This is a genomic window from Steroidobacter sp., assembly GCF_036406195.1.
GTDB lineage: Bacteria > Pseudomonadota > Gammaproteobacteria > Steroidobacterales > Steroidobacteraceae > Steroidobacter.
This window is the reverse complement of sequence record NZ_DASWVW010000025.1, coordinates 113,873-171,543: the sequence shown is the minus strand read 5'-3', so window position 1 is coordinate 171,543 and position 57,671 is coordinate 113,873. Positions and strand designations below refer to the sequence as shown.

50 protein-coding genes (2 of these 50 running past the window's edge) are annotated in these 57,671 nt (G+C 63.5%); 26 read left to right on the top strand and 24 right to left on the bottom strand.

Annotated elements, in window-relative coordinates:
* The 3 genes in view from VGE08_RS11490 to VGE08_RS11480 are tightly spaced (each overlapping or abutting the next) and all read left to right on the top strand, a layout consistent with a single transcriptional unit that may run on beyond the window.
* A protein-coding gene (locus VGE08_RS11490; protein WP_331068024.1) for a DUF4390 domain-containing protein crosses the window boundary here: on the top strand, window positions 1-405 show its 3' portion. It extends 153 nt beyond the left edge of the window; 405 of the gene's 558 nt are visible here — the last part of the coding sequence; its start codon lies beyond the left edge, outside the window; it ends in the stop codon at window positions 403-405.
* Window positions 387-2,618, top strand: coding sequence for a sensor histidine kinase (locus VGE08_RS11485; RefSeq protein WP_331068023.1), 2,232 nt, complete (start codon window positions 387-389; stop codon window positions 2,616-2,618). Before VGE08_RS11490 ends, VGE08_RS11485 begins: the two co-directional genes overlap by 19 nt.
* Entirely contained in the window at window positions 2,615-3,976 is a 1,362-nt protein-coding gene (locus tag VGE08_RS11480) for a sigma-54 dependent transcriptional regulator (RefSeq protein WP_331068022.1), read from the top strand. Before VGE08_RS11485 ends, VGE08_RS11480 begins: the two co-directional genes overlap by 4 nt.
* Window positions 3,977-4,337: 361 nt before the next feature.
* Here the strand turns inward: VGE08_RS11480 and VGE08_RS11475 are convergent, their stop codons facing one another.
* The 3 genes from VGE08_RS11475 to VGE08_RS11465 all read right to left on the bottom strand — a co-directional run bounded on the left by VGE08_RS11475 (window position 4,338) and on the right by VGE08_RS11465 (window position 8,980).
* Window positions 4,338-4,919 carry an SPOR domain-containing protein gene (locus VGE08_RS11475; protein ID WP_331068021.1) on the bottom strand — a complete coding sequence of 194 codons (582 nt, stop codon included), beginning with the start codon at window positions 4,917-4,919 and terminating at the stop codon, window positions 4,338-4,340.
* A gap of 78 nt (window positions 4,920-4,997) precedes the next feature.
* A complete protein-coding gene (gene argS, locus VGE08_RS11470; RefSeq protein WP_331068020.1) occupies window positions 4,998-6,710 on the bottom strand; it encodes an arginine--tRNA ligase in 1,713 nt (570 codons plus the stop codon).
* A 47-nt stretch (window positions 6,711-6,757) separates the two neighbouring features.
* Complete coding sequence (locus VGE08_RS11465) at window positions 6,758-8,980, bottom strand: primosomal protein N' (RefSeq protein WP_331068019.1); 2,223 nt, start codon at window positions 8,978-8,980, stop codon at window positions 6,758-6,760.
* 489 nt (window positions 8,981-9,469) lie between these two features.
* On the opposite strand from VGE08_RS11465, the gene VGE08_RS11460 reads away from it, so the two are divergent.
* The 3 genes from VGE08_RS11460 to VGE08_RS11450 all read left to right on the top strand — a co-directional run bounded on the left by VGE08_RS11460 (window position 9,470) and on the right by VGE08_RS11450 (window position 12,439).
* Window positions 9,470-10,270: a glycosyltransferase family 2 protein gene (locus VGE08_RS11460; protein WP_349258677.1), complete on the top strand. Its 801-nt coding sequence runs from the start codon at window positions 9,470-9,472 to the stop codon at window positions 10,268-10,270.
* Between the two features lie 111 nt (window positions 10,271-10,381).
* Window positions 10,382-11,110: a 3-oxoacyl-ACP reductase FabG gene (gene fabG / locus VGE08_RS11455; protein ID WP_331068017.1), complete on the top strand. Its 729-nt coding sequence runs from the start codon at window positions 10,382-10,384 to the stop codon at window positions 11,108-11,110.
* Window positions 11,111-12,439 (top strand): AMP-binding protein, encoded by a 1,329-nt coding sequence (locus VGE08_RS11450; protein WP_331068016.1) that lies wholly within the window; start codon window positions 11,111-11,113, stop codon window positions 12,437-12,439. It abuts the gene before it with no gap.
* Window positions 12,440-12,478: 39 nt separating this feature from the next.
* Here the strand turns inward: VGE08_RS11450 and VGE08_RS11445 are convergent, their stop codons facing one another.
* Window positions 12,479-13,510 (bottom strand): hypothetical protein, encoded by a 1,032-nt coding sequence (locus VGE08_RS11445; protein ID WP_331068015.1) that lies wholly within the window; start codon window positions 13,508-13,510, stop codon window positions 12,479-12,481.
* Window positions 13,511-13,655: 145 nt separating this feature from the next.
* Between VGE08_RS11445 and VGE08_RS11440 the strand changes: the two genes are divergently transcribed.
* The 3 genes from VGE08_RS11440 to VGE08_RS11430 are packed head-to-tail and all read left to right on the top strand — an operon-like array spanning window position 13,656 to window position 15,952.
* Window positions 13,656-13,964 carry a phosphopantetheine-binding protein gene (locus VGE08_RS11440; RefSeq protein WP_331068014.1) on the top strand — a complete coding sequence of 103 codons (309 nt, stop codon included), beginning with the start codon at window positions 13,656-13,658 and terminating at the stop codon, window positions 13,962-13,964.
* A 12-nt stretch (window positions 13,965-13,976) separates the two neighbouring features.
* On the top strand, window positions 13,977-15,161 hold the full coding sequence (locus tag VGE08_RS11435) for a beta-ketoacyl-[acyl-carrier-protein] synthase family protein (protein ID WP_331068013.1): 1,185 nt from the start codon (window positions 13,977-13,979) through the stop codon (window positions 15,159-15,161).
* Complete coding sequence (locus VGE08_RS11430; RefSeq protein ID WP_331068012.1) at window positions 15,158-15,952, top strand: beta-ketoacyl synthase chain length factor; 795 nt, start codon at window positions 15,158-15,160, stop codon at window positions 15,950-15,952. The genes VGE08_RS11435 and VGE08_RS11430 overlap by 4 nt, the downstream gene beginning before the upstream one ends.
* A gap of 22 nt (window positions 15,953-15,974) precedes the next feature.
* Here VGE08_RS11430 and VGE08_RS11425 read toward each other — a convergent pair whose 3' ends face one another.
* The 6 genes from VGE08_RS11425 to VGE08_RS11400 are packed head-to-tail and all read right to left on the bottom strand — an operon-like array spanning window position 15,975 to window position 21,345.
* A complete protein-coding gene (locus VGE08_RS11425; RefSeq protein ID WP_331068011.1) occupies window positions 15,975-16,400 on the bottom strand; it encodes a hypothetical protein in 426 nt (141 codons plus the stop codon).
* Window positions 16,390-18,735 carry an MMPL family transporter gene (locus VGE08_RS11420; RefSeq protein WP_331068010.1) on the bottom strand — a complete coding sequence of 782 codons (2,346 nt, stop codon included), beginning with the start codon at window positions 18,733-18,735 and terminating at the stop codon, window positions 16,390-16,392. Before VGE08_RS11420 ends, VGE08_RS11425 begins: the two co-directional genes overlap by 11 nt.
* Entirely contained in the window at window positions 18,732-19,403 is a 672-nt protein-coding gene (locus VGE08_RS11415; RefSeq protein WP_331068009.1) for a LolA-related protein, read from the bottom strand. Before VGE08_RS11415 ends, VGE08_RS11420 begins: the two co-directional genes overlap by 4 nt.
* Window positions 19,312-20,280, bottom strand: coding sequence for a hypothetical protein (locus tag VGE08_RS11410; RefSeq protein ID WP_331068008.1), 969 nt, complete (start codon window positions 20,278-20,280; stop codon window positions 19,312-19,314). The genes VGE08_RS11415 and VGE08_RS11410 overlap by 92 nt, the downstream gene beginning before the upstream one ends.
* Window positions 20,277-20,615: a hypothetical protein gene (locus VGE08_RS11405; protein ID WP_331068007.1), complete on the bottom strand. Its 339-nt coding sequence runs from the start codon at window positions 20,613-20,615 to the stop codon at window positions 20,277-20,279. The genes VGE08_RS11410 and VGE08_RS11405 overlap by 4 nt, the downstream gene beginning before the upstream one ends.
* Before the next feature lie 22 nt (window positions 20,616-20,637).
* A complete protein-coding gene (locus tag VGE08_RS11400) occupies window positions 20,638-21,345 on the bottom strand; it encodes a hypothetical protein (protein ID WP_331068006.1) in 708 nt (235 codons plus the stop codon).
* A gap of 152 nt (window positions 21,346-21,497) precedes the next feature.
* Here VGE08_RS11400 and VGE08_RS11395 point away from each other — a divergent pair, with 152 nt between their 5' ends.
* The 15 genes from VGE08_RS11395 to VGE08_RS11325 all read left to right on the top strand — a co-directional run bounded on the left by VGE08_RS11395 (window position 21,498) and on the right by VGE08_RS11325 (window position 38,111).
* Window positions 21,498-22,619: an NAD(P) transhydrogenase subunit alpha gene (locus VGE08_RS11395; protein ID WP_331068005.1), complete on the top strand. Its 1,122-nt coding sequence runs from the start codon at window positions 21,498-21,500 to the stop codon at window positions 22,617-22,619.
* Between the two features lie 4 nt (window positions 22,620-22,623).
* Entirely contained in the window at window positions 22,624-22,953 is a 330-nt protein-coding gene (locus VGE08_RS11390) for an NAD(P) transhydrogenase subunit alpha (protein WP_331068004.1), read from the top strand.
* A gap of 6 nt (window positions 22,954-22,959) precedes the next feature.
* On the top strand, window positions 22,960-24,393 hold the full coding sequence (locus tag VGE08_RS11385) for an NAD(P)(+) transhydrogenase (Re/Si-specific) subunit beta (RefSeq protein ID WP_331068003.1): 1,434 nt from the start codon (window positions 22,960-22,962) through the stop codon (window positions 24,391-24,393).
* A gap of 189 nt (window positions 24,394-24,582) precedes the next feature.
* Complete coding sequence (locus VGE08_RS11380; RefSeq protein WP_331068002.1) at window positions 24,583-25,260, top strand: response regulator transcription factor; 678 nt, start codon at window positions 24,583-24,585, stop codon at window positions 25,258-25,260.
* Entirely contained in the window at window positions 25,247-26,644 is a 1,398-nt protein-coding gene (locus tag VGE08_RS11375) for a HAMP domain-containing sensor histidine kinase (protein WP_331068001.1), read from the top strand. The genes VGE08_RS11380 and VGE08_RS11375 overlap by 14 nt, the downstream gene beginning before the upstream one ends.
* Window positions 26,645-26,730: 86 nt before the next feature.
* On the top strand, window positions 26,731-29,922 hold the full coding sequence (locus tag VGE08_RS11370; RefSeq protein ID WP_331068000.1) for an efflux RND transporter permease subunit: 3,192 nt from the start codon (window positions 26,731-26,733) through the stop codon (window positions 29,920-29,922).
* Window positions 29,909-31,141: an efflux RND transporter periplasmic adaptor subunit gene (locus tag VGE08_RS11365; protein ID WP_331067999.1), complete on the top strand. Its 1,233-nt coding sequence runs from the start codon at window positions 29,909-29,911 to the stop codon at window positions 31,139-31,141. The genes VGE08_RS11370 and VGE08_RS11365 overlap by 14 nt, the downstream gene beginning before the upstream one ends.
* Entirely contained in the window at window positions 31,128-32,543 is a 1,416-nt protein-coding gene (locus VGE08_RS11360) for an efflux transporter outer membrane subunit (protein WP_331067998.1), read from the top strand. The genes VGE08_RS11365 and VGE08_RS11360 overlap by 14 nt, the downstream gene beginning before the upstream one ends.
* A 236-nt stretch (window positions 32,544-32,779) precedes the next feature.
* Entirely contained in the window at window positions 32,780-33,334 is a 555-nt protein-coding gene (locus VGE08_RS11355; RefSeq protein ID WP_349258676.1) for an HNH endonuclease, read from the top strand.
* Entirely contained in the window at window positions 33,331-34,242 is a 912-nt protein-coding gene (locus VGE08_RS11350) for a 5'-3' exonuclease (protein WP_331067996.1), read from the top strand. The genes VGE08_RS11355 and VGE08_RS11350 overlap by 4 nt, the downstream gene beginning before the upstream one ends.
* Window positions 34,243-34,351: 109 nt before the next feature.
* The gene (locus VGE08_RS11345) at window positions 34,352-34,801 is read left to right on the top strand and encodes a hypothetical protein (protein ID WP_331067995.1); all 450 of its coding nucleotides are present in this window, start codon (window positions 34,352-34,354) and stop codon (window positions 34,799-34,801) included.
* 196 nt (window positions 34,802-34,997) lie between these two features.
* Window positions 34,998-35,516, top strand: a complete 519-nt coding sequence (locus tag VGE08_RS11340; RefSeq protein WP_331067994.1) for a tetratricopeptide repeat protein — start codon at window positions 34,998-35,000, stop codon at window positions 35,514-35,516.
* A 100-nt stretch (window positions 35,517-35,616) separates the two neighbouring features.
* Window positions 35,617-36,342 carry a 2OG-Fe dioxygenase family protein gene (locus VGE08_RS11335; RefSeq protein ID WP_331067993.1) on the top strand — a complete coding sequence of 242 codons (726 nt, stop codon included), beginning with the start codon at window positions 35,617-35,619 and terminating at the stop codon, window positions 36,340-36,342.
* A gap of 53 nt (window positions 36,343-36,395) precedes the next feature.
* Window positions 36,396-37,229, top strand: a complete 834-nt coding sequence (gene pyrF / locus VGE08_RS11330; protein WP_331067992.1) for an orotidine-5'-phosphate decarboxylase — start codon at window positions 36,396-36,398, stop codon at window positions 37,227-37,229.
* 9 nt (window positions 37,230-37,238) lie between these two features.
* Window positions 37,239-38,111, top strand: a complete 873-nt coding sequence (locus VGE08_RS11325; RefSeq protein ID WP_331067991.1) for a fructosamine kinase family protein — start codon at window positions 37,239-37,241, stop codon at window positions 38,109-38,111.
* 1 nt (window position 38,112) lies between these two features.
* On the opposite strand, the gene VGE08_RS11320 is transcribed toward VGE08_RS11325, so the two are convergent.
* The 4 genes from VGE08_RS11320 to VGE08_RS11305 all read right to left on the bottom strand — a co-directional run bounded on the left by VGE08_RS11320 (window position 38,113) and on the right by VGE08_RS11305 (window position 42,493).
* The gene (locus tag VGE08_RS11320; RefSeq protein WP_331067990.1) at window positions 38,113-38,946 is read right to left on the bottom strand and encodes a DUF4097 family beta strand repeat-containing protein; all 834 of its coding nucleotides are present in this window, start codon (window positions 38,944-38,946) and stop codon (window positions 38,113-38,115) included.
* Between the two features lie 132 nt (window positions 38,947-39,078).
* A complete protein-coding gene (locus tag VGE08_RS11315) occupies window positions 39,079-41,259 on the bottom strand; it encodes an acetyl-CoA hydrolase/transferase C-terminal domain-containing protein (RefSeq protein ID WP_331067989.1) in 2,181 nt (726 codons plus the stop codon).
* A gap of 59 nt (window positions 41,260-41,318) precedes the next feature.
* Window positions 41,319-41,924 carry a YceI family protein gene (locus VGE08_RS11310; RefSeq protein WP_331067988.1) on the bottom strand — a complete coding sequence of 202 codons (606 nt, stop codon included), beginning with the start codon at window positions 41,922-41,924 and terminating at the stop codon, window positions 41,319-41,321.
* Window positions 41,921-42,493, bottom strand: coding sequence for a cytochrome b (locus tag VGE08_RS11305; protein ID WP_331067987.1), 573 nt, complete (start codon window positions 42,491-42,493; stop codon window positions 41,921-41,923). Before VGE08_RS11305 ends, VGE08_RS11310 begins: the two co-directional genes overlap by 4 nt.
* 116 nt (window positions 42,494-42,609) lie before the next feature.
* On the opposite strand from VGE08_RS11305, the gene VGE08_RS11300 reads away from it, so the two are divergent.
* Window positions 42,610-43,347, top strand: coding sequence for a YceI family protein (locus tag VGE08_RS11300; RefSeq protein ID WP_331067986.1), 738 nt, complete (start codon window positions 42,610-42,612; stop codon window positions 43,345-43,347).
* Between the two features lie 73 nt (window positions 43,348-43,420).
* Here VGE08_RS11300 and VGE08_RS11295 read toward each other — a convergent pair whose 3' ends face one another.
* The 4 genes from VGE08_RS11295 to VGE08_RS11280 form a co-directional block, all read right to left on the bottom strand.
* Complete coding sequence (locus tag VGE08_RS11295) at window positions 43,421-45,496, bottom strand: S46 family peptidase (RefSeq protein WP_331067985.1); 2,076 nt, start codon at window positions 45,494-45,496, stop codon at window positions 43,421-43,423.
* 18 nt (window positions 45,497-45,514) lie between these two features.
* Window positions 45,515-46,234, bottom strand: coding sequence for a hypothetical protein (locus tag VGE08_RS11290; RefSeq protein WP_331067984.1), 720 nt, complete (start codon window positions 46,232-46,234; stop codon window positions 45,515-45,517).
* Window positions 46,234-47,310, bottom strand: a complete 1,077-nt coding sequence (gene hemH, locus VGE08_RS11285) for a ferrochelatase (protein ID WP_331067983.1) — start codon at window positions 47,308-47,310, stop codon at window positions 46,234-46,236. Before hemH ends, VGE08_RS11290 begins: the two co-directional genes overlap by 1 nt.
* A gap of 525 nt (window positions 47,311-47,835) precedes the next feature.
* Window positions 47,836-49,113 (bottom strand): acetyl-CoA C-acetyltransferase, encoded by a 1,278-nt coding sequence (locus tag VGE08_RS11280; protein WP_331067982.1) that lies wholly within the window; start codon window positions 49,111-49,113, stop codon window positions 47,836-47,838.
* A gap of 190 nt (window positions 49,114-49,303) precedes the next feature.
* On the opposite strand from VGE08_RS11280, the gene VGE08_RS11275 reads away from it, so the two are divergent.
* Window positions 49,304-50,674, top strand: coding sequence for an MATE family efflux transporter (locus VGE08_RS11275; RefSeq protein ID WP_331067981.1), 1,371 nt, complete (start codon window positions 49,304-49,306; stop codon window positions 50,672-50,674).
* On the opposite strand, the gene VGE08_RS11270 is transcribed toward VGE08_RS11275, so the two are convergent.
* From VGE08_RS11270 to VGE08_RS11245, 6 genes are all read right to left on the bottom strand, one after another.
* Window positions 50,659-51,033: a DUF2845 domain-containing protein gene (locus VGE08_RS11270; RefSeq protein WP_331067980.1), complete on the bottom strand. Its 375-nt coding sequence runs from the start codon at window positions 51,031-51,033 to the stop codon at window positions 50,659-50,661. The genes VGE08_RS11275 and VGE08_RS11270 overlap by 16 nt on opposite strands.
* Window positions 51,034-51,143: 110 nt before the next feature.
* Entirely contained in the window at window positions 51,144-52,307 is a 1,164-nt protein-coding gene (locus VGE08_RS11265; protein ID WP_331067979.1) for an iron-containing alcohol dehydrogenase, read from the bottom strand.
* 65 nt (window positions 52,308-52,372) lie between these two features.
* Entirely contained in the window at window positions 52,373-53,755 is a 1,383-nt protein-coding gene (locus tag VGE08_RS11260) for an aldehyde dehydrogenase family protein (RefSeq protein ID WP_331067978.1), read from the bottom strand.
* Window positions 53,756-53,829: 74 nt separating this feature from the next.
* Complete coding sequence (locus tag VGE08_RS11255) at window positions 53,830-55,200, bottom strand: glutamine synthetase (protein WP_331067977.1); 1,371 nt, start codon at window positions 55,198-55,200, stop codon at window positions 53,830-53,832.
* Window positions 55,201-55,213: 13 nt separating this feature from the next.
* Window positions 55,214-56,776, bottom strand: a complete 1,563-nt coding sequence (locus VGE08_RS11250; RefSeq protein ID WP_331067976.1) for an amino acid permease — start codon at window positions 56,774-56,776, stop codon at window positions 55,214-55,216.
* Between the two features lie 231 nt (window positions 56,777-57,007).
* A protein-coding gene (locus tag VGE08_RS11245) for a diguanylate cyclase (RefSeq protein ID WP_331067975.1) crosses the window boundary here: on the bottom strand, window positions 57,008-57,671 show its 3' portion. 233 nt of this gene lie beyond the right edge of the window; 664 of the gene's 897 nt are visible here — the last part of the coding sequence; the start codon falls outside the window, past its right edge — the gene reads right to left on this strand; the stop codon is at window positions 57,008-57,010.

The window sequence follows — 57,671 nt, the reverse complement described above, 5'->3', positions numbered from 1 at the left end:
GACGGGGCCCGGGCCGCCATCCGCGAAGGCGTGCCGCTCACCCTGCACCTGGAGATCGTGGTCAAGCGCCAGCGCAACTACTGGCTGGACGAGACGGTCGCCACCCTGGACCAGCACTACGAGCTGGCGTACCGGGCTCTGAGCGAGCGCTACCTGGTGCGTAATTTGAATAGCGGCGAGCAAGCGTCTTATGCGACGCTGGACGCCGCGCTCGACGCGCTGCGTGTGATCAAGGGCCTGCCCATGCTGGACCAGGCGCTGGTGTCGCCCAAGCGGCGGCACGAGATCAGCATCCGCGGCAACATCGACGTGCGCACGATGCCCGATGCCTTGCGCTTCGTGCTGTTCTGGTCGGACGACTGGCGGCAGCGCAGCGAGTGGTACACATGGTCGCCGCAACTCTGAAACGCACGCTGGTCTCGATCCTGGTGCTCATAGGATCGGGGCTGTGGGTGGCTGCGTTGCTCATCATGGCGCAGACCGTGCAGCAGTCGGCGCACTTCAGCGATCTGCATCCCTTCATCGTCGGCGTGAATGTCGCGGGCCTGCTGGTTCTGCTGATCCTCATCGGTGGCCGGCTGGTGCAACTGGTGCGCGACTGGCGCAAGCGCGTGGTCGGTTCGCGGCTCGAAGCTCGCATGGTGTGGATGTCAGCGACGCTCGCGGTGGCGCCGCTGTTGCTGGTGTTCTATTTCTCGGTCGTGTTCTTGAACCGCGGCATCGACAGCTGGTTCCACGTCGAGATTCGCCAGGGCTTGGAAGATGCGTTGACCTTGTCTCGCGCCGCGCTCGATCTGCGCATGCGGGAGTATCTGGAGCGCACTCGCTCGGTGGCGGAGCGCATCGCGCCCGTGCGCGTCGGAGCATTCCAGACCCTCGATGAGTTGCGGCAGGAAAGCCAGGCGCTGGAATTGACGCTGCTCGCTTCGAACAGCCGCATCCTCGCCACCAGCTCGGATCGCCTGGGCGATATCGTGCCCGCTCCGTTGAGCGAAGAAATGACCATGCAGGTGCGCCAGGGGCGCGATTATGTCGCGCTCGATCCCGTGGCGGGCGGCGGATATCTGGTGCGCACGGCGGTGCGCGTTCCGCAGGTTCTGCCGGGCGGCGAGATGCGCGTGCTGCAGGCCATCTATCCCATCGAGCGCAGGCTGGGCGAGCTCGCCGATACGGTCGAGTCTTCGTATCAGCGGTACGGCGAGAAAGCGCGGTTGCGCGAGCCGCTCAAGACCAGCTTCACGCTGACGCTGACATTGGTGTTGCTGCTGTCCTTGTTCGGTGCCCTCTATGGCGCATTCTGGGCGGCGCGGCGCCTGGTCCGGCCCATCCAGGATCTGGTCGCGGGTACGCGCGCGGTGGCCAAGGGTGATTTCGATTTGCGTTTGCCGCTGACCTCGCACGACGAGATGGGCATTCTCGTGCACTCGTTCAACGACATGACCAAGCGCCTCGCGCGCTCTCGGGAAGAGACCGCGCGGGTCCAGCAGGCGGTCGAAGCGGAGCGGGCCAACCTGGCGGTCATCCTGGCGAGGCTGTCCACGGGCGTGATCTCGCTCGAGCCGGATCGGACCATCCGGACCGTGAACCAGGCGGCCTGCTCCATCCTCGGCGTGGAGGTGGACACCCTGATCGGCAAGCCGCTTGCCCAGACCGGCAGCAATAGCGCGCTATTCGAGCAGTTCCAGTCCACCTGCAGCGCGCACCTCGAGGCGGGCATGAGCGAGTGGCGCGAACAGCTGGTGCTGCAGGGGGATTCCACCCGCCGGATTCTGATGTGCGCCTGTACGACCCTGTCCGGCGAGGACCAGACTCCCAGCGGCCATGTCATCGTGTTCGACGACATCACCGCCCTGCTGCAGGCCCAGCGCGATGCGGCGTGGGGCGAGGTGGCGCGCCGGCTGGCTCACGAGATCAAAAATCCTCTGACCCCTATCCAACTTTCCGCGGAGCGGCTGCGTCGTAAGCTGTTAGGGCATATCGACGAGGCCCAGGGCCAGATGCTGGATCGCGCCACCCATACCATCGTGCAGCAGGTCGAGGCCATGAAGGAGATGGTCAACGCCTTCAGCGAATACGCGCGCGCGCCGGAGATGGATGTGTCACGCTTCGACCTGAACCAGCTCATCGGCGAGGTGGCTGAGCTGTATCGCGCGCCGGGCCGGCCGGGCATTACCCTGCAACTGCAGCCGGGGCTGCCGGAAATCGAGGCCGACCGTGGCCGTATGCGCCAGATCATCCATAATCTGTTCGCCAATGCGTGGGAAGCGCTGGAGGGGGTGCCGAATCCGGCGGTGCGTGTGACCACCCGCCTGCTGGAGAGGGGCGGTGGGGCGATGGCCGGCCGGGCGGCCGAGATCGTCGTCGAGGACAATGGACCGGGCTTCCGGCCGGACGTGATCGGCCAGGTGTTCGATCCTTATGTAACGACAAAACCGAAAGGCACGGGCCTGGGGCTCGCGATCGTGAAGAAAATAGTCGAAGAACACGGCGGCGCCATAGATGCGGATAATGTGCGCACAGGAGGCGCGCGGGTCTGTATCGAGTTGCCGTTGACCGCGGTTCGCGGTGGCGGTCCGATTCGGGAACGGCGCACCGGACCGAGGAGGGAGCGGGCATGAGTGCAGCGCGCATATTAGTCGTCGATGACGAAAGCGAGATCCGCGGGCTCCTGAAAGAGATCCTGGCGGACGAAGGTTATGAGGTGGACGTCGCCGCGGACGCCGCGGAGGCGCGCGCCGCTCGTGCTCAGCACGACCCCGATCTGGTGTTGCTCGATATCTGGATGCCCGACACCGACGGCATCACGCTATTGCGTGAGTGGGTACAGCCGAATGGCAGCTCGTGCCCGGTCGTCATGATGTCCGGCCACGGGACTGTCGAGACGGCGGTTGAAGCGACGCGCCTGGGCGCGTTTGATTTCGTCGAGAAGCCGCTGTCTTTGGCGAAGCTGTTGCGCACCGTGGAGCGCGCGCTGGATTCCGGGCGCAACAAGCGGCTGAGCGGCCGGTCGTTGGTGCCGCCGCTGATCGCTCCCGTCGGCAAGAGCCGCGCGATGGCCGCTCTGCGAGAGCAGGTTCAGCAGGTCGCGCCGCACGAGACGCCCGTGCTCATCATTGGTGAGCCTGGCAGTGGGCGCGAAGCATTCGCACGCTACATTCACTCGCTCAGCCCGCGCGCTGCTGGGCCGTTCGTACAACTGGTTGCCACTGGTGTCAGCGACGAGGGCGCGGCCGCGGCGCTGCACGGCACCGAGGATGCCAATGGCGTTCACGCGGGCGTCTTCGAGCAGGCGGCCGGCGGTGTGTTGTTCATCAATGGCGTTGAAGATTTGCCGCCCAAGGCGCAGGGCTTGTTGGTCGCCGCGCTGGAGACGCGCACATTCACGCGCGTTGGTGGCGCAACGCCGGTGAATACGAACGTGCGGATCATCGGCTCGGCCACGTCGCGCTTCCTCAATGCCGAGGGCACCGGCGTGCGGCAGGAGCTGTTGTCGCGGTTGAATGTCATTACTTTGAACGTACCGCCTCTGCGTGATTACGCGCAGGACGTTCCGGATCTCTTGCGGCACTATGTCGATCGGTTGGTCGATGAACAGCACCTGCCTTTCCGCCGTTTCGGCGTCGCTGCTCAGAACCGCCTGCGCAACTATCCCTGGCCGGGCAACGTCCGCGAGTTGCGGAATCTCGTGCAGCGGTTGTTGATCCTCGGGGGCGAGGAAGAGATTCGACTCGATGAGATCGAGCGCGAGCTTGCCGCGCATGCGCCTACCAATGAGCCGCTGGTGAAACAGGATTTGTTGGCCCTGCCATTGCGCGAGGCGCGCGAGCATTTCGAGCGGGCTTATTTGCAGCAGCAGTTGATTCTGTGTAACGGCAAGGTGGGGCAGCTCGCCAAGCGCGTCGGCATGGAGCGCACGCACTTGTATCGCAAGCTTCGCTCGCTCGGCGTCGATTTCCGCCAGCTCGCCGAAGATTAGGCTTCGCCGCTGCGCTACCGCTCGCGGCCGGCCACCTCGGTCAAGCGGAAATTTCATCCCGCGCGGAGTTGGTGGGCGGTCCAGACCTCAACCTCAGGTGTTTCCCCCTCACCCCGGCCCTCTCCCCAAGGGGAGAGGGAGAAAGGAGACGAGTCTTAGCCCCTCTCCCTTTGGGAGCGGGGTTGGGGTGAGGGCGAATCTTAGCCCCTCTCCCCTTGGGAGCGGGGTTGGGGTGAGGGCATGAGTCTTAGCCCCTCTCCCTTTGGGTGTGGGGTTGGGGTGAGGGCAAGAGTTCTTAGCCCCTCTCCCCTTGGGAGAGGGGTTGGGGTGAGGGCATTGGCACAGTTGCTTCTGCCGACCCTTACTCACCAACCCGAATAACCAAAGCGTCGATCTGCGCCTGGCGCAACTTGCTGCGCGTATCTTCCAGCTTCTGCAAATTGGTGATCGGCCCGACACGTACCCGGTGCCACGTATCCTTATCGATCGTCACCTTCTGAATCTTCGACTCCACTCCCTGCATCGCAAGCAACGCGCGGACGCGGTCCGCGTCCTTGTGATTGCGGAACGACCCCGCCTGCAGCACGTAAGCGCCAGGCTTTTGAACGGGACCGGCAACGACCGCGGGCGCCGAACCGCTGCGAGAGTCTTGTTCGGGGATGACGACCTCGTACTTGGGCAGCATCTCGTAGAAGTCGAATTCAGGCGTCTCGCTTTCCGCTTGCGAGGCAGGCGCGGGCTTGGGCTTCGCTTCGGCCTCGTCGCGGATCATGGGCGCGGCAGTCTGTTGGGCAGCAAGCCGTGCCTCGGTGCGCCGGTCGAACAGATAGACGCCGAGCGCCACGGCCAGTCCGAGCGCCAGCCCACACACGAACCCCGCCATGCCCGACAGCCCGGAGGACTCGCCGGAGCGACGTTTGGAATGCTTGTAGTCCTTTGCCATGAGGAAGCGGTTAGCGGTTGGCGGTCAGTGGCTGGTGAAGAGGCATGCAGAGCAACTTAGCTGTTTCCGAACAAACCGCTAACCGCCATCCGCCAACCGCTTCGATTCCATCTTTTCGGGCGCGGACACGCCCAGCAGCTTCAGGCCGTTTTCCAGCACCTGGCGCGTGGCCGCGACCAGGTTCAGTCGCGCGTTGCGCAGCTTCACCTCATCGATGATGAACTTGTGCGCGTTGTAGTACGTGTGGAAATCGCCCGCCAGCTCGCGCAGGTAGTGCGCGATCTGATGCGGTTCGAGATCGTGCGCGGCGGTCTCCAGCAACTCGGGATAGTAGGTGAGCTTGCGGATCAGGGCCTTCTCGTGCGGCTCGACCAGCAATCCGACGTTGGCTTCGCCGATGTCGCGGTCATGCTCCAGGCCCTTCTCCTGCAGTTGACGAAACACGCTGCACACTCGCGCGTGCGCGTACTGCACGTAGTACACCGGGTTCTCTTCGCTCTGTGCCAGCGCCAGATCGATATCGAAAACAAATTCCGAGTCCGCCTTGCGTGACACGAGGAAGAAGCGGAACGCGTCGCGGCCCACCCACTCGACCAGATCGCGCACCGTGACATACGAGCCGGCCCGCTTGGAAATCTTCACTTCCTCGCCGCCGCGCATGACGCGGACCATTTTGTGCAGAACGTAGTCCGGGTAACCCTTCGGGATGCCCATGTTCAGCGCCTGCAGGCCGGCGCGCACGCGCGCGATGGTGCCGTGGTGATCCGTACCTTGCACGTTGATCGCGCGAAAGAACCCGCGCTGCCACTTGGTAACGTGATACGCGACGTCAGGCACGAAGTAGGTGTAAGTGCCATCCGATTTGCGCATCACGCGGTCCTTGTCGTCGCCGAACGCCGTGGTCTTCAGCCACAGCGCGCCATCCTTCTCGTAGGTGTAACCGCTAGCGATGAGCGCCTGCACGGTCGCGTCGACCTTGCCGTCGCTGTACAGGCTCGACTCGAGGTAATACGTGTCGAAGCGCACACCGAACTTCTGCAGATCCGTGTCCTGCTCGTGGCGCAGACACGTGACCGCGAAGCGGCGGATCGCATCGAGATCCTCGACCTTGCCATTGGCGCGGATGGGCTCGCCATCGAAGGCATGCACCGTCTTGCGCGCGAGGAAATCATCCGCGATTTCCTGGATGTACTCGCCGTTGTACGCCGCTTCCGGCCAACCGGCATCGCCCGGCTTCAAGCCGCGCGCACGAGCCTGAACCGACAGCGCGAGGTTCTGGATCTGCACGCCGGCGTCGTTGTAGTAGAACTCACGGCTGACCGGGTGGCCCTGAGTCTGTAACAACGAGGCGAGCGCATCGCCGAGCGCGGCTTGCCGGCCGTGGCCCACATGCAGGGGCCCTGTGGGATTTGCGGAAACGAATTCCACAACCACGTTCTGCCCGGTGCCGCGCATGTTGTAGCCGTACGCCGCGCCCAGATCGAAGATGCGCGACATTTCCTGCTGATAGGCCGACGGCGACAGATGGAAGTTGATGAAGCCGGGCCCCGCGATCTCGACCTTGTCGACCAGCTCGCTCGCCGGGATGCAGTCGACGATGGCCTGCGCGAGCTGCCGCGGATTCTTCCGCGCCGGTTTTGCCAGCTGCAACGCAATGTTAGTCGCGAAATCGCCGTGCGCGGCGTCACGTGTGCGCTCGACGTCCACGCTGAATTGCACATCCGCGGGGACGATGTCGGCCGGCAAACAGGTCAGCGCGGCCTGCACGAGGCGTTCGATCTGGTACTTCACAAAGAGCGCAGCAAGGGGTGAAAGGGGTGATGTTCTCTACAGTGTACTCAACTCAACTCGGCCGCATCCACATCGATCGACCATCGCACGCGCCGGGCTTCGGGCAACATGGCGAGCACGGGCAGCCAGCCGCTTAGAAACTTTTGCAGCGGCGAGTGGCTGGGGGCGCGCAATAGCAGCTGAGCGCGGAAACGGCCGGCGCGCCGCTCCATGGGCGCGGGCGCGGGGCCGAGCAACTCCACGCCACGGATCGGGAAATCCACGGCGAGGTCGTGTGCATCCTGCAGGAATTTCAGCGGCAGATCCGACGTGGTGGCTTCCGCGCGCAGCAGCGCGATCCGCGCGAATGGCGGCCAGCCGCTTTGTTCACGTTCTGTCAACGCGCCGTCGGCGAAGGCCGCGTACCCGCCCGTAAGCAACAACTTGAGCAAGGGATGCTCGGGATATTCCGTCTGAATCAGCACCTCGCCCTGGCGTTCCGCGCGCCCGGCGCGGCCGGCGACTTGGACGATGGTCTGCGCGAGACGTTCCGGCGCACGAAAGTCCGTGCTGAACAAGCCTTGGTCGGCGTTCAGCACCACCACCAGCGTGACATTGGGAAAGTCGTGGCCCTTGGTGAGCATCTGTGTGCCGACGAGAATACGGATCTCGCCGCGGTCCACGCGCGCCAGTGTCGCTTCGAGCTCGCCCTTGCGTCGCATGCTGTCGCGATCGATGCGCGCGAGCGGAAAGCCCGTAAACAGCTGGTGCAGCGCTTCTTCTATTCGCTCCGTGCCTTGGCCCACGGGTTTGACATCCGCGAAGCAATTGGAGCACCCCGGAGGCATCGGCTCCTGCGCGCCGCAATGATGGCAAATGAGATCGCGACCGCGCGCGTGCACGGTCAAATGCGCGTCGCATCGGCGGCAATGCGCCGACCAGCCGCAGTTCGGACAGAACAGCACCGGCGCATAGCCGCGCCGGTTGATGAACAGCATCACTTGTCCACCCGCATCCAGATGTCGGCGGATCGTCATCACCGTGGGTGTCGCGATTCCCTGCGTGGCACCGTGCTTGCGCAGGTCGACCAGAAGAAGCTTGGGCGGTCGCGCGCTGCCCGCGCGTTCGGGCAGGCGAGACAGCGTTTCCGGTTGTTTTCGGGCGCGTGCCAATGTTTCCAGCGAAGGCGTGGCTGAACCGAGCACCACTGGAATTCCAAGCCGCTGCGCGCGAACCAGCGCGAGATCACGCGCAGAGTAGCGAAAGCCATCCTGCTGCTTGAAGGACGGGTCGTGCTCTTCGTCGATGATGATCAGGCCGGGTTGCAGCAGCGGGCTGAAAATGGCGGAGCGCGTGCCGATCACGATGCGAGCCGTGCCCTCGCGTGCATCCCGCCACGCCGCCAGGCGCTCGGTGTCGTTCAATCCCGAGTGCAGTACGGCCAGGGGCGCGTCGAAGCGCCCACGAAAGCGCGAGATCAATTGCGGTGTCAGCGCGATCTCGGGCACGAGCACGAGCACTTGCTGGCCTCGTGCGAGAACAGTCGCGATGGCGTGCAGATACACCTCGGTTTTGCCGCTTCCCGTGACGCCGTAAAGCAAATGCGAGACGAATGTGCCGAGCGTGCTTTGAATTCGCTCGACGGCTGCTGCTTGCGCTTCATTGAGCGGAGGGCCTTCCCTGACCGTGGTCACTGGCGGAACTGCCGCGGACTGCTCACGGGCGAACGACTCAACGAACCCGCGCTGTTCCAGATTGCGCAACGCCGATGCAGGGCTTTCAGTCGAACTCAGGATATCCGAGGCGGACGCTTGCGCGTGATCCGCGAGGTATTGGGCGATGGCGCGCAGGCGAACGGATCGCGCCGGCAACTTCGCGAGCGCTTCCTCGCGTCCGAGCGCCGTGAGGCGCCACAGGATGGTCTCTTGCCGGACCGGTGCGCCGTTCCTCAACGGCACGGGCAGCGCAGAGGTCAGCACCTCGCCAATGGGATGGCGGTAGTACTCCGCGGCCCAGGTCAGCAACGCCAGCGAGTCCGGGCTGAAGGTGGGCTCGCTATCGATGGCTTCGAACGCGGCGCGCAGCTTTTCAGCGGGCACTTCACTGTGCTCACGACTTTCGACGACGACACCCACCACGCGCCGGCGGCCGAATGGTACCCACACGCGATACCCCGGGCCGACAGGCGAGTCACCCTCCGGCGCGCGGTAATCGAAAACCTGGCGCAGCGGCGTATCGATCGCGACCGCCAGGTACGGAGCTCGCTCTTGCGCGTCCCACAGCCGGCTCATATGCACAAAACCTGTGGACAACTCTGTGCATTGATTGGGGTGAAGCGACTCAAGTGCTCAATCTGCGGACGAGTTTGGGGATTGCTCAATTTTTGGACGCACTTAACAGCGTCGCCGGGCAATTGCCGGTCATCCAGCGTCGATGCGCCACGGGGTCGATGATGCGGCTGGCCGCGTCGCTTCCACGCCACTATACGGTCCGGGTGCCCCGAATTAAACTGCACGCCGGGTTCGTGGACCGATGTAGCGCGCGCAGACGTGCTTTCTTCCTGGCCAAAAGCGCCAGGCGGTCGCGACGCTCACTGCTCCGCGCGGGCCCCCCGTTCCACTCCCCCAACAGAGCCATTCCATGCAGTCGCAAGATGAATCCTCAAGCATATCCGCCACGCGCCGCCCGAGCTGGAATCGGTGCGCATGTCGTGATCTCGCGACAGGCGTGCAGTGGTTGATGCGCGCCGCCTGAACGGCGTGGCGCCCAAGGTCGCTTCAATGTCCGCTGCCCGGCCCGCCGGCAGATTTGCCGTTTGCGTCGTCATACCGGTCTACAACCACGAGCACGCGATCGGGACGGTGGTGACTGCCCTGCGCGCGCAGGCGTTGCCGGTGATCCTGGTGGATGACGGCTGTGGCCCGGCATGTGCCCGAGAACTGCAACGGTTGAGCGCGCTGCCCGAAGTTACATTGCTGCGTCATGAAACCAATCGTGGCAAGGGTGCCGCGGTGATCACTGGTTTTCGCGAGGCCGAGAAACTCGGGTTTACACATGCGATTCAAGTGGACGCCGATGGCCAGCACACGCTGAACGACGCACGCCGTTTTGTGGAGGCGGCGCGCGAAGAGCCCGATGCGCTGATCTGCGGCCGCCCGATCTTCGACTCCAGCATTCCGAAAGCGCGCTACTACGGTCGATATCTCTCACACGGCATGGTGTGGCTGCAGACGCTGTCGCTCGACATCATCGATTCGATGTGCGGTTTCCGGCTGTATCCGTTGACCAGCACGCTCTATGTGATGAATCACCAGCACATTGGCGCGCGCATGGATTTCGATACGGAAATTCTGGTGCGCATGCATTGGCGCCAGGTGCCGATACGCTGGCTGGATACGCGCGTGTCGTACCCCATCGACGGCGTGTCCCACTACCGTTTGTTCCTGGACAATGTGCGCATGACCGCGCTGCATGTCCGGCTGACCGTCGGCATGTTGATCCGATTGCCGGTTCTGTTGTGGCGAAAGATCGCGCGCCCCAAGCTTGCGCGCCAGATGGACGAGCGCGACTTCAAGGCTTGAGTGGGTGAATGCGTTGGCGAGTGGTACGAATCGACGAGGAACCGTGGAACAGCGTGACGTCATCATCGAACCCGAGCGCCGCCTGGACATGGTTGCTAAGCTCTGCGCCGCATGAGCGACACCATTCTCGTCACCGGTTCCAGCCGGGGCATCGGCCGGGCCATTGCGTTGCGGGCCGCGAAGGACGGCTTCGATATCGTCGTGCATTGCCGCTCGCGTCGTGATGAAGCGGAAGCGGTGGTCAGTGAAATCGAGGCGCTGGGTCGCCAGTCGCGCCTGCTGCAGTTCGATGTTTGCGATCGTGCCGCTTGCGCGCGGGCACTTGCTGCCGATGTGAGTGCGAACGGTGCCTACTACGGCGTGGTTTGCAATGCCGGCATTCATGCCGATGCCGCATTTCCCGCCATGACGGAAGAGCAGTGGGACGGCGTGATGCGTACCAATCTCGACGCCTTCTACAACGTGCTGCAGCCTTTGATCATGCCGATGGTGCGCCGTCGCGCCCCTGGTCGCATCGTCACGCTCGCGTCAGTGTCGGGTTTGATCGGCAATCGTGGCCAGGTGAATTACAGCGCGGCGAAGGCCGGCATCATCGGCGCGACCAAGGCGTTGGCGGTGGAGCTGGCTAAACGTCAGATCACGGTGAATTGTGTCGCGCCCGGATTGATTGACACCGAGATGCTCGATGAGCACGTGCCGATGGCAGAAATCCTCAAAGCGATTCCAGCGCAACGTGCCGGAACCGCGGAGGAAGTAGCCGCCGCCGTATCGTTCCTGCTGTCGCGCGACGCTTCTTACATCACCCGCCAGGTCCTCGCGGTCAACGGAGGCTTGTGCTGAGTGAGCGCCCGCAAAGCGTCGACCATTGCGCTGTTCGATTCGGCCGACCCGCAAAGACCCATTGCATGGCGGCACGGCGCGCCGGTGCCGCTGGCCCGGTTTCAAAGTCATGTCGCTTCGGTAGTCGCATTGCTGCCGAGGCAGGCTGCCGCCGGTGCCATGATCAATCTTTGCGAGAATCGCTACCGATTCCTGGTGGCGTTTGCCGCGGCACTGAGCGTCGGACACCGCGTGCTGTTGCCTGTGTCGCGCGCCGATCGAGTCGTGGCCGAGGTGGAGATCGCCAATCCCGGGAGCTATCGCATCGATGACGCCGCGATCGATGCGGCGCTGAAGGAGCCATCGACAGCGATCGTCGATGCGCAAATCCCCGCGGACATGACCGTGATGGTCGGCTATACCTCCGGGACTACCGGCCGACCCAAAACGTTTCCCAAGTCCTGGCGCGCAGTGAATGGTTGCAGCGCTCGCAGTGCTGCGAGCATTCGCATGGCGATCGTCGATAAAGCAGCGCCGGTATCGGTGCTCGCCACCGTTCCTCCGCAACACGTGTACGGCATGGAAATGAGCGTACTGCTCCCGCTGATCGGCAACATGGCCGTGCATGAAGGACGTCCTTTGTTTCCCGCGGACATCGCTGCCGCGTTGGCGGAGCTGCCGCGGCCACGCGTGCTCGTCAGCACACCGGTGCATTTGCGTGCCATCGTGGAATCGGATCAGGCGTTTCCCCCGGTCGATGTCATCGTCAGCGCGACGGCGCCGCTGGATCGGCAACTGGCCACCGCGGCCTGTGCCAAGCTCGCGGCCGAGTTGGTCGAAGTCTTCGGTTCGACGGAAACCTGTGCGTTCGCCAGCCGCCTGACGGCGCGAGAAGAACAATGGCGATTGTATGAAGGCGTGCGGCTCGAGCCCCGTGAAACCGGCACGCTGGTGCATGCGCCCTGGTTCGACCAGCCCGTGTTGCTGGAGGACATCGTCGAGTTGCTGCCTGACGATCGATTCGTGGTCCGAGGCCGCAGCTCGGACATGATCGATGTGGCGGGCAAGCGCGCCTCGGTGTCCGACATCACTCGACGGCTGCTGGCCATCGACGGGGTGCGGGAAGCGGTGGTCTTTCAGCCTGAGGCGGAAGGAGCCGGAACGATTCGCCGGGTGGCCGCGCTGGTCGTGGCTCCGACCCTCACTGCCCGTGACGTGCTGGAACAGCTCGCGCCCGCTGTGGACAGCGCTTTCCTGCCGCGCCCGCTGCTGATCGTGAATGAACTGCCGCGCAACGAGCTCGGCAAACTGCCGCGGGAAAATCTGTTACGCGCGCTACGACGCGAGTAAATTCACTGAACTGCCCGAACTCACGAATCCTGAAACTCTTCAACTGGCCAGCACGGCCTCGATTTCCACCAGCAACTCGCGCCTGCAGATATCCGCGGCGAGCAACAGGATATCGCTACCTGGATAAAGCTGATGCAGCCGATCGGCTACGCGCGGCGCAAGCTGCGGATCGCGTACATAGACCTTGAGCAGGTCCTTGCTCGAAGCGCTGCGGTTTCGGCTGACATGCGGAGCAAACGATCCCAGGTTGCGCACCGTTTCCTCCAACTGCGCCATTGCATCGTCGTGATGTTGAGACACGTGACCGACGATGCTGGCGGTCCCTGAAATCAGCAGCGTCCGGTCCGGTGCGATCAGGGCGCGTGCAAAGGTCGGACTCACCGGCCCGTGAATACGCGGGTAGTGATAAGCGCTAACCTGTCGGGGATTCTCCAGCGACTGGCCAGGCACATTGCCCGCCAGCCAGAAGACTTGCAGAACGTGGTCCGGTTGCTGGCGGCCGATCGCGGTCGCCGATGGATGAGTCCGCGGCACTTCGACCAGTCCGCGCCCGCGTCCTACACAGAACTGACGATAACGCTCGAGGTCGCCGGCTCCTTCGTTGATTGCATCCATGTAATTCCACATGCGCAGCAGATAGGGAAAGGCCGACTGCTGCTGAAAGCGGCGCACGGCGGCATATGCGTGCTCGGCTGTCAGCAGAATTCCACCATGTTCGCGTTCATCCAGCTCGATGCAGGCGAACAGATGATTGCCGTCGTGCGCATAACGAACCACGCACGGCTGAACCGCGGCGGCATCCGACCATTGACCGGTCTGGACCGGTCCGGTCGCAAACCACAATTCCGCCCGGTTGGCGCCCTGGTGCGTCGTATGCAGTGGCGCCAGGCCGACGTCGATGGTCAAACCCGTGGCCGGCGCGATACTGGTATTTTTGCCAGGCTGGGTTCCGAAGCGCAGGGTGGCCAGTACACCGGCCGGATGGAAATTTGTGCCCTCGGTGGCGTGGTAGCCAACGCGCAGTGTGGCGGGGAGTGGCTGAATTGGCTGCTCGCCGGGACTGCTACGCATTACGTCGTCGGAGTACTGCATTTGAGTTGGGTGGAAACGTGCGAGGCATTGGCTGGCCCGCGCGAGCCGGATGATACACTTCGTGCCCTGTAGTTCGCCGCTCCAGCGTCCTAAGTCCAGCCTTCGGCACAGGTCCGATTCGTTCATGTCAGCACCCCAATCCACCGAACAGTCCCTCGATCAGTCCGCCAGCCAGTCACCCGCTGAGCGCGAGCTTGCCGAGCTCATCGTCACCGCGCTGAACCTGGAGGCGGTGGCGCCCGGCGACATCGATCCGCGGGCGCCGCTGTTCAGGACCGGCCTGGCGCTGGATTCCATCGACGCCCTGGAGCTGGCGCTGGAGATCTCCAAGCGCTATGGCTTTCAGCTGCGCTCGGACGACGAGAACAATGTGCGCATCTTCAGCTCGCTGCGTTCGCTGGCGGCGCATATCGAGAAGCACCGCGTGCGTTGATCAAGCGAAGTAATGCAGTTCGGGCCACTGAGAATCACCGCGTACTCACTGTGCTCTGCGGCCGGGGACGGGCAAGCGGCGACGCTCGCGGCTCTCCGCGAACGCCGCAGCGGCCTCACCAGGAACGATTTCGGGCCGGCGCCCATCGCCACGTGGATCGGGCGGGTCCCGGGTCTGGAAGAGCGGGCGCTGCCGGCGGAGCTGGCTAATTGGGACTGTCGTAACAACCGTCTCGCCTGGCGCGGCCTGGTCGCGGACGAATTCATCGAAGCAGTGCGGGCCGCGCGCGAGCGGTACGGTGCCGGGCGCGTTGCGGTCATCGTCGGTACGTCGACATCCAGCATCGGCGCCAGCGAAGAGGCGTACACGCGATTGGACGCCGATGGCCAGTGTCCCGCGGATCTGCGCCGGCCCATCATTCACACGCCCCATTCACTCGGCGATTTCGTACAAAACGCGCTCGGCCTCACTGGCATCAGCATGACAGTCGGGACCGCGTGCTCGTCCAGCGCCAAGGTGTTCGCGCAGGCGGAACGTTTGATTCGCACCGGGTTGGCGGATGCGGCCGTCGTAGGCGGCGTGGATACGCTGTGCGGTAGCGTGTTGTTCGGGTTCAACTCGCTCGAGCTCGTGTCGCCGGAACCGTGCCGTCCGTTCGATGTCGGACGTCGCGGCATCAATCTCGGCGAAGCGGCCGGTTTCGCGCTGCTGGAGAAACAATCACAGCAGGGTGCATGGTTGCTCGGATACGGCGAATCCAGCGACGCGCATCACATGTCGACGCCGCATCCCGAAGGGCTCGGAGCGCGGCTCGCGTTGAGCGACGCGTTGCAACGCGCCGAGCTGAAGCCCGAGGATATCGACTACATCAATTTGCACGGCACCGCGAGCCAGAAGAACGACGATGTGGAAGCAAAGCTCGTCGCCGAGCTGTTTCCGGCGACCACTTGCGCCAGCTCGACCAAGGGCTGGACCGGACACACGCTCGGCGCCGCCGGCATCATCGAGGCCGCTATTTGTTTGCTCGCGCTCGAGCATCAGCTGCTGCCCGGCACGTTGAATCTGCAGGTGCCCGATGCCGCCTGTGGTCCGCAGATCCAGCGCGACAACGTGCAGCGCAAGGCCAGCCACGCGCTGAGCTTTTCGTTTGGTTTCGGCGGCAGCAATTGTGTGCTGGTGTTCGGGAGAGATCGATGACGCTGCGGGTCGCGATCGAAGGCGTGGCCTTCTGGGCATCGCGCTTGCCCGGTTGGGAGCTGGCACGAGCGGTCATGCGAGGTGAGCGGACTGCACCGGATGCGCCGAGCGCTCGCCCGGCGCCAGCGTTGCTCGCGCCCAATGAGCGCCGGCGCGCGCCGGATACTGTTACCCTTGCGCTGGAGGCGGCTGCTCGCGCCTGCGAGGCGGCCGGACGAAATCCTTCCGATCTGCCGTCGGTGTTCGCCTCGACCCATGGCGATGTCGCGATCAGCGATTACGTGTGCTCGACGCTGGCCACGACACCGACGTTGATTTCGCCGACCAAGTTTCACAATTCGGTTCACAACGCGGCGGCGGGTTACTGGAGCATCGGTACTGGCAGCCTCGCGCCATACACCTCGATCAGCGCGCACAAATACACCTTCGGCGCGGGCTTGATCGAGGCGGCCGCTCAAGCGGTTTGCGCGCAGCGTCCGGTGCTCTATGTCGCTTTCGACAGCGAGTCCAGGGGCGTGCTTGCGACCATGGCGCCGAGTCGCGGTCTGCTCGGTGCCGCGGTCGTGTTGGCGCCAGCAGGTCAGGCGCAGCAGCATCGCAGCCTGATTCTCACCACCGAGCCTGTCGCGGAGTGTCACCCCACGCCGGCGCGCTCGGCTGCGGCCCCGCTGGTCGCAGAGAATGCGCTCGCGCCGTGCCTGCCGTTTTTCGAGGTGCTGGCGATGTCCCAACCTCGCACGCTCTGCCTTGCCTTGAGCCGGCAGACCGCCTTGAATGTAGAAGTGAACTGACAAGACAGCCGCAGCGCCGCTCTTACTCGGGCAGCTCGAGCAGCGCCGCGGCGCGCCCCTCCGTGATCGTTTCGCCCGCATGCGTGATCTTGAAGCTGTATTGCTGGCTGGAGTCTCCGGCCTGCAGGCATACGGCTTCGACGCGCAGTGCGTCGGTGAGATCGTCGATATAGTCGCGGGTAAACGTTACCGAGCGCAGTGACACCAGCATGCCGGGCGGCGCACGTTCCGGTGCTGCCTTCAACGCTCCATGGACTGCCATCGCTTGAGCGCCGTACTCACATAAATGCACGGCGCGCAGCTTGCCGTTCGCGCGCAACGGATTGTCGAGCGAGCGATGGCTGTGCGTTTCCAGGACGATTCGCGCGTCATCCCATTCGACGATGTGTTCCCACAAACACATGTCGCCCTGGTGCGGGATCAGCGCGGCAATCGTTTCACGTGACATTTTTTGGCGGCCGAGTCAGGAGCAAGGCGAGCACGAAATTGAAAATGACGCCGAGCGATACCGTCAATCCGATGGCTCGCAGCACCGGCAAGCTGGATGTCGCCAGCAGTGCAAAGACCATCAGCGTCGATGCCGAGCACACCAGCACGGCGTGCAGGGTGCGCCGCTGATCCATCGGATCGCTGGCCGCGTGTTCGAAGAACAGCGCGTAGTCCAGGCCCAGCCCGGCAGCCAGGATCAGCGCAACCAGATGAAACAAGGTCATCGATATCCCGGCGACCTGAAGGATGGCGACGATGAGCAGCGTCGTGAGCGCCATCGGTGCCAGCACGCGACGCACGCGCGATGCGCGACGTAGAGAAAATGTCACGACCGCCGCGAGCAACACGGCGGCCGCGGCGAGGCTCCAAAGAATCTTGATTCGCTGTTGGGTCACCAGGCTTTCGGAGGCACCCTTGGTGTCCAGCAGCGTCACGTCTTGGCCGGCAGTGCTGGCGAATCGTTCGAGAGCCGCGACGTCGCTGACGCCGCTGAACGTTACCAGGGCCGTCGTGCGTCCTGCGCCGCGTTGATCGTCGCCATGCTGGGTCAGTAACATTTCCACGCTGACGCCCAACGGTGAATCGCGCAATTTCTCGACCGTCAGCAGCCGCAAGCGCCGCGCCTTCTCCACGTCTTCGAAGAACGGTTCGAACACGTCGGCACGGAACGGCGTGTCCTGCACTGCCGCTGCCAGGTCGGCGCGGAGCGTTGCTGGCTCAGGTAGGCGAGCCTGTCGCTGGCGTTGTTTCTCCGCGCTTGGCACATACCGGGCGGCATGGTCATAACCGGTGATGGCTCCCTCGGAGACCAGCGCTTGCAACGGCTCATCCAACGCTTCGAGACGCGTCAGCGCATATTCCGCGTCCGCCGCCGTGACGACTAGCAGATAGCGAACGTCGGGCGCTCCCAGTTCCGAGCGTAGTGACTGATCTTGAACGAGCAACTCGTTGGGCACGGGCGTGAGCTTGCTCAAATCGCTTTCCCACATCGGCTGCGGTGCCAGCCAGATGGCGATGAATGCAAGGATGACGGCGACAGCGCCCGTCCAGAGCGGCCGCGGCAGGCGTTCGATCCTGCGCCACGCCTTGTCGAGCCATACCGACCCACCGAAATCGCGGCCTTCGGGACTCATCAGCGCGGGCAACGCATAGCGTGTCGTCAGGCCCGCAACCGCCAGGCCGGCGACGGTGAAGCACGCGAGTTGAGCCAGTCCGTTGACGCCTGAGAACAAGAATGTGAGATAGGCGATGCAGGTGCTGGCCACGCCCGTTGCGAGCGTGGGCCACAGATCGCGTGCGACGTCGACAGGCGCGCGAGCCGCTTGTCGATGGCTGAGCAAGTGAAGGGGATAGTCCTGCGCCACGCCGATCAGCGTGAAGCCAAATGCGAGCGTGATGCCATGAACCTCGCCGAAGAACGCGCTCACAGCCGCAAGTCCTGCCAAACCAGCGCTTGCCAGTGGCAAGGCGCTCAGCACCACACTGCCGATGCGCCGATAGGCAATGAGTAACAGCACGATCATCCCGACGGTCGCAGCGGTACCCAACTGCTGCGCTTCGCCGCGCGTGCGCTGCTCCATCAGCACCGAGAATTTTCCGGCGCCGCTGAACGTCATCTTGATGTCGTTCTCGCGGGCCAGTCGCTCGGCTGCGGCGTTCAGTTCGTTGACGGCGAGACGTTGTTGATCCGGATCGAACGCAGCGGCACGAGTTTGAGCCAGCAGCAGCGCACGCTCACCCGCACGGTCGAACCAAACGTCGAACAGCCGATTCGGTTCCTGCATCGGCTGCCAGCGCTGCAGCACTTCGAGCAGTTCGAGCGTCGGGTCGCGAGGCAGCCAAGGTTCGAGGAATGCGCCCGCCGGTGAAGCCAGATCTCGCGCGCGCTCCTGCAACTCGGCATGCAGATATTTCGCGTCGAGCGGCCGCTCGTCCAAGGTGGGCGACAGCAGATATCGGTAGGCCAGCAGCTCGTCGGGGACGCTGTCCAGCGACACCTCGCCGTTGGTCACGAGGCGAAACGTCGGGCTCGACTGCAGGCTCTCGACCAATACGCGAGATGCGTCAGCGAGCTCTTCCGGTGACGCGCCTTCGAGCGCAATCACCATGACGCGCGAAGCAGGCCCCTCGCCGATCTCTTCCATCAATAGCCGTTGCTCGGCGGTCCTCGGGCTGGGAAGAAACAAACGCAGGTCCGTGCCGATCTGCAATTGCCGTTGCACGAACCAGGTCAGGCCGGCCAGCAGCACGACCCAGACGAACAGGATCAGCAGCGCCCGGCGCGTCAGCTTCATGATCCGCTACAGCGCCGCTGCAAGGCGACCAGAGTGACGTCCGCTGCCACGGGCTCGCGTGCCGTATCGCCCAGCAACAGCACGCTCGTGGCGCCATCGGTCGTGGTCATGGAGAAACAGCGAGGCTCGCCCTGACGCCCGCTGACTTCGATCCGCTGCAAGCGGCGACGAGCTTTGGTATCCGTGGGCGTGAGCTCGAGCAACCATGATTCATCGTCACCGCTCAGTTGCACGTCAAACGTCTTTCGCAGCGATGCGACGTCCCCCGAGAGCATGGCGGAGAATCCCGACAGGAGTCCGCGCAACTCGGGAGCATGTTTCAAAGCGAAGCTGCGCGGCTTTTCGCCTTCTCTCTCGACCTTCACCGATTCGCCGCGAATTGCGGTGTGCTCGCGATAGGGCGTGGTGACGCGCCGGTCGAGGCTTTCCGGCCCGGCATAGCCGAGGTCGCCGGAAACGATCAGCGGAGCACGCAGCAGTTTGGAAAAGCGGACTTCGGTGAAGGAGATCGTGGCCGGCGCTGGCCTGGCCAGCCGCGCGATCAATGCCTCCGTGTCCCGGTCGTTCGCACCGGCATCATTCGGACTGGCGCTCCACACCGGCGCGCCGAGCATCAGTGCGAGCAGTGCCGTCAGCAGCAGGCGGCGAATTGACGTGCCAGAAGTCATAGAAATTGAACCAATTGTACGGGGCGCCGCGAGTGTAGTGAGCCAGCCGGTCGGCATAACGTTGAATGATGGCATTGAGACCCGCCTCGCGGTTGGCGCGTTCCACCTGCAGCGTTTCTGCAAACACTTCGAAGTGCAGCTCGTAACGATTGCCGCCCCGGTACAGGCCGAAACACAGCACCACCGGCACCTTGAGGGCTGCGGCGATCTGCCACGGTCCGGTCGGAAAGGGTGCGGGCTTGCCCAGGAAATCGACGGTGGTGAGCTGATTGCCCGGCCGCGCGCGATCGACCAGCAATGTGACCAGCGCGCCTTCATCGAGCGCTTCCTTGATGGCAAGCGTGGTGATCGTGCCGTCCTGGCGCGCATTGATGATGGAGCGCGCCAGGTCCGGATTGAGCGTGTTCAGGACGCGCGTCAGCTCGGGATTCTGTTCGGTGTCCAGCACCACTCGCACTTTCACGTCCTGCCTGATCTCGCCCAGGACACGCAACGCATCGAAACTGCCCAGGTGCGAGCCGAAGACGAGCACTCCTTGCTGCCTGGCCCATTGCGTGCGCAGCCCATCCAGGCCGAACACTTTGATCCGGAACCGTTTAAAGCTTTCGGACAACAGGAACACGCGATCCAGGATGACGGCGGCGAACGTGTAGAACTGCCTGGCGACATCGAGCAGCGTGACTCTGCGGTTCAGGACCAGCGTCAGGTAAGCGCGTGCCGCGCGTCGCTCCGGACCTCGGCGCATCAGAAAAAACGCGGTGATGGGGAACAGCACCAGGCGCGCGGCCGTGCGCCCGCACAGCAGGGCGAACGAGCTCATCAATCGATACCCGAATGCCGAGCCGCCTTCGGGGCGTTCGAGCCATTGTTGTGTCACGCCGTCACGACTCCATCGCGACCGGTATCCTGGCCTGCGAGTCGGAACTGGCCTTGCGCGATGGCTGCGCCGTCGCGGCTCAAATGGAAGCGCAAGTCCTGCGCTTCGAGTTTCAGTTGCAGGTCCGCCGCCTGATCGGGCAGCAACGGCGCGGTGAATTTGGCGTTGGCGAGCCCGGTGACGTTCAGCGGGCGTTGTAGCCAGCGCTCGGCTTCCTGGAGGACACAGTCGAGCAGCACCACGCCGGGCACGATGGGCTGGCCCGGAAAGTGGCCCGGCAACGCGGGATGATTCGCGGTGACGCGCAGAACGGCGGCGTGGACGGCGGGACTCATGTCATTCAGCGGCGGGAGTCATTCAGCGGCGAGAACCGGCCGCGCTGCCGACCAGGCGCGGCATGGCCGCGAGCACTCGTAGAAAAAAATCCAGCATGTTTCGATAGGGCTGGCGCGGGAAGCGCTGGCGGCGGTAAGCGTACTCAATCAGAAAGAAGGCCGCGACCAGCAAATAGCCGATCATGTTGGCGAACAGCGACCACCATTCCTGAGGTACGGTCAGCGGCGGCGTCATGCCGTTGCTCAGCAAGAGCCCGCCCGGTTCGGCGAGCAGGCCGAGCGCCAGGTTGACAGTGGCCAGCGAGACGAAGAACACCGTCCAGGCAACGGTCAACTTGCGCGCATAGTCCCGCACCGCGGGCTCCGGCTCCGGATCGGTTGCACCTTCCGGCGCCGCTTCCAACATGATGCGGATGAGGCGCTCGATCAGCGGCATCTGCCCTGCGGTCAGCGTGCTGCCGAACACGCCGGCCATGAACCCGGGGACCAGCACCGGAGCGATATACAGAGGCAAGGTGGCGTGCGTAGAGCGTGACAGCCACCACAGCCCGGCGCCGACCGGCGGCAGTACCAGCCATGCCGCGCGGCTGCCTCGGCCCAGCGCCGGCAGCATCGGCACGACGATCAGCAAGCCCAGCGCGACCGCGATCAGGGTCACGCTGTTGTGAATGACGGCGAAGTGAGCGGCCAACGGGTAAGCGAGCGCCAAGGCGGCCTTGTAGCGGGTCATGGCGGACATCGGCTGTAAAGCATGCGCGTGTTGCCGAGCGCGAACAAGGCATCCACAATGGCGCGAATTTTTGTTCGCGGGGTATGACGCTGCCGCGGATCTTCGTGACGATGTCTTGCGGGCGATGATGGATTGGGGGAGGTTCAGGCGGCATGCCGGTGAAAATAGCGGTTCTGAAAGAGACGCGGCCCAACGAGAAGCGCGTGGCCATGGTCCCGGCGGTGTCCGACAAGCTGATCAAGCTGGGTGCCGAGATTCACATCCAGACCGGCGCCGGGCTGGCGGTGAAATTGCCCGATACGGCGTTCAAGAACGTCGCATTCACTGCCGATCCGCTGGAGCTGGTGCGCGATGCCGACGTGGTCGTGAGCGTGCAGCCGCCGGATGCGGCCGTCGTGAACGCGATGAAGCCCGGCAGCATCCTGATCTGCTTCGTTTATGCCCACAAGGAGATCGAGCTCACCAGGCTGCTGCGTGACCGTCGCATTACAACGTTTGCGATGGAGCTGGTGCCTCGAATCAGTCGCGCCCAGGCCATGGACGCGCTGTCGAGCCAGGCTACGCTCGCTGGTTATTACGCCGTTTTGCTGGGCGCGACGAATCTGGCGCGCATCCTGCCAATGATGACGACTGCGGTCGGTTCGATCCGCCCGGCGCGCACGTTGGTGATGGGATTGGGCGTCGCGGGGTTGCAGGCGCTGGCGACCGCCCGCCGTCTCGGCGCCATGACGGAAGGTTATGACGTGCGCCCGGAAACGAAGGAACAAGCCGAGTCGCTGGGTGCTAAATTCGTCGACACGGGCGTGGATGCGCGCGGCGCTGGCGGTTACGCGCGCGAGCTCACCCAGGAAGAAAAAGACAAGATCGCCAGCGTGGTGACCAAGCACATTCAACAAGCCGACATCATCATCACCACCGCGGCCATTCCCGGCCGGCCTTCGCCCAAGCTCATCAGCAAGGCGCAGGTCGATGGCATGAAAGCCGGCAGCGTGATCGTCGACCTGGCTGCCGAAGGCGGCGGCAACTGCGAGTACACGCAGCCGGGCGAGACGGTGCAGGTCGGCCAGGTGACCATCGTCGGGCCGCTCAACGTGCCCAGCATGCTCGGCGAGCACGCCAGCGAGCTGTATGCCAAGAACCAGTTCAATCTGATCGAGCTGTTCCTGAAGGACAAACAGATACAGCTGGATTGGAGCGACGAAATCATCGCCAAAACCGCGCTCACGCACGACGGCAAGATCGTCAACGAAGCTGCACAAAAAGTTGTCGGGTGAACCTATGGACCTCGCTACCACGCTGACGGGCTTCGTGGCCCTGTACATCTTCATGCTCGCCGCCTTCACCGGCTACGAGATCATCGGCCGGGTGCCGGCCATTCTGCACACGCCGCTGATGTCGGGCTCGAACTTCGTGCACGGCATCGTGGTGGTCGGTGCGATGTATGCGTTGCTCAACGCGACTTCGACCGTGGAGCAAGTCATCGGCTTCGCCGGTGTGTTGCTCGGCGCGGGCAACGCGGCCGGCGGTTACGTCGTGACCGAACGCATGCTGGAAATGTTCAAGCCCAGCGACAAGAAGCAGCCTGCCGGCGAGCAGAAGAAGGCATAACCGCCCATGAACCTCACTCCGCAATTCATCATCGACGCCAGCTATTTCGCCGCGGCGTTTCTGTTCATCTATGGTTTGAAGCGCATGTCGTCGCCGGTGACGGCGCGCTCCGGCATCGTGGTCGCCGGTGCGGGCATGCTGGTCGCGGTGCTCGCGAGCTTCCTGTACTACTTCGGCGTCAACGAGGCTGCGCTGCCACACCTGGGCACGAACCTTGCGCTCGCGTTCACCGCGCTGGTGCTAGGCACGGCATGGGCATGGTGGAGCGGCAAGCGAGTCGCGATGACGGCGATGCCGCAGATGGTGGCGTTGTACAACGGCATGGGCGGTGGCGCGGCGGCTGCCATTGCGGCGGTTGAACTGCTGAGAACCAATGCCGTACACCAGACGATTCCGCTGGTGCTGGCGATCGCTGGCGCGTTGATTGGTTCGGTCTCGCTGTCAGGTTCGTTGATTGCGTGGGCCAAGCTCGATGGCCGCATCAATGGTGTGTGGCGCATGTCGGGTCAGCAGATCTTCAACGGCATCGTGTTTCTTGCCACGCTCGGCATTGGCATCTACATCGTGTTCGTGGCGCACGGGCACGCGGCGCCGGCGGTGGTGGCGGCATTTTTCATCGGCGCGCTGATTTTCGGTGTGCTGATGACGATGCCCATCGGCGGCGCGGACATGCCGGTGGTGATCTCGCTGTACAACGCGTTCACGGGTCTCGCGGTGGGCTTCGAAGGTTACGTGCTGCAGAACCCGGCGCTGATGATCGCGGGCATGGTAGTGGGCTCGGCGGGCACGCTGCTCACGTTGCTGATGGCCAAGGCCATGAATCGCAGCGTATCGAATGTGATCTTCAGCAACTTCGGCGCTGCGGGCGGGGAGCAGCAGGGCGAGATCAAGGGTTCGCAGAAGCCGGCTGAAGCGGGCGATGCGGCCATCAACATGCGATACGCGTCGAAAGTCATCATCGCGCCGGGGTATGGCCTGGCGGTGGCGCAGGCTCAGCACAAGTTGTATGAATTCGTGAAGCTGCTGACGGATGCGGGCGTGGAAGTGAAGTTCGCCATTCATCCGGTGGCGGGTCGCATGCCGGGCCACATGAACGTGCTGCTCGCCGAGGCGGGCGTGCCTTACGACATGATCTACGACCTGGAAGACATCAATGCCGAGTTCAAGGAAGCGGATGTGGCCGTCGTCATCGGTGCCAACGACACGGTGAACCCGGCGGCACGCACCAACAAGTCGAGCCCGATCTACGGCATGCCCATCCTCAACGTCGATCAGGCCAAGCAGGTCTACGTCATCAAGCGAGGCCAGGGCAAAGGGTACTCGGGCGTGGAGAACGAGCTGTTCTTCGCCGACAACTGCAACCTGGTCTACGGCGACGCACAGAAGGTGATGGTGGCGATGATCCAGGCGGTGAAGTCGCTCGAGGGCGGGGGGCACTAAGAGGCGGTTTTGTTGGCACGTTGGCCGGTCGTGCCAGGTCGCTGAGAGTGGCTTCGATCGGCGCGAAGGATGTACCGGGTAGGTCCTCCCGGCACCGCGCACCCGCCGCAGCATTCTTAAACAACGTTAATTGCCGCCCGGGGGATGGGGGCGGTAGGCTGGCGGTCTCGTGCGGAATGGCTGGGGCCCGTGGCTAAAGTACTCATCATCGAAGACGACCGCGTGACCGCCGATGAAATTTGTGCCGAGTTGCAGCGGTACGGGCTGGATACCGAATGGGTGGGGGACGGCAACACCGGGTTGGAGCGTGCTCGCGGGGGATTTTATGACGCCATCACCCTCGATCGCATGCTGCCGGGCCTGGATGGATTGACGCTCGTCACTCGCCTGCGTGAGTCCGGTGTGCAGACGCCGGTGCTCATGATCAGCGCGCTGTCGGATGCGGACGAACGGGTGCGCGGGTTGCGTGCGGGCGGGGATGACTATCTCACCAAGCCGTTCAATCCGGATGAAATGGCGGCGCGCGTCGAAGTGTTGCTGCGCCGGAATGCCAATGCGTCGCGTCCCATGGTCTTGCGAGTGGGAGACCTGGAGATCGATCTGATCGACCGCACCGCGCGCCGCGGCGGCACCTTGCTCGATCTGCTGCCCACCGAATTTCGGCTGCTCGAATTTCTCATGCGTCACAGCGGCCGCGTGCTGACGCGAACCATGATCTTCGAAGCGGTGTGGGGTTATCACTTCGACCCGGGCACCAATGTCATCGAAGTGCACATTGGCCGGCTGCGCCGCAAGCTCGATCCGCCGGAGCGGGAACCGCTCATCCATACAGTGCGCGGAGTAGGGTACGTGCTTGAAGCTCGCTGAGCTGTCACGCGTCAGCACCGTCCGGCTGCTGCCTGTGTATGGTGCTTTGTTCGTCGTCTGGAGCGTGCTGCTGATCGGCTGGGTGCAGTACGACACGATGCGCTATCTCTCCAGTGTCGTCGACGGGCTGCTGCACCAGCGCATGCACTATCTGACGCACATCGAGCGCGAACGTCTGCCCGAAGCCATGCGGCAGAGCGAGGCGCTCGATCTCACCGGCATGATGATGTACGGACTGTTCGATCAGCGCGGCGAGCAGATCACCGGCAATATCGACCGCATTCCGGACGGTGTTTCGCTCGACGGCGTAGTGCATCTCGTACCGGGCGGCATTCATAGGGAAGGCGTGAACGAGCCGATTCGTGCGCGTGGCCTGGCGAACAAGCTGCCGACGGGTGAAGTGTTGATTCTCGCACGCCGGACCAGCGTGATGGATCAAGTCAACACCATCATCTATCGATCGCTCATTCTGGGGCTGACGCTCACCATCATTCCCGGCCTCATCGGCGGCCTGTGGCTCGCGCGGGGTCCACTGCGACGTATCAGCGCGCTGGAGTCAGCTGCGCAACCCATCATGCGTGGCGACTTGCATCAACGCTTGCCCGTGTCCACGCGTCGCGACGAGCTCGACATGCTGGCTGGCATCGTCAATTCGATGCTGGACGAGATCGAGCGGCTGATGAGCGAGGTCAAAGGGGTCTGCGACAGCATCGCGCATGACTTGCGCACGCCGCTGACTCGCCTGCGCTCGCAACTGCATCGCATGCATCGTGAAGCCGGCAATGACAACGCGCATGGTGCGATGATCGGCCAGGCGATCGTCGATGTGGACTTGCTGTTGGACCGCTTCCGTGCGTTGCTGCGAATCTCCGACCTGGAAGACATGCATCGCCGCGCCGGCTTCACGGCCGTAAACCTGGTGAACACGATCGATCACGTTCGCGAGATCTACACGCCGCTGGCCGAAGACAAGCACATCAGCTTCTCGTTCGACATCGCGCCGCATATTCCGATGGTGCGTGGCGACCCGCATCTGCTGCTGGAGGCCATCTCCAACATCGTCGACAACGCCATCAAGTTCACGCCGGCCGGCGGCAGCATCGAGTTACGTTTGGGTCACGACGCTGCCGAGGGCGTGCGTGTCGATGTGATCGACAGCGGTCCCGGCATCCGCAGCTCGGAGCGGGAGGCGGTCTTGCAGCGGTTCTATCGCGGTACCTGCAGCAGCAAGGACGTGTCGGGCTCGGGACTGGGCCTGTCCATTGTGGCCGCCATCGTCAAGCTGCACGGATTCAAGCTGCAGATCGTCGACAATCCGGCCGGCGGCGCGTGGTTTTCCCTGCTGACCGGTCCGGTGGACGGGCCGCTGCATCCGCCGGCTTGAATTACTAAAAAAGCTTTCATCTGATTCGGTGCTGTTGCGGCCGCGCGGGCGACCGATAATGGTCGTTCCAGGACCCGCTCGCCCGCATGCTCGGTATCGTCAAAATCGCCCTGCGCCGCCCGTATACCTTCGTGGTGCTGGCGTTGCTCATCCTGATCTTCGGCGTGCTCGCCATCCTGCGCACGCCTACCGATATCTTTCCCAACATCCGCATTCCGGTGATCAGCGTGGTCTGGCAGTACGCCGGCCTGCCGCCGGAGGGCATGTCCGGCCGCATCACCACCGCCTTCCAGCGCGTGCTGACTACGACGGTCAACGACATCGAGCACATCGAAGCGCACTCGTATACCGGCTTCGGCGTCATCAAGGTGTTCTTCCAGCCCGGCGCCGATATCAACACCGCCAATGCGCAGGTGACGGCGGTCGCGCAAACGATGCTGCGGCAGATGCCGCCGGGCGTGAATCCGCCCATGATCCTCAACTACAACGCCTCGACGGTGGGCATCCTGCAGCTGGCGCTGTCCGGCGCAGGCATGACCGAGCAGGAGCTGAGCGACCTCGGCCTCAATTTCATTCGCACCCAGCTGGTGACGGTGCCCGGTGCCGCCGTGCCGTATCCGTTCGGCGGCAAGAATCGTCAGATCCAGATCGATCTGGACCCCACGGCGCTGCAGGCGCGAGGCTTGTCGGGCACGGATGTGGCCAACGCGCTGGCGGCGCAGAACCTGATCACGCCGGTGGGCACGCAGAAGATCGGAGGCTTCGAATACGTCATCAATCTGAATACCAGCCCGTCGGCCATCGAAGATCTGGGCCGCTTGCCGATCCGCGTGGTCGATGGCGCGATGGTTTATTTGCGCGATGTCGCGCATGTGCGCGACGGTAATGCGCCGCAGACCAATATCGTGCATGTCGCTGGCAATCGCTCGGTGCTGCTCACCGTGCTGAAGAATGGCGCCGCCTCGACGCTGAGCGTCATCGACGGCGTGAAAAAGAAGGCCGAGCAGATCAAGGATCAGCTGCCGGAGACGCTGCAGATCAAGGCCATCGGCGATCAATCCATTTTTGTACGCAGCGCCATCACCGGCGTGGTGGCCGAGGGCGTGATCGCCGCGGTGCTGACCAGCCTGATGATCCTGCTGTTCCTGGGCAGCTGGCGCTCGACCGTCATCATTGCGACCTCGATTCCGCTGGCGGTGCTCGGCTCGGTGTTCCTGCTGTCCCTGACCGGCCAGACGCTGAACATCATGACCCTGGGCGGACTGGCGCTGGCGGTGGGCATCCTGGTCGACGACGCCACCGTGACCATCGAGAACATCAACTGGCACCTGGAGCACGGCAAGGATGTGCACACCTCCATCCTCGACGGCGCGGCACAGATCGTCACGCCGGCGTTCGTGTCCTTGCTGTGTATCTGTATCGTGTTCGTGCCGATGTTCTTCCTCGAAGGCGTGGCGCGGTTCCTGTTCGTGCCCATGGCGCTGGCCGTGATCTACGCCATGGTGTGCTCGTTCATTCTGTCTCGCACGCTGGTGCCGACGATGGCGATGTATCTGCTACGGCCGCATTCGCCTGGTACTGCTGCCGAGACAGCATCGTCGAATCCGCTGGCGAGATTTCAGCGTACCTTCGCCGGGAAGTTCGAGCGGCTCCGAGGTCGCTATAAGGAGCTGCTGACCGGCGTGATGGGGCACCGGCGCGGCTTCGTGACTGGTTTCATGTTGTTCGTGCTGGCCTCGTTCCTGCTCGTGCCGTTCCTGGGGCGCAACTTCTTCCCGTCGGTGGATGCCGGCCAGATCATGATTCACTTCCGGGCGCAGCCCGGCACGCGCGTGGAGGAGACAGCGAATCTATCAGCGCGCATCCAGGATGTGATTCGCCAGGTGATTCCGCCGCGAGAGCTGGCGCTGCTCGTCGACAACGTCGGCATGCCGTTCTCCAGCATCAACATGACCTATAACAACACCGGCACCATCGGTCCGGCGGATGGTGATATTCAGATCACGTTGGAGGCAGAGCATGCGCCGACGGCGGACTACGTTCGCAAGTTGCGTGAACAGCTGCCGAAACGGTTCCCCGGCACCACGTTCGCATTCACGCCGGCCGACATCGTCAGCCAGATCCTGAACTTCGGCTCGCCCGCGCCCATCAACCTGCAGGTTCGGGGTAACAATATCGCCGCGAATTTCGCTTATGCCGAAGCGCTGCTCGCGGACATCGAGCGCATTCCGGGGATTGCCGATGCGCGCATTCAGCAGGCGCGTGGCTTGCCATCGTTCGATGTCGATGTCGACCGCACACGCGCGCAGTTCGCCGGGCTCACCGAGCGCGATGTCACCAACAGCATGGTCGTCAATCTCGCCGGGTCGGTGCAGGTCGCGCCGACCTTCTGGCTGAACCCGAAGACCAACATCCAATATCCCATCGTGATGCAGACGCCGCAGTACAAGATGGACGAGCTGAGCTCGCTGGAGACGCTGCCGATCACGGGGGCGAGCTCGCGATCCTCGCATCTGCTCGGCGGCATCGCCGACCTCAAGCGCACCACAACGAGTGCTGTGATTTCTCAATACAACATTCAACCGATGGTGCAGATCTACGCCACCACACAGGACGCTGATCTGGGCTCGGTGGCCACGCGCATCCGCGAGATCGTCGACGCGCATGCCAAGGATCTGCCGCGAGGCTCGTCGGTAGCACTGCTGGGCCAGGCGAGCACCATGGACAGCTCCTTCACCGGCCTGATCTTCGGTTTGATCGGCGCGATCGTGCTGATCTATCTGCTGGTGGTCGTGAACTTCCAATCGTGGAGCGATCCGTTGGTCATCATCAGCGCGCTGCCCGCGGCGCTGGCGGGCATCGTGTGGATGTTGTTCACTACGTTCACGACTCTGTCGGTCCCCGCGCTGACGGGCGCCATCATGTGCATGGGTGTGGCCACCGCCAACAGCGTGCTCGTCGTGAGTTTCGCGCGCGAGCGGTTGGAACAGCTGGCCGATCCGGTTGCTGCCGCCATCGACGCCGGCTTCGTACGTTTCCGTCCTGTGTTGATGACGGCCCTGGCCATGATCATCGGCATGGCGCCGATGGCGCTGGGGCTCGGCGATGGCGGCGAGCAGAACGCGCCATTGGGCCGCGCCGTGATCGGCGGGCTGATCTTCGCCACCGTGGCCACACTCATCTTCGTTCCTGTCGTTTTCAGCATCGTGCACCGTCACCATGCCCGCAAAGTCACGCAATCCCCGTTGCTGGCTGGAGAGCCTCATGGCGTCCACTGATTCGCCCACTGATTCGCCCAATGATTCGCTCAATGATTCTCAGGGCACCTTGCGCCGTGTCGGCATCGTCATTGCCGTCATTGCCAGCGTCCTCGTCGTGTCCGGGATCGGAATACGCGTCAACGATCATCGTCGGGTCAGCGAGTGGACCGAGGAACAGGCGATTGCCACGGTGGCGGTGGTCATGCCGAGCAGCGACCACGCAGCGGCCCGCCTGGAGCTGCCTGGCCGGTTGGAGGCATTCGCGCGCGCGCCCTTGAATGCTCGCGTGGCGGGTTATCTGAAAACCTGGAAGGTCGATATCGGGTCGCCGGTGAAGGCGGGCCAGCTGCTGGCCGAGATCGAGGCGCCGGATATCGAGCAGCAGTTGTTGCAAGCCGAAGCGGATCTCGCCAGCGCTGAAGCGAATGCCGCGCTGGCGGCCAGCACGGCCAAACGCTGGCAGTCCATGCTGGGCCGCGACTCCGTGTCCAAGCAGGAAGTGGAAGAGAAGGTGGGCGACCTGGCGGCCAAGGAAGCATTGGTCAAAGCCGCGCGCGCCAACGTCGAGCGCTTGCGCACGATGAAAGGGTTCACGCGCATCGTTGCGCCGTTCGATGGAGTCGTCACCGCACGCAATACGGATATCGGCGAGCTGATCAACCCGGGCGGCGGGTCGGGTCGCGAGTTGTTCGTTGTTTCCGATACGCGCCGGCTGCGCGTGTATGTGAATGTGCCGCAGGCATACGCGAGCCGGCTCAACACGGATGCAACGGCGACCATCCGGGTACCCGATCGGCCAGGAAAGGAATATTCCGCGAAGGTGGTGGCTGCGGCAGGCGCGGTGAATGTCGCTACCGGTACGACCCTGATGCAGCTCAATGTCGATAACGAATCGCGCGAGCTGCTCCCTGGCGGCTACGCCAGTGTCAGCTTCGAGCTGGCCGGTGGCGTACCAGCGCTGCGAGTGCCCGCCAGTGCGCTGATCTTCGATCAGTCCGGGCTGCGCGTGGCCACGGTCGACGCCGACGATCGCGTGATCATGAAGCCCATCACCATCGCGCGCGATCATGGCGCCTTCATCGAGGTGGCCAGCGGCCTGGAAGCCAGCGATCGTGTCATTTCCACGCCGCCGGACGGATTGATCGCCGGCAGCGCCGTGCGTGTGCTCGAGCCCACGGTCAAGGAAGCGGATGCGTCATCTCCTGCGGCCAAACAGGGCAACAATGCATCCGGTTGAACCGCGACGAACCGCGCTTGCGCTGGGACTGGCGCTCGCACTGAGCGGATGTTCGCTCGCACCGAAGCTCGAGCTGCCGGAAGTGCCGCTCGCCGAGTCCTACAAGGAGCCTGCGCCCTGGACACAAGCGGTGCCAGCTGACGGGCTGCCGCGCGACGCGTGGTGGCATGCCTACGGTGATGAGGACTTGAATCGCCTGCAGGCTCGGCTGGTCGAACACAGCCCCGACCTGCAAGCAGCGTTGGCGCGCTATCAACAAGCCCAGGCATTTGCCGCTCAGCTGCGTTCCGGTTTGTTTCCTTCGTTCGCCTTGCGCGCCGATGGCATTCGCGCGCGCCAGTCGGAAACCAGGCCGCCCGCCGGTCAGTCGTCACCGCGTTATTACAATGCCTACGGCGCCGGCGTCGAGGCGACCTATGAAGTCGATTTGTGGGGACGAGTTCGCAACGACGTGAGTGCGGGCAGGCTCGGAGCGAGTGCCGTCGCTGCCGATCTGCAATCGGCGCGCTTGAGCCTGCAGGCTCAGCTGGCCGACTACTACATCGCGCTCAACGGGTTGGATCGTGAGGCCGCATTGCTCGCCGACACCGTGGCTGCCTACGACCGTGCGCTCGCGCTGACCAGGGAACGACACGAGGCAGGCATCGTCTCCGGCCTCGACGTCGCGCGAGCCCAAACCCAGCTGGAGACAGCACGATCGCAAAGTGCGCAGAACCAGGCGCAGCGTGCCACTCTGGAACATGCGGTCGCCGTGCTTGTGGGCGAATCGCCGTCGCAGTTCTCCCTGGCGCCGCGCTCGGTCCCGTTGCAACTTCCCGAAATCCCACGCGACGTTCCGACCAACTTACTGCAACGACGACCCGACATCGCCGCGGCCCAGCGCCGCACGGCTGCGGCGAACGCCAGCGTTGGCGTGGCTCGCTCCGCTTGTTTCCCGGCCGTGATGCTGAACGGCGTGTATGGCTTCGAGAGCAATCGTTCCAGCGACTGGCTGACGGCGCCGAACGCGGCCTGGTCCATCGGCCCGAGCCTGCTGCTGGAATTGTTCGATGCCGGCCGGCGCCAGGCGCGCGTCGAGCAGGCGAGGGCCGTGCTGGATGAAGCGGGTGCCGTTTATAAAGGCGTGGTCCTGGGTGCTTTCCGGGAAGTCGAGGACAGCCTGGCGCTGCTGCATCACTTCGGGAACGCGGCACAGTCCGAGCGCTCGGCGGTCACGTCGGCGCAGCGCTCGCTGGATTTCGCGATGAATCGCTACCGCGAAGGCGCGGTGAGCTACCTGGAAGTGGTGCAGTCCCAGACCGTTGCACTGGCGGCGCAGCGCAATGCCCTGGACCTGGAAACACGGCAATTACGGGCCAGCGTGGCGCTGATCCGGGCGCTGGGCGGCGGCTGGGAAGGATAGATCTGCCCGGCACTTAGCGTCGCCGGTCGCGCTGGCCGGACGTTCGCGAGGGTGGCGGCGGCGAAACATCTCCTGGTTAAGTCTTTCCCGCTGAAAGACTTGGCCCGTTGAATCTTTACACAAGGGTCGCGTATCGTAGGCGTAGTGCCTCTTATCGTGCCACTTGATGTGTCAGAGTCGTGCAACCACAGCTGTACAACTTGACCCAAGAGATCCTGAGGACCGATGTCTCAGGAATGCCCCTGGAGTGGATTGACTACCGGGACGCGGTACGCCTGTACCATACGGAACAGGTGGCATACACCTGCGGGACCCGGCTCTACCGGCTGCTCGGCGGCACCAACGCGCGCACCGGCATGCAGACCGTGGTGGAGGTGAATTCCATCATCGCCACGGTCGGCCATACGCACAATCCCGGGAATCTGCGGCACGATTACACGCCGCCCTTGAACAACCAGACGTTGTTCAAGCGCGATGCCCATCTGTGCCTGTACTGCGGGCAGCGGTTTCCCTCGAGCATGCTGTCGCGGGATCACATTCGTCCGCTCAGCCAGGGCGGGCTGGACCTGTGGACCAACGTGGTGACGGCTTGCCGTCGTTGTAACAACCTGAAGGCGTCGAAAACGCCCGAACAAGCCGGCCTGCAGCTGCTGGCCGTGCCGTTCAAGCCGACCTACGCCGAGTACATTTATCTCAAAGGCCGCCGCGTGCTCGCCGACCAGATGGAATATCTGCTGGCGCATTTTCCGCGCTCCAGCCCGTTGCACGCCCGACTCAAATTGCAGTGTTGAGTACCGCTGCCGTGGTCTCGCAACCGCTGTATCTGGTAGATGCATCGGTGTTCGTGTTCCGTGCCTGGCATGCCGTGCCCATCTCGCTGGTCGATGGCGACGGCAACCCGGTCAATGCGCTGCATGGTTTCAGCCGCTTTCTCGGCGACCTGATCGAGCAGGTGCGGCCCGAGCATATCGCGGTGGCGTTCGATTCCGGGCGCGTCAACTCGTTTCGCAACCGGCTGTATCCGGCCTACAAGGCGAATCGCGAGCCGGCACCGGACGAGCTGAAGCGCCAGTTCCTGCAATGCCAGCGGGTGTGCGAAGCGCTGGGCATCGCCTCCTTCGTGAGCTGCGAGTACGAAGCGGACGACATCATCGGCTCGCTGACCGTGCGTGCCCGGGCCGAAGGACGCAAGGTCGTGCTGCTGACGCGGGACAAGGATCTGTCGCAGCTGGTTCGCCCGGGCGATGAATACTGGGACTATCTCGCCGACAAGCGCTTCGGTTACGAGCGCATCGCCGATCGCTTCGGCGTGCGCCCGGAGCGCATGGCCTGTTTCCTTGCTCTGATGGGCGACGCGGTCGACAACATTCCGGGCGTGCCCGGTGTCGGACGCAAGACGGCTTCGACGTTGTTTCATCATTTCGAGTCGTTGACTCATCTGTATGACGACCTCGATCGCGTGCTCAAGATCAAGCTGCGCAATGCCGGCTTCGTCTGCGGCCAGCTGCGCGACCATCGCGAGTCCGCGTTCCTGGCGCGGCAGCTCACCGAAATAGCCTGCGATATGCCGCTCGATGTGGAGCTGCGACATCTGCGCCGGCGCCCGCCGGACCTGGGCGAGCTCAACAGGTTCTATGACACCGTCGGATTCGGCCGCCTGCTGCGCAACCAGGCCGAGCGTATCGCCGCGCTCAGCTAACGAATTTTCGCTGTCGCGGTTGATCAATTACCGCGGCTGAATCCCACGAACAGACGACTTCGGCGCGCTATCGCCGGCGCATCCTGGGCATCCACGCCAGGAGCCACTCATGCAAGTCGTCCAGAAAGCCGTGCTCTGCCCGATCGTCCTGATCGTCCTTGGAATCAGTCTGCTGATGCGCGCGGACGTGTCCGGCGCACAGACTGCCGTCTATCGCTGCGCTGGCGAGCAGGGGGTCGTTTACAGCGACGTTCCCTGCGATGAGGCAGCGTCTGTTCACGAAATCGACGACAGCCGCATCACGGTCTACACGCCGCTGGAGATCACTTCCGGGCCGGCCCCAGCGGCCGTGCCGGCCAAGCAAACCAAAGGCCGGCGCATCAAGCCAGGGCCTGCCGCCGGTCGGGATGCGCATCGAATCATGTGCGCCAAGCTCGACCAGAGATTGCGTGACGTGCGTACCAAGATGCGTGCTGGTTACGGCGTCGAGGAAGGCGAGCGTCTGAAAGCGCGTCATCGGCAGCTCAACGAGCAGCGTCGCGCGGAAAGGTGTGGGTGAGGTGTGACAAGGATATTCCTGCGCCGCTTGTCGCGAGCGCATAATGTCTGCGGATGGCGTCATCGCGCCGGCGGCGGCGGCGTCCAGGCGCTCGTCGGCAAGACAGCAATCGCGCGTGTCGCGAGCTTGCAGCCGTTGCGGATCAGCTAGAACTACTCGTCAAGTAACCAGGCATCGTCACAGTCAGGGGGTCGTCATGGTTGCGTTCAATTCTCTTTTCGGGTTGGGAAGGATGGCTGTCGGCCTGCTCGCTGCGGCCTGGTTGATGGCTACGCCGTTGGCGTCGCAAGCTCAGGACAACAAGTCGGTGGACGAGATGGCGGCCCAGGCACAGAGGGCGCTGCAGAAGGGCCAGCCTCGCGAAGCGGAATCGCTGCTGCGCAAGGCCATCGAAGCGGAGCCGACGCGTGCGGAGCTGTACATGCTGCGCTCGCGGGCTCGCGATTCTTCCGGCAAGTTCGACGCCGCGCTGGACGATGCCAACAAGTACATCGAGCTGGAGCCCAATGACGCCTTCGGCTATCTGAATCGTTCGCGCATCTATATCTCCATGGAGAAGCCCGAGTCGGCGCTGGCCGATGCCACCAAGGCCATCGAGCTGGAGCCCAACGAGCCGGACGGCTACTACCGCCGTTCCGACATCTACAAGGAAATGGGCAAGAAGGCTGAGGCCAAGGCCGACGAAGACAAGGCGGATCAGCTCGACAGGAGCTGATTGATCTGGCCGGACAGCGCGCAAGCTGTACCGGTGGCCGGAGCGGGAACGCGCTAAAATTCGCCCGTCGGTGGCCGGTCGCCGCCGACGGGAGTCCGACTTGAAACTGAGCAGATCGAACGGGGACGCAGCAGCGACGCTGCGTGATGCGGGCTGCGTGCTGTTACAGCCCGCCGAGCTGGCGGAGCAATGTCAGCTGCAACTGGCCGATCTGGCCAGCCTGGCTCCCACCTGGAATCACCTGCCGCGCGATACCTACCTGCGCGATGGCGGCCGCTATCGGTTCCGCCGCCACAGTTGTTTCATCTACGAGCGCGGCGCCTTGCAAATGACGCCGCATCGCGCGCATTGGCAACCCATCGAATACAACGCACTCCACGGCGGCATGGAGCGATGGTTCGAGCCAATCACAGCCGAGGTCGTGCAGGCCCCGGTGTGGACGCTTCTGCTCGGCGGCATCGGCGAGTTGCTGGCCCGCGCCAGGTCCGTGCCCCGCTGGTACATCGAAGCGCATCAGTTTCGAATCGACACTGCCGAGGGCATCGGACGGCCTACACCCGAGGGCGCGCATCGTGACGGAGTCGACTTCGTCGCCGTCATTCTGGCGAATCGCTTCAATGTGCGCGGCGGCGAGACGCGAGTGTTCGAGGCGGAAGGCATTTCCGGCGTGCGCTTCACCATGAGCGCGCCCTGGTCGGTACTGCTGCTGGATGACGCCAGGGTCATTCATGAAACCACGCCGATCCAGAACGATGGTCCCGGCGGTGTGAGAGATACGCTGGTACTGACGTTTCGCGAACACGGCTTCCAGGCACCCGGCATCTGAATGTCCGGCGACGCTGCAGTACAATGAGGCGTCGCCGCCAAAGGTAGCCTCTCATGTCCACGTTCGCCGCACGGTTGCAACAGAAAATCTCCGAGCACAGCCCGCTGTGCGTCGGTATCGATCCGTCCGCGGCATTGCTGAAATCCTGCAATCTGCCCAACACCCCGGAAGGCGCGTTCGAGTTCGGCAAGCGCGTGCTGGAAGCGGCGGAATTTCGTATCTCGCTGCTCAAGCCGCAGTCGGCATTCTTCGAGCGCTTCGGCAGCGCCGGCATGAAAGCGGTGGAAGAGCTGACTTTGCTGGCGCGCAGTCGCGACGTGCTGGTGCTGCTCGATGGCAAGCGCGGCGATATCGACACCACCGGCGCCGCCTATGCGGAAGGCTATTTCTCGTCGACCACGACGCTGCGTGTCGATGCGGTCACCACGCACGTGTATCTCGGTCTCGCGGCGCTCGATCCGTTTCTGGACATTGCGTCGCGCGCCGAGGGTGGGGTGTTCGTAGTGGTGCGCTCGTCGAATCCGGAAGGGCGTGAGCTGCAAACTGCGCGTATGGCGAACGGCGAGACCGTCGCTCAAAACTTGTGTCGAGAGATTACGCTGCGCAATCGAAAGCAGGAAGAAGGCTTGGGCTACATCGGTGCGGTGGTCGGCGCGACTTGCGATGATGCCGCCGAGACAGTGGATGCATTGCCTCAATCCTTCATTCTCGCGCCGGGTGTCGGCGCGCAGGGGGCGACGATGCAGGATGTGCTCGAGCGGATGCCGTCGGCGCGTGGCCGTGTGCTGCCGAATGTTTCCAGAGCCATCCTGGCCAACGGCGGCAGCGCTGCCGATATCCGCGCCACCATCCGTAGCTTGCAGGATCAGGCCCGCGAGCTTCTATAGCTGACCGTCATGTCGCTTGCCGCAGCACTGAGTCGCACGTTGGGTTGCGAAGTCGCCGCGGACTCGCAGCGACGGGTGTCCGGTGGCTCGATCAATGCTTGTTCCCGATTCGAGAGCTCGCGGGGTCCGCTGTTCGTCAAACACGGCGACCCGGCCAGCCTGGAAATGTTTCAGGCCGAAGCGGATGGACTCGCCGAGCTGGCACGCGCTCGCTGCGTACGTGTCCCCGAGGTGCTGGCAGTGCACGAAGAGAAGGGGGGCGCGTTCCTCGTGCTTGGATGGATCGATCTGCGCGACGCTTCTGCGAGCAGCGAAACGAGATTGGGCGAGCAACTCGCGGCTCAGCATCGAGTCACGCAACAGAAATTCGGCTGGCACCGCGACAACACGATCGGTTCGACGCCGCAGGCGAATCGGTTGACTGACCACTGGGTGGAATTTCTGCGCGAGCAGCGCTTGCGGCCGCAACTGCTACTCGCCCGCGACAATGGCGCCGAGCCGAGTCTCATCGACAGCGGCGAGCGGCTGTGTGAGCAGCTGGGATGTTTCTTCACCGACTATCGTCCCTCGCCGTCGCTGCTCCATGGCGATCTGTGGGGCGGCAACTGGGGCGTGGATGCGAGCGGCCAACCGGTGTTGTTCGATCCGGCGGTTTATTTCGGCGACCGCGAGGCCGATCTGGCCATGACCCGGTTATTCGGCGGCTTCGGTGCGCCGTTTTATGCGGCCTATCGAGCGGCATGGCCGCTCGACGCCGGCGCGCCAACGCGAATCGATCTCTACAACCTCTATCATGTGCTGAATCATTACAACCTGTTCGGCGGCGGCTATGCGCGACAGGCTGCGGCCATGACCCAGCGCCTGCTCGCCGACTTGAAGTAACTCAGCTCTTGGCCGGAATGCGCACGCTGCCGGCGACTCGCTCGTAGAGGATGTTGCCGCTGCTGTCGTTGACGACAGTGAAATTGCCGCCGACCTGCGACACGTTGATGTCACCGGAGCTGTCGTTGCCGATGCGCACGTCGAGCTTCACGTCATGAATGGTGATGTCGCCCGAGCTGTCGGTGAGGACTTCGGCATTGCCGGTCACCTTGGCGATGGCGATGTCCCCGGAGCCGTCGCTGATGATCTTCACGTCGCCACGCACGTCCTCGATGTCGATGCCGCCCGAGCTGTCCTCGACCTGCACCATGCCGGCCACGCTGATCACGCGGATTTCGCCGGAGCTGTCGTCTATCGCCAGGCTGCCGTTGATGTTCTTCAGGAGCAGGTCGCCCGAGCCGTCTACGATGCGCGTGGTGCCCACGTCGCTCAATTCCACGTCGCCGCTGGTGTCCGTGACATCCAGCTCGGCAGTGCGCGGTACTGTGATATCCAGGTCCAGCGAGCTGTACTTGCCGAACTTGAACATGTCGCGCATGCCTTCGCCGATCACTACTGTCAAATAAATGGTGTCGTTCTCGCGGCGGCTTTCCAGCGCGATCTTGCTCAGCAGGCGCTCGGAGGAGGCGCAGGCTTTGCCCGTGGCTTTGACACCGGCGCCCGTATCGCCATGCACCTTGAGCGAGCCAGCCTCGGCTTTGATTACCACTTTCCTGACGGGGCCGGGGAAATTGGCCGCCCGGTCGGAGCTGAACTTGCAATCTTCCGCCGCGGCCGCAGCCACCACTGCGCTCAGCACGACCCCAGTCAACCACTGGGCCACAACCTTGTTCATGAACGACTTCCTGTTATACGAATAAGTAAAACCAGACACCCGCGAGCGCCATTTCATGCGATGGCTGTAGCGCGTGCTCGCAGGAGCCGCCACCACGGCCCCGCGAAAAAGGGGGTCAAAGATAGGGCCAGATCAGCCGCCGTGCAAAATTTTACGAAGAGCGGTCGTCAGCAGCCGACGCTGCATCGTTTGGGACAGCCCAGTCGCGTTTTCCAGTCCCATGCGTGCGAGATGCGGCTGCAGCGACGGCTCCGGCGTGCCATTGAGCAGTGCATCCAGCATGGTGCGAATCCGGCCGGGCCAGGTGGCCGTGGCCGTCTGCAGGGAGCGCAGCGCCTTGGCCAGGACCACTTCCTCGGCGGTGAAATCCGTGCCGAACGGCAACTCATCAAACAAGCCGCGTTCCCGCCAGGGCGCAAGTTGCTTCGCCAGCTGCTCGGGTGTATTGGCGCGCGCCGCTTCCGGAATGTGCCAGTTTTTTGGCAGCTTGCCGGCGCGCTTGGCGTCCGCGACCAGGGTTGACTGAAAGCGGGCATCCATGATGCCGATCAGCGCCTCGACGATTTCGCGGTCGGTGCGGCCGCGCAGATCGGCGATTCCATATTCGGTTACAACGATGTCCCGCAGGTGCCGCGGTACCGTCGCGTGACCATAGGACCAGACGACGTTGGATGTCGTTCGGCCACCGGCGTTGCGTGTTGCGCGCAGGCACAGAATCGAGCGTGCTTCGGGCAGCGCGTGCGCCATGGCGACAAAGTTATATTGACCGCCCACTCCGCTGACGACGCGGCCATCCGTAAGCGCATCGGACACGGCGGCGCCCAGGCCGGTGACCATCATGGTCGTGTTGACGAATCGCGCATAGCGGCGCTGCGCGAATTTCAGCTCCCATTCGTGACCGTACAGCTCGTTGATGAAGCTGATGCCGCGCATGGCGAACATCTTGCGCTGAACGGCGGGCAGGTTGCGCAAGGCCGCGTAGAAATCTTTCGGGCCGAAGAAAAAGCCCGCGTCGGCCAGCACGCCATTGCGTAACGTATCTCCAAGGCAATGCTGGGCGATCTGTGCGCGCTGCTCGGGATCGGAGAAGGTCGCGTGTAGCTGTTGTCCGTCCGGCGTAATGAGCACGCCGCGGTCGTATTCGACGTCGTCGCGAAACAGGCCCACTTCGCGAAATTCCTGGAAATCGGCATACGACATGCGGCTCATGCCTGCCTCGACCAGCGCCTCCAGCGTGCGCAGGCTGACGCGCTCATCGATGTGCCCATCGTCGAGCAGCCGCTGCAGCTTGGCGCTGGGGTACACGCGCCGTTTCAGAATGCCGTTGCGATACAGATCCAGAAAACCATCGGCCAGCATTTCCGTGCAGCCATACAGGCCCCGCTCGAAGGGCGCCGTGCCGCCCTCGCTTTCGATCAAACGGCGGTGTCGCGCCAGCAGTCCGGTGGACTCGATGATTTCCCGATACAGGGCCGGCTGCTGCTGACGTAGCTGCAAGGCGTAGCAGATGCCGTCGCCAAGCTCGCCGATGCCCAGCTGCAGCGTGCCGCCGTCGCGAATCAGCGTGCTGACGTTCAGCGCGATGGCGTGCTCCGTGATCGCGACCGGCATGTTCGGTGGACTGAACAACGCCGTGCCCGGATCCTTCACCAGGAAATCGAAGGTATCGGCGGTGACCAGCGCGTCGCCATACATGAACGGCATGTCGCTATGAACCTGACCGATCAACGTGAACGGCTGGCCGTTGCCACCGGCGCGCATGGCGGCAATCTGCGGCAGCAGATCGGCGGTCATGTCGGCGTTGGAACCGAGGCTCAGCAAGCCTGGGGCTTCAGCGGGCGGCGGCGCTGCGACTTGCTGCGCGATCACGTTGAGGCCCCGGCGCAATGCATCCCGGGCCACGTGCGTGTAGTTGCTGCTGAGGTAATGCTGCTGCAGATGTTCGTTGTGCAGCCATGCGCCGGGTTCCAGATAGAACTCCAGTACCTCGATGTTTGCTGGCAGCTCGCGACGCTCGATGAGGCGCAGGTAGTCGAGCTCCGGGTAGTTCCCGAACACTCGCCGCGAGAAAGGTTCGATGAAGCGGCGTTGCAGGTCGCTGCTGCCCTTGGGGGCGCGCAGCGAGAGCGCCGTGATGATCGTGAGCTTCAGACTCCGGTCGGCGAGGGCGCGGGCCACGAAGGCGTTGACCAGTGTGTTGGGCTTGCCGATCGCGACCGGCAAGCCCATGACCACGTGCTTGCCGACGCGGCTGAGCGTGGCCTCGACGCAATCCTCGGGCGTGGTAAATCGAAGCGAAGCAGCGGCGGACATCGGCGTCGGTCAGCCGGTGCCCAAGGCGGTCAGCAGCGCGAGGGTCGACAGCGCTGCTGTCATGAAGCGCCTTTCAGGCGCAACGCGAAGCGCACCTGCACGTCGTTGCCGACGGTGGAAGTGTCCTTCCATTCGCCCTGACCCACGCCGAAATCCAGGCGTTTGATTTTCGCCAAGCCCTTCAGCCACGCCTCGCCGCCCTTGGTCTCGAACGTGAACTCGATGGGCACGGGCTTGGTGATATCGCGCAGCGTGAGCTGGCCGGTGGCCGAGTATTTGTTGCCGCCCTTGTCGGTGAACCTGTCGGCAACGTACCGCGCGCTCGGGAAGCGCTTCACGTCGAACAGGTCGGCGCTGCGGATGGTGTCGTCGCGCTCGTCGTCCTGCGTATTCACCGAGGCCGTGTCGATCTTCACGTCGAAGCGGCTGGCGGCCAGATCCTTGGGATCGAAACGGATGTCGGCGGTGAACTCGTCGAACGAGCCTTCGAATTGCGCGCCGGCCTGCTCGCCGACGAAAGTCAGTTTGCTTTCCTTCGGTTGCATGCTCCACTGCGAGGCGGCCAGGGCCAGCATGGCGGCCAGGCCGGCGCTCAAGCCCACCACCAGCCGCGCGGCGAGCCGACGAGTGGCGGCGAAGTTGCTGCGATCCGATTTCATGCTCATCTGGGTCGATCCGTGTTCTGTTGCAGTTTGACGGGCAGCATGCGGCGAAGCACGTTGTCCTTGTCGATGAAGTGATGCTTGAGCGCGGCCGCGACGTGCAGCAGTGCCAGGCTGAACAGCGTTAGTGCCAGCGCTTGGTGCGTTTCGTGCAGCAGCTCGTAGGCCGCCTTACTCGGTGCGATGAAATCCGGCAGGGTCACCAGGCCGAACCAGCTGACAGGAAAGTTTCGCGCGGACGACATGAGCCAGCCGACGACGGGTGTGATCAACAGCAACGCGTACAGGCCGATGTGCGAGATGCGCGCCGCGATCCGCTGCCAGCGCGGAATGTCGGCGGGTTCCGCCGGCACCGGGTTGAGCCAGCGCCAGATCAGCCGCAGCAGGGTCAGCCCGAGAATGGTGATGCCGAAGGATTTGTGCTGGGCCAGGACCTGGATCTTGGCGATGCCCCGCGGCAGCTCATCGGCCCGGCTGGCCAGAACGAACTGCACTATGATGAGGACCACAATGGTCCAGTGAAATAACTGTGCGACGACGCCGTAGCGCGATTCGTCGTTCTTCAGTTGCATCACTTCGACCCCTGGCACGTAGAGCTCACAGTGTAAGCGATTCGCGCGGCGGGGCCACGCGAGCTTTCAGCGAACTGCAAATCTGACACAGTGCGAGCCTCCCAATGTCCATGCAAATGAGTCGAACAGTGCTCGGTTTCGCCAGCCGCACCGGGGTCCTGTTGCTGCTCTGTCTCGGACTTACCGCTTGCCCGCGGCCCGTGCAACGGCCGTTGCCCACGCCCAGCGTGCCTCCTCCACCGACCCCGGCCGAGCCTGCGCCGCTGCCCTCGGAAGAGGGCGCAACGATATATGAAATCGACCCGCGGGCGTCGGTCCTGCACATTCACGTATTCCGCGGCGGTACCTTCGCCCGGCTCGGCCACAACCACGTGGTGAGCAGCAGATCGGTGACCGGACGTGTCTGGATGCGGCAACAGTTTTCGAGATCCGGTTTCGAGCTGTCGTTCCCGGTCGAGGAGCTCAGCGTCGACGACCCGGAGGCACGGCGGGCTGCGGGCGATGATTTTCCGCCCGAGATTCCGGCAGCCGACAAGGAGGGCACGCGCAAGAACATGCTGCGCAAGGAGGTGCTGGATGCGGAGAACTATCCCAAGATCACGGTGCAGGCGGCGGCGATCTCCGGCTCCATACAAGCGCCGAACATCACCGCGAGCATCACCATCAAGGACGCGACTCGCGTGGTGGTGGTTCCGGCCCGCATCACGGTCAGCGGTGCGAAGCTGACCGCCAGTGGTGAGTTCAACGTCAAGCAGACCGACTTCGGCATGAAGCCATTCAGCGTGGCCCTGGGTGCCCTGGAGGTTCAGGACCAGCTGCGCATCGTTTTCGATCTGACAGCAGTGCAACGCTGAAGCAGGACCTGCGAGGCGGGACATGCGAGGCGGGACCGGGTGGCCCCGCCTCGTCGTGATCATCGAGCTCGGTCTAGTGCGTGCCCAGCAATTCGTCGGCCAGGCCCTTCGCGCCATAGACATCCCTGAGCGCCGTGATGATGATGGCCGGGTGCACGGCGACCGTCCGGTTCATCTCGGGGTCGTACCAGAAGTTGCCGGCGAGCGAATGAATGTTGCCATCGAAGGCCAGGCCCACCACGCGGCCCTGGCTGTCCACCAGCGGGCTGCCGGAGTTGCCGCCGACGATGTCGTTGGTGGTGACGAAGTTGAATGGCGTGCTCATATCCAGCCTGTCGCGAGCGTCCAGCCATTTCTGCGGCAGGCGGAAAGGATCCTTGCCCGTGGCCCGTTCGTAGAGGCGTGACAGCCTGGTGAAAGGTTCGACCGGCTGTCCCTTCTCCACCCAGCCTGCGACGGCGCCATAGCTCAGTCGCAGCGTGAAGGTCGCGTCCGGATAGGTGTTGGTGCCGTACACGGCGAAGCGAGCCTTGGCGATGCGCTCCTGAGCGGACGCAACCGGCGCCTGCACTTCGTCTTCATAGATCTTACGAACGGCGCGTGCTTCATCGTCGATCTCGCGCGCCAGCACGATCATCGGATCGGTGGAAGCTTCCACCGCGGCGACGCCGCCTTCCCACAGTGTCTTGCGAACGGCCGGATCGCTCAGCTTGCTCTCGGTGACCAGTTTCGCGGCCAGCGAATCGGGCGATTCCTGGCTCAGCAACTTGCGCACCACGGCGTTGTCGGGGCCGAGCGCTTCGCGCAGCTTGTCCAGCGAGAACGACAGCGTGACCTGTTCGAAATCGGGATAGATCGGCGTGGTCGCGAGCAGGCCCGATGCGATCTTCGGCAGATTCGAATCCGCATATTCACGCAACCGTTGCTCATTGCCCTTGCTGCGCTCGGCCGCCCCGCGCACCAGCTGGCGCGCATGATTGAACAACTTGCTATTGAAGCCGGCGCCGGCCTCCAGATACAGATAGCGATCGTAGATCTGGCGATAACGTTCCTGCGCGGTCGCTGCGTCGTTCCATGCATCGCCGACTACGTCGGCAAGTTTCGGATCGGTCTTCACGCGCTCGCGCAGCTCGCGTTCCTGTACGGTCTTGCGTGCGAACAGACTGTCGTCGAGCAGCGCCGTCTGGAAGCCGCGATTTACCTTCAGCGAATTCTCCACGTTTTGCAGATAGGGGCTGACGATGCGCTCGGGCTCCGCGCCCGTCTTGCCCCATTGAATCAGCCGTCCGCGCAATTCGGAGTTGCGCACGAGATAGGAGGGCACCGAGACCTCGCGCTGGAACCGCAACTGCTCGACGGTGAGCAAGCGGCTCGTGTTGCCGGGATGGCCCGCGACGAAGGTCACTTCACCGGCCTTCGGACCCTCCTGGCGCCAGCTCAGATGATTGGGCGTGCGCGCCGGCTTGCCCTTGTCATAGACGCGCATGAGGCTGAAATCCAGGCTCCAGCGCGGGAAATTGAAATTGTCCGGATCGCCGCCGAAGGCGCCGATGGCGTGCTCGGGCGCGAACACCAGGCGCACGTCGTCATAGCGGCGGTACTTGTACAGGTAATACTGGCCGCCCTGATACAACGTGACCGACTCGCAGGCGAGTGGACCGCCGGGGCGCCTCTTGGCACTTTCGGTGCAGGCCGCTTCGAGCTTGCTCAGCGCCTGCTTGCGTGCCTCATTGGCCTTCGCGTCGGCGAGGCCGGTCGTAGCGGCGTTGACTTTCGCCGTGACGTTTTCCGATTCCACCAGCACGGAAAGCATCTGCGTCGGGCACTTTTTCTCTTCGGCGCGAGTGCTGGCGTTGAAGCCATCGTCGACGTAGTTCGCTGTGCTGCTGGACAGCTGGGACAGGCAGGACATGGCGCAATGATGATTGGTGAGCACCAGGCCGTCGGGCGACACGAACGAGCCGGTGCAGCCGCTCTCGAAGCGCGTGATCGAGCGCTGCAGCTTGTCCAGCCAGGGCTTGGGCAGCGACGTGTGGTACTTCTCCTGGATTGCGGCTTGCGGGACGTTGTCGAAGGTCCACATGCCTTCGTCGGCCAGCGCCGCGGTGGCGAGCAGCGCCGCGCATGCGGCGGCCAGGCTTCGTAACATTCGATGTCTCCTAGATCGTCATTCTTCTGACTGTAGCAGCAGTAGCCTCGTTCCTTCCGGCGCCACCAGGATGGCATTGCACGATTCGTCGAGACTATCGGGCATTTCGTCGGAAAGCCGGCAACCGCGTTCTTTCAATCGCGCCAGGCGCTCGCGCATGTCCCGGTCTTCGAAGGTGAGCACCGGCTGGCGAAAGGCGCGTGAACGATACAACGCCAGGTTGAGATGGTCACTGGTGATAGCGGTGCGGGCGAATGGCTCCGGCTGCTCGTCCCAAGCCACGAAGCCGAGCGCTTCCCAGAAATGGCGCATCGGTGCCTGCTCGCGCGCGGGCAAGCCATACTCGCTGAAGTAGCCGCAGGTCGTTGCCGGGTGCGTTTCGAACTGGGGTGGCGAAAAAGTGCGCGCCTCGACCACGTTCACGCATTGACCGGAGGGATCGCGAAAGCTGGCGCGGTTGAACACCTCGTTGCCCAGCTGCAGATCTTCCAGCTCGATGCCCATGTCCTCCAGTTGCTCGATGCCACGCATCAGGCGCGGCATGACGAACGTCAGCGCCGGGGAGGTCATGCCCTGGCCATGCAGTCCAAGAAACAACCGGCCGTCAGTGACCACGGCATAGGGATAGGGAAATGCCTCGCCGACCGGCGCCTGCACGAAGCCCAACGATTCATAGAACGCCAGCGACTCGCGAATCTCCGGCGCATGCACGCTGATTTCCAGGAAGCGGCCGAACATCAACGCTGCGCACCGCTGCTTGCGGCCGGTGCCGCTGCGTGCCTTGCCGACGACGAAGGTTCACCCCAGCCTTGCATATGTCGCTCGATCAGTCTGGTCAGCGCGCTGACATGCGCGTCGCCGGCATTCAGGGCCGGAATATAGTCATACGCCTCGCCGCCCGCTTCGAGAAACAACTGGCGATTGCGAAGTGCGATCTCTTCCAGCGTTTCCAGGCAGTCGGTGGCAAAGCCCGGACACACCAGCGTGATGCGCTTCGGTCCGCTGCGTGCGTACTCGAGCAGGCGCTGGTCCGTGTAGGGGCGCAGCCATTCCTCGCGCCCCACCTGGGATTGAAAGCTCACGCTCCACTGCGTGTCATCGAGCGACAGGCGCTCCGCGATCAGGCGCGCGCTGGTCATGTTCTGGCTGTAGTACGGATCGCCGGCCTCGACGTAGCGCTTTGGGATGCCATGAAAGGAAAACAGCAGGTGCCGCTTTTCGTGCGTGCGCCAGTGCTGTTCGATGTTGGCAGCCACTGCATCGATATAGCCGCTGTCGTCATGATAGTCACCGATGAATCGCAGCTCTGGAACCCAGCGCCAACGCTGCAGCTGGCGCATCACGCGGTCGAACACCGATGCGGTGGTCGTGCCGGAATACTGCGGATAGAGCGGCAGGACGACAATGCGCCGTGCGCCCTGGCGCCGCAGCTCTTCGAGTGCGTCGGGAATGGAAGGCGAGCCATAGCTCATGCCCAATGCGACCGCGGCATTCCACTTGGGTTGGAGCGCGCCTGCAATTCGCTTCGCAAGCGCCGCGCTATGGACCAGCAGCGGCGAGCCTTCCGGTGTCCAGATTTGCCGGTAGGCGTGCGAGCTCTTCGACGGGCGGATTCGCAGGATCACCCCGTGCAGAGCCAGCCACCAAAGCCAGCGCGGCGCTTCGACCACCCGAGGGTCCCACAGGAATTCGGCGAGAAACCGGCGCACCGGCGTGGGCTCGGGACCGTCGGGCGTGCCGAGGTTGACCAGCAGCACGCCAATGCGAGGAGTCCCGCCGTGTTGGTCCGAAGAATTGCCGAGGTAGTCGCGCATGGGGCGCAAGTCTAATGACCCCGGCGGGCTGCCGCCCAACAGTCACTGTCAATCGCGACGGTAGACCAACATGGTCGCATGGCGGTTCTGTTCAGGCAGCCGCGCGAGTCACGCTTGCGCTGTGAGGGTAAGTCCCTCGATTTGTCGCTATACCTTTTAGGATATGCGTGCGTGTGATTAGGGACGCCTTCACAAGGATCCGCATGGTCGGGGCATGCAACCGGGCAGGGATGCCCTCCTTCTAAATTTTACAATCAAGTCACTGGTAGCCAGGTCAGCGGGGCGCCGCCGACCCTCCCTCTCCAACCGATTGCTCGAAGTGTTGCGATTCATTACTGCCCCCTCCCCGGGATCGCAGCACTTCGCGCAGTGGACCGACCGCCAGCTTAACTTATTCTGGTGCCGGTCCGGACGGCGGTCGGCAGCGTCGTAATTGACGCTGCCGATCGCCCTTTTAAATTGGCTCGGAGGCGGCGGGGTACATCCATGTACCCCGCCGGTGGTTCTCGCCGCCGCAGGTTCGGTTCAGCGCTCGACGATGGCCGTCACTCCCATGCCGCCGGCGGTGCAGATCGAGATCAGGCCGCGACCGCCGCCGCGCTGGGCGAGCTGTTTGGCAAGGGTGGCGAGGATGCGGGAGCCGGTGGCGGCGAAGGGGTGGCCGATGGCCACGCTGCCGCCCTTCAGATTCATCTTGCCGCGATCGATGCTGCCCAGAGGCTCGCTCAAGCCGAGCCGCTCGCGGCAGAACTCCGGCGACTCCCACGCCTTGAGCGTGCACAGCACCTGCGCTTCGAAGGCCTCGTGAATCTCGTAGATGTCGAAATCCTGCAGCTTGATCTTCGCGTCAGCCAGCATGCGGGGCACTGCATAGGCAGGCGCCATCAGTAGTCCTTCCTTCTGCACGAAATCCACCGCCGCGTACTTTCCATAGGTGAGATAGGCGAGCACGGGCAGGTCGCGCGCTTTGGCCCAATCTTCGCTGGCCAGTAGTACGGCGGCCGAGCCATCGGTCATCGGCGTGGAGTTGCCCGCGGTCAACGTGCCATTGGTCGCGAATGAAGGCTTGAGCCTGGCGAGCTTCTCGAGCGAGGTATCGCGGCGAATATTGTTGTCCTGTTTCAGCCCGCGGAAGGGCACGACCAGGTCTTCGTAGAAACCTTCCTCCCACGCCGCCGCGGCCTTGCGATGACTTTCGTATGCCAGCTGATCCTGCTCGACCCGAGGGATCTGCCAGGTCTGCGCCATCGTCTCGCAATGCTGGCCCATGGACATGCCGGTTCTCGGCTCGCTGACACCGGGCAACTGCGGCTTCAGGAAGCTCGGACGAAAGCTTGCCCAAGGCGCAAGGCGTTCGCCGAGCGAGCGGCCCCGCGCGCTGCGCAGAAGCATCTTGCGGTAGCCCGTCGGATAGACGATGGGCACGTCGCTGGCGGTATCGACACCGGCCGCGATTGCGGAATCGATCTGGCCGGTCGCGATTTTCAGGCCGAGCACGATGGCCGTATCCAGACTGGTGCCGCAGGCGCGCTGCAGATCGAAAGCCGGCGTTTCCGGCGCCAGGCCGCTATCGAGCACGCTTTCGCGCGTCAGATTGAAATCCCGGGAATGCTTGAGCACGGCGCCGGCACCTACGTCGCCGAGCACCTCGCCGCGTAGATTGAATCGATCCACCAGCCCCTGTAGCGATGCGGTGAGCATCTCCTGGTTGCTGGCTTCGGCATACACACCCATGGAACGCGCGAAGGGAATGCGCGTGCCGCCGATGATGGCGACGCGTCGGACCGAAGAACCTACGAGCATAGCGGCTCCATTGCGCGAGGCGAGGGAGGACGAGCATGCCAGCCCTGCTCACGCGAGCATAGTTGGGATCGCGTTCGTGTTGGCCCTTGCGACTGTGTTGGCGTGACGGCGGAAAGTCCTTACGCTGTGCGGCCGCGATCCGTAAGCGCCACACCTGCAATTCCCGCCGTCACCGGCGGCAACATCGACCATGACTCTAACCCGTCGCGACCGCCTGGTCGTGGACGCCCGAGCTATTGTTGCGCTCGGCGGACCGTTGCTAGGCAATAACCTCTCGATCACCGGCATGGCGTTCGCCGATACGGTGATGGCGGGCCAGCTCGGCGCGGTCGACCTGGGCGGCCTGGCGATCGGTGCGGCCAGCTTCAACCTTTTCATGTTCCTGGGTTTCGGCTTGCTGATGGCGACCTCGCCGTCGGTCGCGCATGCCTTCGGCGCTAACGACGCGCGCAAGGTCACGGCTTATGCCCGCCAGTCATGGTGGCTGGTGCTCGGCCTTGCAGTCCTGTTGTTCACGGGGATGCGGCAGGCCGACTGGTTCCTGCCTGCGATCGGCATTTCCGAGGATGTGCTGCCGGTCGCGGTCGGTTACGTGCACGCCATCAGCTGGGGCATGCCCGCTCTGCTGGCGTACTTTTCACTGCGCTACACCAGCGAGGGATTGGGGCGCACCAAACCCATCATGTTCACGGGGTTCCTGGGTCTCACCGTGAACGTCATCGGCAACTGGATCTTCATGTACGGCAAGCTCGGCGCGCCGGCCTTGGGCGCCGTGGGCTGCGGCGTGGCCACCGCGATTTCCCTGTGGCTGATGTTTTTCGCGTTGTTACTACACGTGCGGACGCATCGTGCCTATCGGCCGTTCGATTTTTTCGCGCGCATCGATCCGCCGAACTGGCCGGTGCTGGCAGAGTTGACGCGTATCGGAGCGCCGATCGCCGGCAGCATTCTTGCGGAGGGCGGCTTGTTCGTGGCGGCGGCGTTGATGATGGGCGGCATGGGTGCTGTCACCGCGGCTGGCCACCAGATTGCGCTGAACTACGCCGCTTTCATGTTCATGGTGCCGTTGGCTATCAGCTCGGCAACGACCATTCACGTGGGCCACACGCTTGGGCGTGGTGATGTCGCCGGCGCGCGCGATGTTGGTTGGATCGGCATCGGGATGTGCGCCATCGTCATGACGATCTCGGCCATCGTGATTCTGTTGTGCAACGATCAGATCGCGGCCTTGTATACGCGCGATGTGCCGGTTCGCGAGCTTGCGGCCACGCTGTTGTTGATGGCCGCGTTGTTTCAATTCTCCGACGGCGTGCAGGTGGGCGCAGCGGGCGCGCTACGCGGCTTCAAGGACACGACCATTCCGATGGCGTTGTGTGTGTTTTCGTATTGGGTGGTTGGGTTCACCTTCGCCTATTACTTCGGCGTGTACCGCGGCGAAGGGCCCGTGCTGGTGTGGATCGGCCTGAACGTCGGCTTGACCATCAGCGCGGTGCTGCTGGTCGCTCGCTATCAGCTGGTGACAAAGACGCGACTCGGCGCAGCGGTTCAGCGGCCGATATAAGAGCCGCGCTGCGGATCGTTGTAGCCGTAGCCGAGCGTTTCGACTTCCTCGACGAGGCCATCGACGAAGCGCACCCGGCGCATCAGCTTGTTCGGGCCGAAGTTGTAGGTCCAGGTTTCCACCGGGATTTCCACCAGCCCGTCACCGAAATAAACAATGCGGCCGCTGACGGTGTAGTGGGGGCGCCGCAGAATCGTGCGCGTCTGCACGTCGGCAGGCTCACCGCAGAAGGCTCGCACTTCGGCGCGCGTATCCCCGTCGCGGAGCAAGCGGCCGCCGCAACGCAAGCCATCGGCATGCGCTGGCATGGCCATCGCCACCGCAATGAGCGTCAATCCGATGAGGGGTGAAATACGCATGAGATCACTATGCCTCGCGGCTGGTGAATTGCAAATGAATTGTCTGTAAGCCGAATGTCATCTCTTCAGATCGCACCATGAATGCCCGAGACGAATGCCCGAGACGCTGTTCACAGCCGTCCTTCGATGCAATTTCGATACAGCTGAACGAAATCCGCGACCGTCATCGGTACCGGGTTGCCGCCGGTGGAGGGGTCGTCGAACGCCTGCTGTGCAAACGCCTCTGCATGCTCTGGTGTAACGCCCAACTCGGCCAAAGTGTCCGGCACGCCGATGCTGTCTCGCAGCTCCAGGATCCAGTCCAGCACGCCCGTGAAGGACTGCTGCTTGAGATTCAGGAAAGCGCCGAGCCGTTGCATCTTTTCGCTCAGCGCCGGACGGTTCCATGACAGCACATAAGGCATGACCACGGCATTGGTCAGCCCGTGGTGTGTGTTCAGGTTGGCCGAGCAGGGATGGCTGAGGCTATGCATCGCGCCGAGACCTTTCTGAAACGCGGTAGCACCCATCAACGATGCGGCCATCATGTGAGAGCGAGCTTCGATATCGCTGCCGTCCTTCACCGCAGTAGGCAGCCAATCGTGGATCAAGCGCATGCCTTCCAGCGCGATGCCTTCCGCCAACGGATGATACGAAGGGGAACAGTACGCTTCAAGATTGTGAGATAGCGCGTCCATGCCCACTGCCGCGGTGACCGCTGCAGGCAAACCCAGGGTGAGCTCCGGATCGGCAATCACTATCTCGGGCAGCATCTTCGGATGAAAGATGATCTTCTTGATGTGGTCACGCGTATCGGTAATCACAGACGCGCGTCCAACTTCCGAGCCCGTGCCCGATGTGGTGGGTACCGCGACGGTAGGGGCCATGCCGGCGACATTCACACGCGTATACCAATCTTCGCGATCCTCGAAGTCCCAGATCGGGCGTGTCTGTCCCACCATCAAGGCCACGGCCTTGCCCGTGTCCAGCGCGCTGCCGCCGCCGCAAGCGATGACGCCGTCATGCGAGCCGCGCTTGTATGCTGTAACGCCATTCGTGACGTTGGACTCCACCGGATTCGCCTGCACGTCGCTGAACACTTCGCACGCCAGGCCCGCGGCTCGACACGCAGCGACAGCGCTCTCGATCATCGGCAGTTTGGCGAGGGCCGGATCGGTGACGAGCAGCGGACGTCGCATGCCCAGTGTCTTGCAGGCAGCGGGCAGCTCGGTAATGCGGCCCGGACCGAAGCGCACCGCGGTGGGATAATTCCAGTTGGCGCGCAACGAAGCCATGACGCTCTCCCTCGAGCGAACTGGTTGGATGACGAACTCTCTCATGCTGCCTGCCAGGCTGACTTTCAGGTGCGCGTGCGCAAGTGAAACGACTTGGGCCGCGTGAGATGTTCATAGCCCACCACCGACAACGTGCAGCCGCGCCCCGAATTCTTGACTCCGACCCACGCGAGCGCCGGATCGAGATGGTCGCAGCGATTCATGAACCACGTGCCCGTGTCGATGCGGTCGCCGATCGACAGCGCTGCTTGCTGGTCGCGGGTCCAGATCGCCGCAGTCAGGCCGTACCGAGTGTCGTTCATGAGCGCGATCGCCTGTTCATCCGAGCTCACCTTCATCAGACCGGCGACCGGGCCGAAAATTTCCTCGCGCATCACCAGCATCGAGTGATCGACATCCAGCAGCACCTGCGGCGCGAGATATGGTGTCCCCGGTTTGCTGACAGGAAACACCGATTCGTCGATGGCTGGCCTGGCGCCCGCCTGAATCGATGCAGCGATCTGCTGACGGATCGTGTCGGCGGCAGCGGTGCGCACGACGGGACCGAGGGTGGTGCTCTCGTCCAGCGGGTTGCCGAGCACGTATTTGCGCGTGAGATCGATGAAGCCCTCTACGAATGGGTCATAGATGCGCTCGTGCACGTAGATTCTTTGCAGTCCACAACAGGATTGGCCGCTGTTGAAGTAGGCGCCGTCGACGACGTTCTCGATAGCATGCGCTATATCGGCGTCGTGTCTCACATACACCGGATCGCAGCCGCCGAGCTCCAGTCCCACGCCGATGAAGCGTTCCGAAGCAGCACGTTGCACGGCATGCCCGCCGGCCACCGAGCCGGTGAACGCGACGAAGTCGATGCGCGGGTCGCGAATCACTTTGTCCGTGTCGGCATGGGTGAGGTGCAGAGTCTGGAACACGCCCTCCGGCAGGCCGGCCTTGCTCAGGCAACTGGCGAAGCGTTCGGCGCACAACGGCGTCTGCGCCGAATGTTTCAGGATGACGGCATTGCCGGCCATCAACGCAGGGACAACGCTATTGACCGCGATGAGATAAGGATAATTCCAGGCCGCTATGGTCAGTACCACTCCAAGCGGCTCGCGGCGGATGAAACGAGTGAAGTGCTCCTTCGGGCCCGCGTCGATGTCGGCCAGCGCCTGGGGCGCGATGGCGATCATGTGCCGTGCTCGCTCCAAGGTGCCGTTCACTTCGTTGGGCGAGTAGCGAATCGGGCGACCCATCTGCCAGGTCAGCTCGCGGGCAATCTCGTCGCGCTGGCTTGCGAATTCGGCGCAGAACCTGGTGAGGGTCCTGGCGCGCTCTTCGACAGAAGTGTTGCGCCACGCGCGCTGCGCAGTGCGAGCGCGATCGAGGGTTTCGTCAATGACCGCCGGCGTCGCCCATTCCAGCTCGACGTACACGCTGCCATCGATTGGGCTGATCGTCTTTTGCATGGGATCGTCGTGGCGAGTTGCGAAAACTCTCTGACCATTCACCAGTCATCAGTCACAAGTCACTTCGAAGGTAGTCAAATGATCTCGAAGTAACGTGCGAGCTCCCAATCCGTGATGTGCTTGCGGAACTCGCGTTCTTCCCACTCGCGAGTGGCCGCGAAGTGCTCGACGAAAGCGTCGCCGAAATACTCGCGCGCCATGCGTGATTGTTTCAAACGCTGGGCTGCGTCCCACAGGGTGCGCGGTAGCGCCAGGTCCTCGGGAAACTCGTGATCGTAGGCATTGCCTTCGACCAGCGGCTGCGGCTCGATGCGATGCTCGATGCCCCACAACCCCGACGCCAACGCAGCGGCAAGCACGATGTATGGATTCGCATCCGCCGCCGCCACCCGGTACTCGACGCGCTGTGACTTCGCGCTGCCTGGAATGACGCGCAGGGCACAGGTGCGATTCTCGATACCGACGCTCGAGTCCGTCGGTGCCCAGAAGCCGGGGATCAGGCGTGTATAGGAATTGATCGTCGGCGCCACCATCGCCAGCAGCTCCGGCATGAGCCGCTGCTGTCCGCCGATGAAATGGCGCATGGTCTGACTCATCTGATGCGCCTGGCCGGGATCGTGGAACACCGGAAGGCCGCTGCTGTCCTCGAGCGACAGATGAATGTGTCCGCTCTGGCCCGGCCAGTCGTGCGACCACTTGGCCATGAAGGTGGCCATCATGTCGTTACGCTGGGCGAGCACTTTGATGAAGGTCTTGAACAGCGCGGCCTTGTCGGCCGACGCCAGTGCCTCGTCGAAGGCGATCGCCGCTTCGATCACGCCCGGGCCGGTTTCCTCGTGCAGGCCTTCGATGCCGAAGTCCATGGCTTCGCAGGTCGCCAGCATCTCGCGATAAAAGTCGGAGGCGGTGGAGTTGCGAATCACCGAGTAGCCGAACCAGCCAGGCGCCATGGGCTGCAAATTCCTGTAGTGCTTGGCGCGAATCGACTCGGGCGTCTCGTCGAAAAAGAACACTTCGTATTCGAAGCCGGCGTAGGGTCGAAAGCCGAGTCTGGCGGCCTTCTCGATCACGCGGCGGAGCACACCGCGCGGACAGACCTGCTCGGCCGCGCCGCTGAACTCGCTCAGGAACAGCACGTTATCGCCTTCGAACGGCAGCGGCCGGCACGTTTCCGGAAGGATGCGCACCGGCGCATCGGGATAGCCCGTGTGCCAGCCGGTGAATTTCACGTTGTCGTACAGCTGATCCTGGCAATCCCAGCCGAGCACGACATCACAGAAGCCATAGCCGCTTTCCAGCGCCGAGATGAACTTGGCGCGCGACATGTATTTGCCGCGCATGATGCCATCGAGATCGAACACGCCGACTTTGACGTGCGACAGATTGCGCTGCTCGACGATGGCTTTGGCATCTGCGGCGCTCTTCACCTGACGAGGTTCGATCATGGGCGCGGGTCCCTCATGACGCGGTGTCGATCTTGGCGGTGCCGTATCCTTCGCGCTCCGGATGGCCATGCTGGCCGCCGGTGAGCGCGAACTCCTCCTCCGGCGAGAGCACCAGTTGGTGGCGGCCCACCAGCGCGAAATAAATCAATCCCGCAACATACCAGGTCAGCGCCGAATAAACGCCGGCGCGATACACCGGATCCTGCAATTGGAAATACAACGTCACCAGCGCAATGAGCACGGTGGCCGTGGCGCCTGGAATGCCCAACGGGCTGCGATAGGGCCGCTCGATGTTCGGCATGTTCCGGCGCAACAGGATGAACGACGCTCCCTGCAGTGCATATGAAATCATCGCTCCGAACACCGCCATGTTCAGCAGCGTGGCGCCGATGACCGAGCCACCTTTTTCCGCGCCCAGCGAGAACCACACTGTGAGAATCACCGCGAGGCCGATGGATGCGCCGGTGAACAACGCAATGTGCGGCGTCTTGCGCGAGCCGTGCGTGAGTGACATCACTGCCGGGTAGTAACCCGCGCGAGACAGGGAATAGATCTGCCGGCCGAAAGCGAAAATGATGGTGTGGAAACTGGCGATCAAACCGACCACCGCGAGCAACGACAACAGCTTCGCAATGTCGCCGGCGTAGATCACGCGAAAGCCGTCGAGGAGTGGCTCGGCCGAGGTTCCGAGCGCATAGGCGCCATGCAGCTTGCCGGCTTCGGGCGAGCCGATGGACGCGTTCAGCAGCATGATCATCAATGCCGAGAACATCAGTGTGAAGATGCCGAAGATCAGGCCCTTGGGCATGTCCTGTTTCGGATCGACGGATTCCTCCGCGGCCAGCGGCAACTCTTCGATGGCGAGGAACAGCCAGACCGCGAAGGGTAGCGCGGCGAGCACGCCCGTCCAGCCGAATGGCAGGAAGCTGCCGCCACCTTGAGGCAGCTCCATGACCTTGCCGTCGGGGCCCACGGCGATGTTCAACGCCCAGCGCGAGAAATCCGCGTGCGGAATGGCGCTGATCCAGAACACCACCAGCACCATCAGCGCCAGCACGGTGACCACCACGGAGATCTTGAACGAAAGCTCGACTCCCGCGTAGTTCAACGACACGAACAGCAGATAACAGCCGATCCACCACAACGGCTGGAACGCGGCCGGAGTTTCGAAGATGCCGGTGAGGTAGGAGCCGATGAAGAATACGATCACCGCCGGCGTCATGATGTATTCGATACTTTCGGCCAGGCCGGTGATGAAGCCGCCCCACGGCCCCATGGCGCTGCGTGCGAACGAATATGCGCCGCCGGTGTGCGGCAGGGCCGGCGACATTTCCGCCAGGCTGAAGATCAGGCCCAGGTACATGATGGCGATGATGATGGCGGCGATGAACAGCCCGCCCCAGCCGCCGGCGCCGATGCCGAGATTCCAGCCGGAGAAATGGCCCGAGATGACGGCGCCCACGCCCAGCGCCCACAGCGACCACACCCTGGCGTGGCGTCGCAGGCCGCGCTTTGCGAAATAATCCTTGCCGGCGTTCTGGTAGGTCACGCCACCCAGCGTCTTCCTGTCTGTCATGCGATTCTCCTGAAGGAAGGTCATCGCAGCCGCGACCACATTCCTTGTAGCTGTTGTTCTCGAGCATGAAGGCGACCGATCGACTATACGCCGGGCGCGAATCGGTGGCGCAACGGCGTTGCATGCAAGGAACCTGCAAGCAAGAGCGGGGCCAGGGCGAGGGCAGGTCGGCGGTGAGCGCCGAATATATTTGGTCAGCCGGGGGCCAGTTATCTGGTCGGGCGGGCGACGTTACGAGGCGAGCTCGACCAGGGGGCGATCGTCCGCTGCGCTGGCCTGGCCGGCAGTGGTCAGGCTCGAACCGGCCGTGGTGACACGGTTGCGGCCCTGACATTTCGCGCGATACAGCGCCTGATCGGCCGCGCGCAACAATGTCTCCGGCGTTGCATCGACAGAGCCTGGCAAGCTCGGTGCGACGGTCGCGACGCCAGCACTGATGGTGATTCGATCACCGGCACCACTGGTGCCGGTGGCAATGGCCATGCGCCAGATCCGCCGCCGGAGGCGCTCGGCATAAAGGCCGGCGCGATGCGCATCCACTCCGGGCAGGACCACGGCAAATTCTTCGCCGCCATATCGGGCCACCAGATCGCCGCCGCGACGGAAGCTCTCATCCAATATCCGGGCCACGCGGCGTAACACGTCGTCGCCGTGCGCATGGCCGAAGGTGTCGTTGAAATGCTTGAAGTCGTCGAGATCCAGGAAGATCAATGACAATGGCAACTGCTCGCGGCGCGCACGGCGCACCTCCCGGTCGAGCACGCGATCGAACTGGCGTCGATTGGCGATGCCGGTGAGGGAATCGATGGCCACCAGCCGCTTCAGCCGCCGATTGGCCGACTCCAGCTTCAGCCGCACGCGGCCCAGCTCCTCGATGCGCCCTCGCAGGGCGTGG

Coding starts and splice junctions, on each gene's coding strand:
- VGE08_RS11485 (WP_331068023.1), top strand. CDS start 387: ATGGTCGCCGCAACTCTGAAACGCACGCTGGTCTCGATCCTGGTGCTC.
- VGE08_RS11480 (WP_331068022.1), top strand. CDS start 2,615: ATGAGTGCAGCGCGCATATTAGTCGTCGATGACGAAAGCGAGATCCGC.
- VGE08_RS11475 (WP_331068021.1), bottom strand. CDS start 4,919: ATGGCAAAGGACTACAAGCATTCCAAACGTCGCTCCGGCGAGTCCTCC.
- VGE08_RS11465 (WP_331068019.1), bottom strand. CDS start 8,980: ATGAGCCGGCTGTGGGACGCGCAAGAGCGAGCTCCGTACCTGGCGGTC.
- VGE08_RS11460 (WP_349258677.1), top strand. CDS start 9,470: ATGTCCGCTGCCCGGCCCGCCGGCAGATTTGCCGTTTGCGTCGTCATA.
- fabG (WP_331068017.1), top strand. CDS start 10,382: ATGAGCGACACCATTCTCGTCACCGGTTCCAGCCGGGGCATCGGCCGG.
- VGE08_RS11445 (WP_331068015.1), bottom strand. CDS start 13,510: ATGCGTAGCAGTCCCGGCGAGCAGCCAATTCAGCCACTCCCCGCCACA.
- VGE08_RS11440 (WP_331068014.1), top strand. CDS start 13,656: ATGTCAGCACCCCAATCCACCGAACAGTCCCTCGATCAGTCCGCCAGC.
- VGE08_RS11435 (WP_331068013.1), top strand. CDS start 13,977: ATGCAGTTCGGGCCACTGAGAATCACCGCGTACTCACTGTGCTCTGCG.
- VGE08_RS11430 (WP_331068012.1), top strand. CDS start 15,158: ATGACGCTGCGGGTCGCGATCGAAGGCGTGGCCTTCTGGGCATCGCGC.
- VGE08_RS11425 (WP_331068011.1), bottom strand. CDS start 16,400: ATGTCACGTGAAACGATTGCCGCGCTGATCCCGCACCAGGGCGACATG.
- VGE08_RS11420 (WP_331068010.1), bottom strand. CDS start 18,735: ATGAAGCTGACGCGCCGGGCGCTGCTGATCCTGTTCGTCTGGGTCGTG.
- VGE08_RS11415 (WP_331068009.1), bottom strand. CDS start 19,403: ATGACTTCTGGCACGTCAATTCGCCGCCTGCTGCTGACGGCACTGCTC.
- VGE08_RS11405 (WP_331068007.1), bottom strand. CDS start 20,615: ATGAGTCCCGCCGTCCACGCCGCCGTTCTGCGCGTCACCGCGAATCAT.
- VGE08_RS11400 (WP_331068006.1), bottom strand. CDS start 21,345: ATGACCCGCTACAAGGCCGCCTTGGCGCTCGCTTACCCGTTGGCCGCT.
- VGE08_RS11395 (WP_331068005.1), top strand. CDS start 21,498: ATGCCGGTGAAAATAGCGGTTCTGAAAGAGACGCGGCCCAACGAGAAG.
- VGE08_RS11390 (WP_331068004.1), top strand. CDS start 22,624: ATGGACCTCGCTACCACGCTGACGGGCTTCGTGGCCCTGTACATCTTC.
- VGE08_RS11385 (WP_331068003.1), top strand. CDS start 22,960: ATGAACCTCACTCCGCAATTCATCATCGACGCCAGCTATTTCGCCGCG.
- VGE08_RS11370 (WP_331068000.1), top strand. CDS start 26,731: ATGCTCGGTATCGTCAAAATCGCCCTGCGCCGCCCGTATACCTTCGTG.
- VGE08_RS11365 (WP_331067999.1), top strand. CDS start 29,909: ATGGCGTCCACTGATTCGCCCACTGATTCGCCCAATGATTCGCTCAAT.
- VGE08_RS11360 (WP_331067998.1), top strand. CDS start 31,128: ATGCATCCGGTTGAACCGCGACGAACCGCGCTTGCGCTGGGACTGGCG.
- VGE08_RS11355 (WP_349258676.1), top strand. CDS start 32,780: ATGCCCCTGGAGTGGATTGACTACCGGGACGCGGTACGCCTGTACCAT.
- VGE08_RS11345 (WP_331067995.1), top strand. CDS start 34,352: ATGCAAGTCGTCCAGAAAGCCGTGCTCTGCCCGATCGTCCTGATCGTC.
- VGE08_RS11340 (WP_331067994.1), top strand. CDS start 34,998: ATGGTTGCGTTCAATTCTCTTTTCGGGTTGGGAAGGATGGCTGTCGGC.
- pyrF (WP_331067992.1), top strand. CDS start 36,396: ATGTCCACGTTCGCCGCACGGTTGCAACAGAAAATCTCCGAGCACAGC.
- VGE08_RS11325 (WP_331067991.1), top strand. CDS start 37,239: ATGTCGCTTGCCGCAGCACTGAGTCGCACGTTGGGTTGCGAAGTCGCC.
- VGE08_RS11320 (WP_331067990.1), bottom strand. CDS start 38,946: ATGAACAAGGTTGTGGCCCAGTGGTTGACTGGGGTCGTGCTGAGCGCA.
- VGE08_RS11315 (WP_331067989.1), bottom strand. CDS start 41,259: ATGTCCGCCGCTGCTTCGCTTCGATTTACCACGCCCGAGGATTGCGTC.
- VGE08_RS11310 (WP_331067988.1), bottom strand. CDS start 41,924: ATGAGCATGAAATCGGATCGCAGCAACTTCGCCGCCACTCGTCGGCTC.
- VGE08_RS11305 (WP_331067987.1), bottom strand. CDS start 42,493: ATGCAACTGAAGAACGACGAATCGCGCTACGGCGTCGTCGCACAGTTA.
- VGE08_RS11300 (WP_331067986.1), top strand. CDS start 42,610: ATGAGTCGAACAGTGCTCGGTTTCGCCAGCCGCACCGGGGTCCTGTTG.
- VGE08_RS11295 (WP_331067985.1), bottom strand. CDS start 45,496: ATGTTACGAAGCCTGGCCGCCGCATGCGCGGCGCTGCTCGCCACCGCG.
- VGE08_RS11290 (WP_331067984.1), bottom strand. CDS start 46,234: ATGTTCGGCCGCTTCCTGGAAATCAGCGTGCATGCGCCGGAGATTCGC.
- hemH (WP_331067983.1), bottom strand. CDS start 47,310: ATGCGCGACTACCTCGGCAATTCTTCGGACCAACACGGCGGGACTCCT.
- VGE08_RS11280 (WP_331067982.1), bottom strand. CDS start 49,113: ATGCTCGTAGGTTCTTCGGTCCGACGCGTCGCCATCATCGGCGGCACG.
- VGE08_RS11275 (WP_331067981.1), top strand. CDS start 49,304: ATGACTCTAACCCGTCGCGACCGCCTGGTCGTGGACGCCCGAGCTATT.
- VGE08_RS11270 (WP_331067980.1), bottom strand. CDS start 51,033: ATGCGTATTTCACCCCTCATCGGATTGACGCTCATTGCGGTGGCGATG.
- VGE08_RS11265 (WP_331067979.1), bottom strand. CDS start 52,307: ATGGCTTCGTTGCGCGCCAACTGGAATTATCCCACCGCGGTGCGCTTC.
- VGE08_RS11260 (WP_331067978.1), bottom strand. CDS start 53,755: ATGCAAAAGACGATCAGCCCAATCGATGGCAGCGTGTACGTCGAGCTG.
- VGE08_RS11255 (WP_331067977.1), bottom strand. CDS start 55,200: ATGATCGAACCTCGTCAGGTGAAGAGCGCCGCAGATGCCAAAGCCATC.
- VGE08_RS11250 (WP_331067976.1), bottom strand. CDS start 56,776: ATGACAGACAGGAAGACGCTGGGTGGCGTGACCTACCAGAACGCCGGC.